Here is a 54853-nt window from a genome sequence, read left to right as displayed (position 1 = left end):
CTCGTTGCGCGCGACGATATCGCGGGCAAGATCAAGGCGCGATACGGCTGCAACGGCTGCGATATAGCGCTCGCGCACCACAAACCCGAGCTCCGCCTGCGAGAGGTTGGCCCTCAGGGTTGCAAGGTCGGCCTGGGCCTCGGCTGCTGCGATCCGCGCACCCCGCTTCCCGCCAAGTTCAAGCTGCTGGCCAACCGACAAGGTGATTTGTGTCGCACGTAAGCCGGAGAAGGCGCCGCTACCGGCAAAATCCTCAGCTTCGAGAGAGACCTGCGGATTGGGCCGCAAGCGCGCCTGACCGATGAGCGCCTGTGCTGCCTCAGTTTCAGCGCGCGGCCCGATAAGGCGCGGATTACTGTCGGCAAACGCGGAGCTATCTGTAACACCGCTGCGGTCGAGCGCTTCGTCGAGCGACACCACCTGTGGCTCCTGCGCAGCGGCAGGCTCCGATAACGTGGCGAAGGCCAACCCTGCAATCAGGGCGCCCCGCCATAATATGACTGACATTTTGGATGACTTCCTCTGCTGACGTTCAAAAACGGCACCGGAAATCATTCCGGCGCGCGTGGAGCGTCAGACTCGAGGAGGGGGGCTCACTATCTCGCGATCAACCGACGGCAAGCGGTCAAAGCGTGCCGACAAATGCACCGCCAAAAGTTCCGGGCTCTCGATACCAACTGCGGCGCCCTCTACGTTGGAACCGTGGTGGCAATGACCGTGAGCGCATACGCCGTGCTGCTCGACAGGAGCATCGGGATCGCCCTGATCAGTCTCGTCGTGTGCTTCCGCCTGAAGCGAGGTGATCGCAATTTCAGACCCGTCCGTAAATCCGGCTTCAGTCCCGCAGGTTGCGGCATCAGCGACCGTTGCCAAGACAAGCATCATCAGCGCCAGAAGTATGGCAAGAGGGCGCAGGGCAACAGGGCGGAGTGCAAGCTTCATGAACGCGATGGCGCCAATAACATTGGCAAATGGGTGGAGCAAGGCCGAAATATCTCGGTAATATATAAGGTTATATTATCACGCCGTAACTGAGCACGATCTGGCATCATCTGCTTCCTTGATCAGGCTGATCAATTTCCAGTTGAAGATCATCCGGCACTGGCATTGGCGCAAAAGCGCTCACATTCGATCGTCCGGTATTGCCGACCGGCAGCCGTCCCGTCACCGCGCCAATTGGTGCCAGAATAATCCGGACTATCTGGCCCATAACTTCGCTCCAATCGCGCCGTCGGATCGCAAATCCCAGCATGGCGCCATGACTGGCGAGATGTGGGCCAAGATAGGGCTGCGAAACGATATGAACCCGCTCCAGATGGTGCCACGCACGATCATCGTCGCCTGCTTTTACCGCTGACCGGTATGCCGCCATTTCGGCCGCGATCACCCGCCGCGCAGTAAAGCTGTTGGCAAGCCCCCGCCAGCGCCGCTGCCGGTGCCAATAGAAGATTTGCGCGAAGGCCCAGATGAACGGGGTCAGGGCTCCGGCCGAAACTTCGACCTCGTCGCTGTAATGCGTCCCGCCGTTTGGTTCCGGCATGACGGTGATCCAATGATCCCACCTGGAAATGAGGGCACTGTGCCCGTTGTCACGCAGTCGTTTTGGCCAGTCGGTGCCGTCAGCATCGTGCGTGGACGTCACAATCCACTGTGTCCCGAACGGAATTATGCCAAAGAGGCGGAGCTTGACCTCGTAGCGCCCGCCCGGTCGAAAGCTTTCGAACGCCGCGTCGTCGATCGGGATGAAGCGCACCAGCGGCCAAGCAATATGCTGCAACAGGCCCGCCTTCTGGACTTCTGCCCAGACAGTTTCCGGCTTGAGCGCAATATGTGTCGATCGGGAAACCTTCATGCCGCAACGCTCCGCAATTCAAGCCGCGCCTGCCGGACAATCTGAATGCCGCCGCTGATCCCAAGCAGCGCCAGGATCGCTGCAACAACAAGGTCGGGCCAGGCCGTCCCGGTGCCGAACACGCCAAGTGCAGCCGCCATCACGGCGATATTGCCGATCGCGTCATTGCGCGAGCAAATCCAGACCGAACGCATGTTCGCGTCTCCGGTGCGGAAGCGATAGAGCATGATGGCGACACCGGTGTTGGCCGCGAGCGCGAGCGCACCGATGATCCCCATCAATTCAGGCTCGGGTGCAGCGCCGCCAAGCGCTGCCAGAACGGCCGTGATCATCACCCAGCCACCCAGACCGATGAGGGTAAGACCCTTGGCCAGCGCGGCCCGCGCCCGCCATGCCAGCGCCATGCCGGCGACCAGCAGGCTGATCGCATAATTGGCGGCATCGCCCAGAAAATCGAGCGCATCAGCCTGCAATGCGCGGCTGTCAGCAGCGGCCCCGGCCGCCATTTCCACCGCGAACATGCCAGAGTTCACAAAAAGCGCGATCCACAATGCCCTGCGCCAGCGCGGGTCATTCAGCGTTGCGGTCGTTCCGCACGCGGCCTTGCAGCAATCATCAGCCATTATCTTACCTTCTCGACAATCTGCGAGTCGGCACTCTATCTACACCCTGTAGCAACTACAGGGTCAACCCCGAAGGAGTGGCAATGAAAATTGGCGAACTGGCAAGCGCCACGGCGACCAAGGTCGAGACGGTGCGCTATTATGAAAAGATCGGGCTGTTGTTGCCGCCTGCGCGGACCAGCGCCAACTATCGTGCTTACGGCCATGATCATCTGGCGCGTCTGTCGTTCATCCGCCGCGCCCGCAATCTCGGTTTCACGCTCGAAGCGGTTCGCGAACTGCTCACGCTGTCGGATGACAAGTCCCAATCCTGCGATGCAATCGACGAAATCGCGCGCGTCCACCTCACCGAAATCGACCGCAAGATCGCCGATCTGAGCGCGTTGCGCGGCGAGCTCGACCGGGTGGTCGGTTCCTGCCGCCACGGGACAGTCGCCGACTGCAAAATCATCGAGACCCTGGCCCCGTGCTCGTTAGCATAAGCGAACCGCGCGCAGCGAAGAGATCACAAAAAAGCGGGCGCCCGGTCAGTGACCAGACGCCCGCCCTTATGTCTTGGCTAGTCCCTTACGGGCAGCAGTCCATTGCAGCCTCGCAGCATGCGAGCACGAGGTCGCAGCAGGACATGGCCAGCGATGCGACCTGATCCGGCGCGGCGGCAAAAGCGGCCGAGCTGGAACCGAGCAGCACTGCTGCCGTGATGATGTACTTCTTCATGATGTTATCTCCGTTGAAATTTAATTGCGTGGATCAGCGGAGCATTCGGGGAGGCGGTGGCTCCGGCCCTCCAATAGGTAGAGGCGGAAACTTTCCAAGAAGCGCAAGAAACGTGAGTGGCGATAAATCACGGGGCTCGAGCGACGAAATGCGCTCTGCCGGAAGCATCTGGCACATGGCCAAGCAATAGCTCTGACACTGCCCGCGCTCATCATCCATGCAATCGCCGCATTCGCCTGCATCTGCGGCCATCTCTGCCATGGGTGCGCAACCGTTCGCTGCATAGGTTGCCTCTACGGGGAGCATTGCGACCAAAAAGGCCGCAAGATATAGAAAGAGGCGCTGTGCCACTGGGTGGACCATACTGCTGTATCCGCCGTGATCAAAGATATAGTTACACAGCTATCCGGTAAGCTCCTCGTCGCTTCGAGCAGTGCAAATTGTCTTCGCAAAACCATCAGCTCCCCGGTGATCCGGGTCAAAGACGAGATTGGCGTCACTGACAATTCTCGCCTCAACCGCCCCTTCATTGACCTCAACACTAAACGAGATGCGGAAGGCAGGAGAGCGGAGGTATGTAAGTCGCCCGTAATCCGATTGGATGAATGGACCGCATTTGCTCACGGCAAATATGGGGTCGCTTCCTGAATGGCAGCAATTTTTCAGAAGCGAGGCAAAGCTGCAAGACCGCTTTCGGGATCGCGCATCCGCCCGGCTCATGGCAGCTCGTGGGTGGATAGCGGAATTTCCGTTTCGACCTTGCCGAGACTTGCGCCGCATTCTAAGCCTGCGGCGACGGGGCGAAGCAACCTCCCGTTCAGGCCGAGAAAAGCCCAAGCGTTGCCTCGTAGCCTTGCCGTTGTTGGCGAGGCCATCCGTGCGAGGTCGTCTTGGCGTCATCGGTTCTCACACCCTCTATTACCTTCACCGACCTGCTGCGGGCGTTTACCCGCATCGGGCTGCTCAGCTTTGGCGGGCCTGCTGGGCAGATCGCGCTGATGCACCGGGAATTGGTGGAAGAGCGCAAATGGGTGGCCGAGGAGGATTTCCTCCACGCGCTCAATTTCTGTCATCTGCTTCCCGGCCCCGAAGCGCAGCAGCTCGCCACATGGATCGGGTGGCGGCTGCATGGCTGGCGCGGCGGGCTGGCGGCGGGATTGCTGTTTGTCATTCCGGGCGCGCTCGTCATTCTCGGGCTGTCGATGCTGTATGCGATTGCGGCCAACCTTGCATGGGTCGAGGCGCTGTTTCTCGGCGTGAAAGCGGCGGTGCTGGCGATTGTGGTGCAGGCCTTGTTGCGGATTGCCGGGCGTGCGCTCGATACGGGATTGAAGCGTGCGCTGGCGGTGGCCGCGTTTGTCGGCCTGTTCCTGTTCGATCTGCCGTTTCCGCTGATCGTGCTCGGCTCCGGGGTGATCGGCATGGCGGTGGCTGCCAAGCGGCCTGACCTGTTAGCGCTCAAGCCCGGCAAGGTTGGCGAAGTCCTGCCTGATCGACCTTGGCGCACCACGATCCTGTCGATTGCCCTGTGGGGCGCGGTGTGGGGTGCGCCGATGCTGCTGATCGCGCTGACGCTGGGGCAGGATCATGTGCTGTGGGACATCGGCGCGTTCTTCTCGCAGCTCGCCATCGTCACCTTTGGCGGGGCTTATGCGGTGCTCGCCTATATGGCGCAGGAAGCGGTGCAGGGGTTCGGGTGGCTGCGTCCCGGTGAGATGGCCGATGGGCTTGGCCTTGCGGAAACGACGCCGGGGCCGCTGATCCTGGTGACGCAATTCGTCGGCTATCTCGCTGCCTTCCGCGCGCCGGAGCCGTTCTCGCCATTCGTCGCCGGATTGCTGGGTGCGGGCCTGACGACATGGGTGACCTTTGCGCCGTGCTTTCTGTGGATCTTCGCGCTTGCGCCTTGGATCGACCGGCTTGGCAATGCCGTGCGCCTCAAGGGTGGGCTCGCGGCGGTCACGGCGGCGGTCGTTGGGGTCATCGCCAACCTTACGGCATGGTTTGCGCTGCATGTGCTGTTTACCGAGGTGGGCCAGCGCCAATTCGGCCCGCTGCGGTTATATTGGCCGGACCCGGCGAGCTTCGAGTGGCGCGCAGGCGTGCTGGCGGCGATTGCCTGCGTGCTAGTGTTCGGGCTCAAATGGTCGGTGCTGCGGGTTCTGGTAGCCGCGGCGCTGGGCGGCATGGTTATGGTCTTGGCAATCTGAGGAGGACGACTTGAGCATCATCACACGCAGGCAAGCCATCGGCACGGCAGCATTATCGGCCACGGGTATCGCGCTGGCAGGAACGGCGAGCGCAGCCTCGGCGCAAGACCCTGCCGCAGCCGCTTCCCGCGCCGCTGCCTTTGCCGGCAAGCACACCCCCAAACCGCTGCGGTTCGACCCGGCCAAGCTCACCGGCCTGTCCGAGCGGCTGATTACATCGCACTGGGAGAACAATTACCAAGGTTCGGTGCGCGGGCTCAACACCATCGAGACCCGCCTTGCCGCCGCGATGGCTGATCCCGATTTCCCACCCGTCGCCTATGCCGGGCTGAAGCGCGAGGAACTGCACCGCACTGGATCGGTGGTGCTGCACGAATATTACTTCGATGCACTTGGTGGCAACGGCAATCCGGGCGGCTCGATTTACGAGGCGCTCGATGACTGGTTCGGGAGCTTTGATGCGTGGCAGTCCGAATTCCGCCGCACCGCCATGTCGCTGGCTGGCGGATCTGGCTGGTGCATCCTCAGCTACAACCGCCACACCCGGTCACTGCACAACTACTGGGCCTTCGATCACATGCATGGTGCAGCCACCGGCGCGCCGCTGATCGCGCTCGATATGTATGAGCACAGCTTTCACATGGATTACGGCGCGGCGGCAGCGAAATATGTCGATGCCTTCATGGCCAACCTCGATTGGGAGGTGGTTGACGCAAGGTATCGGGCGGCGATGGCGTGAAGGGACATTCTGCAAATCGGCTCTTGATCCTTACCTTGTTGGCCTTTGCCGTTGGCGGAGCCTGCCTCGCAGTTCAGGGGCCATTGCCCGGTGACGTCGGGGCTACGCGCACATTGCAATCGCTGTTTGGCAATGCGCCGCGTTGGGCTGGATGGCTGACCGACACGGCCAAGCCACCAATGGTGATTGCAACTATTGGGGTGGGGGCCGGGCTGGCATGGCTTGCTGCTGGCTGGCGCTCAGCGCTTTCGGTGCCGCTTGCCTTCGGCCTCGCCTGGCTGATCGACAAGGGCTTGCGCGCTGTGATCTTTGCGCCGCGGCCTTCGGCGGATCTGGTTGCCGTTGCCAGCGCCAGCAGTTCGAGCGGGCTGCCCTCCACCTTCGGGCTGGTCTATGGCAGCATCTTCGGCGTGGTTGTCTTTGCGGCAGCATCGGGCAGGTCGGCGAGTTGGCTGCGCGCCCTTGCGCTCGCTCTAATCTTCGCCGGAGCGGCAGCCCGGGTGGTGCTCGGCGGGCACTGGTCGAGCCAGATGGTCGCCTCGGTTCTGCTGGGTCTGCTCGCGGCCGCTGCTGCAAGCGAAGTGGCCGATCGGATGCTCATGAAGGAAGGCGCACAATGACAGAAGAACCCCAGCAGCACTGGGATCGGGTCTATTCCAACAAGGCACCCAGCGAGGTCAGCTGGTTCCAGAGCGAACCGCGCCCTTCGCTTGCCGCGCTTGTACGCTTTGATGTGCCCCACACGACACCTTTCGTCGACATCGGAGGGGGCGCCTCCAATCTCGTCGACGCCTTGCTGGCAAACGGGTGGAGCGATGTGTCCGTGGTCGATATTGCCGCCCCGGCACTGGAGGCGGCGCAAGCCCGACTGGGCGAGGCGGCAGCCGGCGTCCACTGGGAGATCGCCGACATAACCCGCTGGAACCCGGCACATCGCTACGGGGTATGGCATGACCGGGCCGTCTTCCATTTCCTAACCGAGCCTGAGCAACGGGACGCCTATCGGCGCGCTTTGCTGGCCGGAACCGCGCCCGATGCACTCGTCATCATTGCCACCTTCGCGCCCGATGGGCCAGAAAAATGCAGCGGCCTGGCAGTGCAGCGCCATGATGCGGCAAGCCTAGCCGCTGCAATCGGAAGCGAGTTCACGGTGCTCGACGACTGGCGTGAGGAACACCTCACCCCGTGGGGCGCTGCGCAGAAGTTCATCTGGTGTGTGTTCCGGCGAGAGGGATAGCCCCTCTCGCAAGGCGCTCTGCCGGGACGCAGACTGCGGTTCCTTCGCTTCGGTTGTCCTGTGCAGCAGGTGCGCGCGCAAGCGACATCGCGGCTCCCACCAGAATCAGCGCCGGACCATCCCCCAGCGCAGTCCGTGCGGCGAGCGGCAGCAGTTCGAGGCAGGTGGTGAAGATCCGTTCCTCCGGCAGGCTGGCGTTTTCGACCATCGCCACCGGCGTATCGCAAGCTAGGCCAGCGCGCTGCAATTCGCGGGCGACCAGCGGGGCTGCCGCTTTGCCCATGTAGATCGCCAGGGTCGCGGCAGGATCGGCGAGCGCGCTCCAATCGAGATCTAGCGGTTCGGTGCCGCGCGCATGGCCGGTTACGAAGGTCAGGCGCCGGGCCAGCCCGCGCAGGGTCAGCGACGTGCCAAGGCTGGCGGCCGCCGCGCTGGCGGCGGTCACACCGGGGCAGATGTGCGTCCGCACGCCTGCGGCCCGGCAGGCGGTGAGCTCTTCTGCTGCCCGCCCGAAGATGGCGGGATCGCCGCCCTTCAACCGCACCACCCGCTCGCCCGCCAGCGCGGCGGCGACCAGCAGCGCGTCGATCGCTTCCTGAGGTTTGGAATGGCGGCCTGACCGCTTGCCCACCGACACCCGGCGCACGCCCGCTGGGATCAGATCGCGCACGCCGGGGCCAACCAGCGCATCGTGGAACACCACGCTGGCCGATGCGATCAGGCGCGCGGCCTTTACCGTCAGCAGATCGGGATCGCCGGGGCCCGCGCCCACCAGCCACACCTCGCCCGGCGCGATCATGCGGCGGTATCCAAGGCGCACGTGCCTGCCTCAGCCTGACGGCGCGGCGCCAAAACCGCTTCGCGCAGCAGGAAAATGCGCCCACTTTCCACCTTTAACGGGATTGTTGGCGTGCACCCCCGGTCATCGCCCAGCGCCTCGCCCGTGCGCAGTGAGATGCGCCAGCTGTGCAGCGGGCAGGTGACGCTGTCGCCATGCACCAGACCTTCGCTCAAGGGCCCGTGCTTGTGCGGGCATTTGTTGACCAGCGCGAAATATTCCCCGCGGGTGGTCAGGAACACCGCGATCTCCTCGCCCCCTGCCACCGGAAGCGTGCGGGCGCTGCCAGCCTTGATCTGGGTGACGGGTCCGATATCGAGCCATTGGCCCACAGTATCGCTGTTCATTGTGCCTTCTCCAGATCAAGCGGGCGGACTTCGGCAAGGTGCTGGTGCAGATCGTGATGCGCGCCCGCTGCGCGGCCTGCCCAGGGGTCGATCTGCCAATATTTCTGCGACAGCCGGAACCGCGCAGCCAGCCTGCTGATGCGGTCAGGATCAGTGAACAGCTGCGCTTTCAGCCATTCCAGGCCCCTGCGTTCGATCCACGGCGCGGTGCGTTCGAGGTAATGCGCATCCTCGCGGTAGAGCTGGATGAAGGCGAGGCAGTGCTCCATCGCCTCGGCTTCGGTCTCGACCTTGCACAAAAGATCGGTGACCCGCACCTTGATCCCGCCATTGCCGCCGACATGGAGTTCATAGCCGCTGTCAACGCAGACGATGCCGAAGTCCTTGATTGTCGCCTCGGCACAGTTGCGCGGGCAGCCGCTGACGGCGATCTTGAACTTGTGCGGCATGTAGCTGCCCCAGGTGGCCTGTTCGATTTTCACGCCCAGCCCGGTCGAATCCTGCGTGCCGAAGCGGCACCATTCGCTGCCCACGCAGGTCTTCACCGTGCGCAGCGCCTTGCCATAGGCGTGGCCCGATACCATCCCTGCGGCGTTCAGATCGGCCCAGACAGCGGGCAGATCCTCTTTCCTGATGCCGAAGATATCGAGCCGCTGCCCGCCGGTGACCTTGACCATCGGGGCGTTGTATTTCTCCACCACGTCGGCAATCGCCCGCAATTCGCGGGGAGAGGTGATGCCGCCCCACATGCGCGGGACGACGGAGTATGTGCCATCCTTCTGGATATTGGCATGGAGCCGTTCGTTGACGAAGCGGCTGGTCTCGTCATCCGCATATTCGCCCGGCCAGGCGCACAGCAGGTAGTAATTGAGCGCCGGGCGGCAGGATGCACAGCCTTCGGGGGTGGACCAGTGCAGCTCCTGCATCACCTGCGGGATCAGCTTCAGATCGCGCTCCAGGATCAAGCGGCGCACGTCATCATGGGTGAAGCTGGTGCAGCCGCACAGCGTCTTTGGCCCCGCCTCGACCTCGGCGCCGAGGGTCAGCGCCAGCAGGCTTTCGACGATATTGGTGCACGAGCCGCAGCTGGCCGAAGCCTTGCAGGTCGATCGGACGGCGGCGACGCTGTGCGCGCCGTCATTGATGGCGCAGATGACGGCGCCCTTGGAGACACCGTTGCAGCCGCACACCTCGGCATCATCGGCGAGCGCCGCGACGGCGGCGTGCGGATCGCCGCCCGCCCCGCCTGCCGCATAGGCCTGCCCGAAGATCAGCGACTGGCGGATGACGGCGATATCCTCGCCCTTGCGCAGCAGATCGAAATACCAGTTGCCGTCTGCCGTATCGCCATAGAGCACCGCACCGATCAGCCGGTTGTCCTTGATGACGAGCCGCTTGTAGATGCCGTGCGCCGCATCGCGCATGACGATATCCTCGCACCCCTCACCGCCCGAAAAATCGCCTGCGGAGAACACATCGATGCCGGACACCTTGAGCTTGGTCGAGGTGACCGAACCCTCGTAGCCAGCGCCTCCATCCCCGCTGCCGGTCAGGTGGTCGGCCAGCGCGCGGCACATCTCCCAGATAGGCGCGACCAGACCATAACACGCCCCGCGATGCTGGACGCATTCGCCCACCGCAAGGATCGCATGGTCGCTGGTGACCATGTTATCATCCACGACAATGCCGCGCTCGCAGGCAAGGCCCGCCGCTTTCGCCAGCGCCACCGAAGGCTTGATCCCGGCCGCCATCACCACCAGGTCAGCGCGGATGCGGGTGCCGTCCTCCAGCACGATGCCTGCCACCCGGCCCGCCGCGCCAAGGATCGCCTTGGTGTTGGCGCTGGTGAGGATGGTGTGCCCGCGCCGTTCGAGTTCCTGCCGCAGCAGCCATCCGGCCGCTTCATCCAGCTGGCGCTCCATCAGGGTGGACATCAGGTGCACCACGGTCACCTGCATTCCGCGCAGGGCAAGACCATGCGCTGCCTCCAGCCCCAAGAGGCCCCCGCCGATGACCACAGCGGCGTTGCTGCCTTCGGTCTCGCCCGCTTCGGCAGCGGCGATCATGCGGTCCACATCATCCAGATCGCGGAAGGTGACGACGCCGGCCAGATCATGCCCCGGCACCGGGATGATGAAGGGATCAGAGCCGGTGGCGATCACCAGCCTGTCATACGGCAGCACCAAGCCCCCACGCGTGACGACAGTGTGCGCCTCGCGGTCGATCCTCTCCGCCGGATCGCCGCTGATAAGCGCGATGGCATTGTCCGCATACCACTGCGGGCCATTGATGATGATGTCGTCAAATGCCTTCTCGCCCGCCAGCACGGGTGACAGCATGATGCGGTTGTAATTGACCCGCGGTTCGGCCCCAATGATGGTGATGTCGAACCGGCCGGGCGCGCGGGCCAGCACCTCTTCAACCGCGCGGCACCCGGCCATGCCATTGCCGATCACCACCAGCTTTTCGCGGCTGCCGGGCGTATCGGGGAAGGGGAAAATCGCGTTCATGCGCTGTAATCCTGTGCCGACAACGCACGCAAAAAAGCCGCCAGGTCATCCGAAGGACCGGCGGCGCCATTGCCACGTTGTGATGGGGAGAGAGTAAGGTCAGGCGCGTTCCCTCGTTGGAACGCTGACGGATTGGAAACTACCTCAGTCGCACCGGCTTGCCAACCTCCTTTTTGCATTGCAGCATGATCACCGCATCAGCGCGATCATCAGCGTCGCCGCCAGCACTGCGCTGACCACCTGCCACAGCACAACCGGATTGCGCATCAGCAGCGGCGCAGGCTGGGGGTGGGTGAGCGCGGTGTTGGGGACGCTGAGATCATGCACAAAGGCGCTGACGTGCTGGTAACGCAGATGCGGTTCGACATGCAGCGCATGGGCAATCGCGGCATCGGCCCAGTCAGGCACGTCATCGCGATATGTCGCGACCGGCACATACCGCAGGCTGCGCTGGCGCGACAGGGTGTCAGCCGCGCCCGCGCGCGGGCCATAAGGCAGGTGCCCGGTCAGCAGGAAATAGGCCATCGCGGCGAGCGAATAGAGATCGCTCTGCTCGCTGGCGGGCAGGCCGCGATACAGTTCGGGTGCGGAAAATTGCACGGTTCCGGCAAAGGCATCCTCGCCCGCCAGCGGCGCGTGTTCTGTCATGCCATCAATCCGGGCCGATCCCAGATCAATGATGATCGCCGTGCCATTGGCATCGATCATCACATTGGCCGGGCGCAGATCGCGGTGGATGATCTGGCGGCGGTGCAGCGCATACAGCCCGCGCGCCACCTGAGTGATGATTGCGCGCACAGCAGCAATATCAGCGCGGGGGTGATCGCGCTGCCATTGTTCGAGCGTGATGCCATCGCAATAGCCGCTGACAGCATACAGGAACCGGCGCGGGCGGGTGCGCGGCGGGACGCTCAGCACGTGCGAGCTGCGCACCCGGCCAAGCGCCCATTCCTCCAGCAGCAGCTCGCTGCGTGCTTGCGGATCGCCCGCCCGCTCGGCCGATAGCCGCTTGATCGCCACTGCAGCGCCGGTGGCGGTATCGCGGGCGAGCCACACATGGCTGCGGCCGCCGATATGCAGCGGACGCAGCAGGGTATAGCCATCACAGTCCTGCCCGGCCTGCCATTCGGGCGGATCGGGCAGTTGGGCCTCGGCCGCGACCAGATCATCTGCCGCGCGCTGGCGAACGCTGTCCACCCGCACCAATTGCACGGTGAGGTTGTCCTCGGCCCCCGCTGCCAGCGCGGCCTCGCACAGCAAGCGGGCGGCGGCGCCGAGATCGGGGTTGGCTTGCACCGCCTGCGCAATCTCGCGGTCTGTCAGGCCGTCGCCAAGCCCGTCAGTCGCCAGCAGCAGGATATCGCCGGGTTGGACCGTGATGCGGCTGTGATCGATCTCGACATGGCGGCCCATGCCCAATGCGCGGGCAAGCAGGTGCACGCCGCCGCCTGCGGGCACACGGTGCGCCTCAGTCAGGCGTTCAAGGCCGCTTGCGTTCACCCGCGCTGCAACACCATCGCCAAGGTGCAGGATATGCGCGGCGGCATCGCGCAGGATCAGCGCGGTGAAGGTCGTGACGAGCCCCTCCGCCTCACGCGCGCGGTCGCTGTCGGCGTAACCGGCGCCCATTCCGCCCAGCATCGCGTTCTGGCCGTGCATCCAGCTGTTGATCGCTGCAATCACCCGCTGGGCGCTGGTCCGGGGCGACCAGGCATCGGGCGTGGCGTAGTAATCGGTGAGGAAGCTGGCCACCGCCGTCTCCGCCGCCTCGCGCCCGCGGCGGCTAGTGCTGATCCCGTCGGCCACCACAAAGGCCATGCCCTTGTGCGCCAGCAGGTCGCCATCGGGCAGAATGCAGCCGTAAAAGTCCTGATTGTCAGGCTTCGCCCCGGCGCAGGAATATTGCCCCACCGTCACGGTCAGCCGGTCGGGCGGCGCATTGCCTTGCGCCGCCCCCACAGGTTCAGCCAGTTCAGGCGGCAATCTTCAGCTCCGCTGCATTGCGCTTGGGCGAAGTGCGGTAGTGGGTCGAATAGAGCATCAGCCCGGTGAACGTCAGCCCACCGACCAGATTGCCAAGCACCACCGGCAATTCATTCCACAACAGGTAATCGGCAATCGTGAACTTGGCGCCCAGCATCAGCCCGGTGGGGAACAGGAACATGTTCACGATCGAATGTTCGAACACCATGTAGAAGAACAGCATGATCGGCATCCACATTGCAATCACCTTGCCGCTGACCGTGCTTGACATGCTCGCGCCGACCACGCCGGTCGATACCATCCAGTTGCACATCACCGCGCGCACAAAGATAGTCAGCCACCCGGCCGCGCCATAGGCGGCATAGCCCAGCGTGCGCTTTTCGCCGGTGATCGCCATCGCTTGGCCGACCGGATCAACCTCGGCGGCAAAGCCGAAAGTCCAGTAGATCGCCATCATCACCGCAGTGGTCAGCGCGCCGGCGAAATTGCCCACGAACACCAGCCCCCAATTGCGCAGCACGCCGCCCCAGGTGCACCCCGGACGCTTGGCCCATACCGCCAGCGGGGCGAGCACGAATACGCCGGTGAGCAGGTCGTAGCCGAGCAGATAGAGCAAGCAGAACCCCACCGGAAACAGCACCGCGCCCGCCAGCGGCTGGCCGGTCTGGACATTGATCGTCACGGCAAATGCTGCCGCCAGTGCCAGGATTGCGCCTGCCATGAAGGCGCGGATCAGCGTGTCCTTGGTCGACATCATGATCTTGGATTCGCCCGCTTCAATCAGCTTGGGCACGAATTCACTTGGGGCAAGATAGGCCATTAAGCGTCTCCTTGGGGTCAGAATGCGATTTCGGTCTGGAGCCAGAACTTGCGGGTGTCGGCGGCAAAGCCATCGGCTCGGTAGCTGGCAAAGCGGGCAAGGAAGGATGCGCGGCCCACGGCAAGGCCGGCGGACAGATCGATCTCGTCGCCGTAATGCCGACTGCCGAAATCGCTGTCGAAGCGGTGGTAAACGGCCAGCAGATCGACCGTGCCGAGGCCCTTCACGGCAAATTTCTTGCCCGCGCGGGCGAAAGTGTCGGTCAAGCCCGCATCGGGCGTGCGCAGGAACAGGTCGGCCCAGCCATTAAAGGCAAATAGCGTGGCCAGCGGGGTCTGGAACGCGCCGCGCCCGCCATCACTGCCGAGCTGTTCGACCCCAGCCCCCAGCGAAAATCCGGCCCAAGTCGCACCCAGCTCGCCTTGCAGGTAATGGGCGGTATAGGCGACCGGGTTGCCACCGGTATCGGACTGGGTGGCCAGCGTCGCCCTGGCGTTCAGGGTCACCGGGCCGACCGGCAGTTTGAACGCAGCTTTGGCGCCGAAGGTGTTGCTTGACGCGTTCAGGCGGGTGTCGAAATCGAGGAGATAGGCAAAGCCGGTGACCTCGCCGCGGGCCAGCTTCACCCCGGCGTTGAGGAACACCAAATCGCCGTCATAGCGGAAATTGGGGCTGTCCGCGCCGAACACGGTCTGCACCGCGCTGGCATAGGTCGCATCGAGCCGGACCGGGCCGATCGCGGTCTGCCCACGCACCGCATCATAGGTCTGCTCATTTTGACGCCACACCACGTTGCCCACGAAGCGCGCATCATCAAGAATGATCCGCTGGCGGCCAAGCGTGACGCTGTTTGCGCCATTACGCCAGGCGATCTGGGCGCGGTTGAGTTGGAGGTTCTCAGGATCGGCCACCACAGAAAAGCGCGTCCGGCCATTGCCCGGAATGGTGTTGTTGAAGCTGTCGGTCAGCTCCGTTGTTGCCTCGCCCTCGATCAGCAGGGAAAATTCACCGCTGGCGATTTCAAACCCTGCATGAAGGCGCGCAGTAAGTGCATTGGCGGGCTCAATCGGCTTGTCCTCGTCAACCGTCTCGCGGCGCACCTTCAGCGCAAGGATCGGATCCAGCGTCACGCCATCGGCAAGCGCAATCGGATCGCCGGGCGCAGCCAGCGCCGGGACGTTGCAGCAAGCGGCTGTCAGGGCAAGCAAGCAGTGTGGGTATGCGCGCATGGATCACCTCTCTGGCTGAAGCCGGTGCATGACCGGCCACGAGAGGCGAGCGCCGTTGCCCGCCGGATGCAGCATCGACCGGGGCCGACGCCAAAAATCAAAAAGCCGCCACGATGCACCTTTGTCAGGTGCGGATCGGGCGGCGTCGTTGCCGTAAATCGTTCAGAAAGGGCTGCCCGCAAGCACATCCGGCACTGGATTGCTCAGCAGCTTCGGGACAAAAGATAAGCCAGCCGGTGCCGCCGCGTAAAGCCTTATTTTGCAGCGCAGCATCATTTCCGGTCAGGGCAAGGCGGCAAGATAGGCCTCGATCTGGTCGGGATCGAAGGTCAGCCCGTCGAAAAAGCGGTTGGCAGACAGCGTCAGCGTGCCTTGCTGCGCGCCGACCTGCGTCAACTGCGTTACGCTGCCTTCAACCTTGGAACTGGCATTGGGCAGATCATCGCCGGTATTGATCAGCGCGGCGCGGTAGACATCGGGCCGGAACACCCGCATCGCCCGCGCGGCGTCGGCCGAATCAAACGCCGTATGCCCCCAGCGCACCATCTGCGAATAGAGCCACGCTGCCTGGCTCATCCACGGAAAATTGGCCGCCTCGCTGTGCTGGAACATCAGATCAGGCAAGTGCACCGGCGCAGCATCATGCGCCAGCACCAGCCGGTCCGATATCGCCCGCAGCACCAGCGCGGGGTCAGCATCAAGATAGGGCGCCGAGGCAAGGATGCGGGCGTTCTCGGCAAAATTGGCCGGGTCGATGAAGTGGCGGCCCGCCCGGCGCATCGCCCGGATCAGCGCGGCAAAGGCTTCGGCCTTGTCGGCCAGCACCGGCTCGCGCACCGCCAGCACCTTTTCCACCCCGCGCCGCCAGATCTGCGCGGTGGCGAGCACGATGGTGCCGACATCGCGTTCGACGCAAACCGAGCTCCACGGTTCGCCCACGCAAGACCCGTCAATCTCCCCGCTCGCCAGTGCATCGGGAACGAATAGTGGGGCGATGGTGACGATCTCGACATCGTGATCAGGCCGGATACCGCAGGCGGAGAGCCAGTAGCGCAGCTTGTAATTGTGGCTGGAGAAGCGGTGCACGACGCCAAACCGCAGCCGCCGCCCCTGCTCCTGCGCAGCCGCTGCTGCTTCGCGCAGCTGCGCGCCAACCGCTGCGGGATCGCCATACTCGCCCGGTGCCGCCACCCGTGCCGCCAGAGGTTTGCTCAAGGTGATCGCATTGCCATTCAGCCCCAGCACAAAAGGCGCGGCGAGCGGCTGCGCTGGCCGGCCCAGCCCCAGCGTGGTCGCAATCGCCAGCGGCGCGATCATGTGCGCGCCATCGGTGTGGCCATAGAGCAGCCGGTCGAGTACGGTCGCCCAGCTCACATCGCGCACAAATGTCAGCGCCACGCCCTCGTCAGCGGCAAAGCCGTGTTCATGCGCCAGAATCGGCAGGCAGGCATCCACCAGCGGCAGGAACCCGATGGTCAGCTTGGCATCGGCCATGGTCAGTCCCCTCCCAGCAGATCATGCGCGGTGACGACCGCTTCGGCGATTTCGGCGATCCGCTTGTTCGAAGACATCGCCTTGCGCCGCAATTCGGCATAGGCTTCCGGCTCGGTGATACTGCGGCTGCGCATCAGGATGCGCTTGGCACGGTCGATATGGTCGCGCTCGGCCAGCTTGCCCTGCGCGTCGGCCAGATCGGATTGCAGCCGGGCAAATGCGTGAAACCGCTTGATGCAAAGATCCAGCAGCGGCTTGATCCGGTGACTGGCGAGGCCATCAACCACATAGGCGGAAACCCCGGCATCGATCGAGGCGGCGATCGAGGCATCGTCGCTTTCATCAACAAACATCGCAATCGGGCGCGACAAGGCGCGGCTGACCGCAAAATACTCCTCCAGCACATCGCGCGACGGGTTGCCGAGGTCGATCAACACCACATCCGGCGCGATCCGTTCAATCGCGGCGAGCAGCCCGTGGCGCTGGGTAAGAGTGAAGATTTCGGCATTTTCAAGCTGGCCCAAGCCTTCTTCGATGATCGAAGCGCGCATGGAGCTTTCATCGACGATGGCGATCTTCATTCGGCCACATTGCACCCCGATTGCGCGAAAACAAGCAGCTTTGCCGATCGTCAGAAGCCGGTTACGCCTGTGGTATCGCGGTCGGCACTTTGCCGGACATGATCGGGGCAAGGCTTTTGCAACCAGGTGAACACAGCAGCGATCGGCATCGCCTCACGCAATGGCAGCCTGAAGATCCCGCTTTCTGGCAGGCGCAGGGCGAACGCATCGCGCGGCGCAACCTCTATATCTCGATCCCCGCCCTGCTGCTCGCCTTTGCGGTGTGGATGGTGTGGTCGGTCGTGGTGGCCAAACTGCCGCAGGTCGGGTTTGCCTATACCACCGATCAGCTGTTCTGGCTGGCGGCCTTGCCCGGCCTTTCGGGGGCGACCTTCCGCATCGTCTATAGCTTCATGGTGCCGATCTTCGGCGGGCGGCTGTGGACCACAATATCCACCGCGTCCCTGCTGATCCCGGCCATCGGCATCGGCTATGCGGTGCGCAGCCCGGATACGCCCTACACCACCTTGGTGGTGGTGGCCCTGCTGTGCGGGCTTGGCGGGGGCAATTTTGCCTCGTCGATGTCGAACATCAGCTTCTTCTTCCCCAAGGCGCAGAAGGGCAATGCGCTGGCGCTGAATGCGGGTCTGGGCAATCTGGGCGTTTCGGTGATGCAGTTTGCGGTGCCGCTGATCATCTCCGCCGGCGTGTTCGGCGCGCTCGGCGGGGCTGCACAGCAGACGGCAGATGGCGGGCAGATGTGGCTGCAGAACGCAGGCTTTGTGTGGGTGCCGTTCATCATCGCCAGCACCCTGCTGGCATGGTTCGGGATGAACGACATTGCCGATGCCAAGGCCAGCTTTGCCGACCAGGCAGTGATCTTCCAGCGCAAGCACAACTGGCTGATGTGCTGGCTTTATACCGGCACCTTCGGCAGCTTCATCGGCTTTTCCGCCGCCCTGCCGCTGCTCGCCAAGCAGCAGTTTCCGCAAGTCGACGTGCTGCAATTCGTGTTCCTCGGCCCGCTGGTGGGCGCGCTGAGCCGGGCGGCGACCGGCTGGGTGTCGGACAAGTGGGGCGGTGCAAGGGTGACTTTCTGGGTGTTCGTGCTGATGATGCTGGGCGTGCTGGGGGTGATGTATTTCCTTGAAGCTGCAAGCTGGTGGGGCTTCATCGCCGCCTTCATCTTCATGTTCTTCATGACGGGGGTAGGCAATGCTTCCACCTTCCAGATGATCCCGGGCATCATGCGGCAGGAAGTTCCGCGCCTGATGCCCGAGCTCGCCCCTGATGCCGCGCTGCGGCAGGCCGAGCGGGAATCGGCGGCGATCGTCGGCTTCACCTCGGCGATTGCGGCCTACGGCGCCTTCTTCATCCCAAAGAGCTTCGGCAGCGCGATTGCCGCAACCGGATCGCCGATGGCGGCCCTGTGGGGCTTCCTGATCTTCTACGCCAGCTGCGCCGCGCTGACGTGGTTCATCTACACCCGCCGCAGCGGCCTGCTCCACGATATCGAGCGCGGAGCGGGCCACGCGAGATGATGGTGATTTAAAGGCGACTGCCCGGCAGGATCGACCGAGTCTTCTGGCCAAAAGGGGGTCGCTTCCTGAATGGCATCAATTTTTCAGAAGCGAGGCAAAGCTGCAAGACCGCTTTCGGGATCGCGCATCCGCCCGGCTCATGGCAGCTCGTGGGTGGATGGCTGAAGGTCTGCTACGCGATCCTCAGTCAGTATACTCTCGCCAAGCTTTCGACCACTGGGCAGCAATTTACGGGACGAGTTCCGCACTGCGCGACGAGTTCCGCGAGGGCGGTCTCTATCCTCATAAGGTCCGCCAGCTTGGCTCTGACATTTCGCAGATGCTGCTCGGCAAGGGTCTGAACCGTCTCGCAAGTGGCTCCGTCTTGTGGAGCCAAGTCTAACAGAGTCCCGATTTCCTCCAATGAGAAACCGAGTTCGCGGCCACGCCGGACGAACCTCAGTCGATCCACATCCGACGGCCCATAATCGCGATAAGATCCCCTGCGCGGCGGCGCAGCGACTAGCCCGATGCGTTCGTAATAGCGGATCGTTTCAATGTTGCAGCCGGTCAGCTCCGACACCACGCCGATCTTCATGGGAATACCTCTTGAGTCTGTAGCCGCTACAGAGTGTAGACGAGGAGCAGAGCGAAGTCATGCAAAGGCACACGTTATGCGTAGCATTCAAAATTGGTTCAGCGGATTAGCAACGGGTGGGGGCGTTCTGGCTTCCTTCGGCGCAGCGACATGCTGCGCTTTGCCTCTGATGCTTGCATCTGCCGGACTAGGCACGGCATGGCTCGGCAGCATCGCACCGATTTTCGCGCCCTACCGAACCCCTTTATTGGTGGTTGCAGCAGTGCTGCTGTTGGCAGGGGCGGCACGCTTAGTCTGGCAATTCCGGCTCGCACGCACTTGTCCGTCGGATACGGCCTGTGGAAGCCCAATCTTCAGAGCGCTGACTGCATTCGGATTGTTGATCGGCACCGCTCTCTTTGCAGGAGCCATGATCTATGTCTGACCCAATCCTGATCTCTCGCCTGAGGTGTCCCGATTGTGGGACTGAAAAGAATGAGGTCATGCCGACTGACGCCTGCTGGTATTTTTATACCTGTTCGGGCTGCGGCACCCGACTAAAACCTCTGGAAGGCGACTGCTGCGTATTTTGTTCCTACGGAACGGTGCCATGCCCTCCAATCCAGCAGGGCATTTGCTGCAACGACTGATAGAAATTGGCAGGAGAAACACCCTGCGGGGCGATGTCCGCTTCGGGGTCGCTTGCAGAGTGGCGGGAATCTTCCAGCAGCCGGGTCAAGCCGCCGTGCCGCTTTCGGGATCGCGCGCAGGCCCGGCTCATGACCGCAAGTGGGTGGAAAACTACCTGATCGCTTTCGGGTGACAGAACGCGATAGCTGCCGTTGATCGAAGCCCGGTTATGCGTCGCCTATCGACCCAGGGTCGGTCGTTCGCTCGCTGAAAAACGAATGACCGCTCCTGCCGAAACCGGTTATCCGCGCGCTGCGAGGCCGTCTGGCGATCACGCTCTGCGATCCGACCGCTTCAGTGATATCCATTTTTTCTGAGGGGCGGGCGCATCGCTTGCGTATAGAACACGTGCAACACGGAGATTGCCTGTGTCCGAACTTAATTCATCCCTGCGACAACTCGCAAGCTTGCCCGTTCCTGCGGGCCTCGAGCTGATTGACGATGCAATTATCGCAGGGTTTGCCGCGCAACGCCGCGAAGCATCGTTTGGCAAGCGCGCGACATTTTTAGCAGGGGCCTTTGCTTTGTTGCTGGGCCTGACCACCGGTGGGCTTGTGACCGGGCCGCCTGCACAGGCGCAGGTGATCGCGCCGTTTGCCTCCGACAATCCTCTCGCACCCTCGAATCTTCTGGATGTTCATCCGTGACGAGACCTGCGTGGTTGGCTTTGCTCATCGTGGTCGCCTTCATTGCCGCGTTTGCGGGAACCTTTTTGGGTCAGAAGTTGCTCAACAATGGCAGGCAAAGCGAGACTGAGCTACATGCATTACTGCACGGCGACCTCGACTTGGACGCAGCGCAAGCGGCGAAGATCGAGGCAATCGAGCAGCGTTTTGCGATACGCCGCAAGGTGCTGGAGCTCGATATGAGGGCGGCCAATGCGCATTTGGCCAAAGCCATGGAGGCCGAGCACGGCTACGGCCCCGAAGTCACAGCAGCCGTTGATCACACGCACCACGTCATGGGCGAGATGCAGAAGGAAACGCTCGAACACCTCTTCGAAATGCGCTCCGTTTTAAGGCCCGATCAGGCCGCGGCATTTGACCGGGCTGTGGCCAAGGCTCTCGCCCCCGATACGAAGTGAGCCTCCCGCTTGCCGAGGGGAGCGATGCCGAGGTGGTGGCACTGGCGCTCATCGGAAGGCAGGATGCCTACCGGGAACTGCTCGCCCGCTACCGCGAGCCGATCTACCGCTTCATCCGTGCTTCGACCGGTGACGCGCAAGAGGCGCTCGATCTTACACAGGACACCTTCATTGCCGCATTTTCGGCACTCGATGGCTACGATCGTTCACGGCCGCTTCTGACTTGGCTCAGGCGGATTGCGCTCAACAAATGCCGCGATTGGGGGCGCAGGCGCCGGCTGCGTACGATGCTGTGGCGCACAGCTCCGATCGATGCGGCCCATGACATGCCCGACGATGCTATCGCGCCAGACGTGCAGACGGCCGACCGCGCCGAGCTCGCGCGGGTCAATGCAGCAATAGTGCGGCTGCCGGCACGTCTGCGCGAAACCTTGATCCTGCGAACCGTCGAGGGCCTTGGTCAGGCCGAGACAGCCGACGTGCTTGGTATCAGCGAAAAAGCGGTCGAAACGAGGCTCTATCGTGCGCGCAGCAAGCTCAGTGAGCTTCTGGCAAACGAGGGTGGACGAAAGAAACTTTGAGGGGTGAGCCGCGTCCATGCGTAATGCTGGGTATGGACCATCTGACACTTTCACGCCGCCACCTGCTTTCAGGGCTGGGGACAGCCTCGGCCTTCGCCGCTATGCCCGCATGGGCGCAAGGGCACTCTGTCCACCGCATGCGCGGCGGCTCGCCGATCCGTGTGGGCTTCGACGAGGTGTCAGGCGCAGTGATCGATCTTACTGTCGGCCACGGCCCTCGGACGGTGCAAGGGCGCAAGGGGCACGGGATCGCAGTCAATGGCTCGGTGCCTGGGCCGCTGATCCGCCTGCGCGAAGGGCAGAATGTCCGCCTCAATGTCACCAACACGCTCGATACCGATACTTCGATCCACTGGCATGGGCTGCTCGTGCCGTTCCAAATGGATGGTGTGCCAGGCATCAGCTTTCCCGGTATCAAGCCGGGTCAGACCTTCCCCTATGAATTCCCTATCCGGCAAGCGGGCACATACTGGTATCACAGCCATTCGGGGCTTCAGGAACAGCAGGGGCATTACGGCCCGCTGATTATCGACCCGGCGGGCGACGAGCCTGCCGCGTATGATCGCGATTACATCCTGCTCTTGAGCGAATTCACCCCCCTCGATCCGCATTTCATCATGGATCGGCTTCGCAAGGGCGAAGGCTATTTCAACTATCAACAGACCAGCTGGGCCGACGATTACCCGCTGACCGCCGCCGACCGCCGGATGTGGGCCGAGATGCGCATGCCTGCGACCGACATCGCCGATGTGACGGGTTCCACCTATACCTACCTCGCCAACGGGCGCGGGCCGAAAGAGGGGCTGGAATACCTGTTCAAGCCCGGTGAGCGGGTGCGGCTTCGGGTTATCAACGGCGCGGCGCAGAGCTTCTTCAATCTGCGCATACCCGGCCTAGCCATGACGGTGATCGCGGCGGACGGCCAAAACGTGAAGCCGGTTGAAGTCGATGAGCTCCAGATCGGCACCGCCGAGATTTACGATGTGATCGTCACCCCGCGCGACGCGGAGGCCTATACCATTATCGCCGAGAGCATGGACCGCTCCGGCATGGCGCTTGCAACGCTGGCGAGCCGTTCCGGCGCGCGCGCGGCCATCCCTCCGCCACGAAAGCCGCCCCTGCTCGACATGGGCGACATGGGAATGAACCATGGCGATGGCGGGCACGGGGATGACGGCGGCAGCGGGCATTCGATGGATGGCATGAAGATGCGTGACACGCTGCTGTTGCCGCCCGACGTGAAGGTGGGGCCAGGGATTGACATGGTCTCGATGGCTCCGGTGGACAAGATGGGCGATCCCGGTCTCGGCCTGCGCGATGTCGAACATCGCGTGCTCAATTACCGCTTGCTGTCAGCGCTGGAGCCCAATGCAGACACGCGCGAGCCTTCGCGTTTGCTGGAGCTGCATCTCACCGGCAATATGGAACGCTACATGTGGTCATTCGACGGGAAGATGTATTCCGCCGTCAGCGACGTCCCGATCCGTTTTGCGTGGAACGAGCGGGTGCGGGTCAAACTCGTCAATAATACCATGATGGCGCACCCGATCCACCTTCACGGGATGTTCTTCGAGCTGGTCAACGGCGAGGATGCCGCCCATCAGCCCCGCAAAAACGTCGTCATTGTCCAGCCTGGAGCGAGCGCACAGTTCGACCTGACCGCCAATGAACCGGGCGACTGGGCATTTCACTGCCACCTGCTCTACCACATGCATGGCGGGATGATGCAGACAGTAACGGTGATGGGTCCGGAGAGCGGGCAATGAAACCCGCCCTCGCGATTGTCCTACTGCTGAGCGCAGCGCCGGCGCTGGCGCAGCATCAGGGTCACGATATGCCCGAGCCGGCCCCGGCAGAGGCCAAGGCTGACCCCCATGCCGGTCACGATATGGGCGATCAACCCGCCCCTGCGACAAACGACCCGCATGCCGGTCATGACATGGACGGACAGGCCGACGCCGATCCTGCCGATCCCCACGCAGGCCATGATATGGGAGCTCCATCGGACGGAAATGCCGAGCCGATGGACGGCATGGATCACAGCACTATGGGCCATGGCGCAGGCATGGCTGTACCGACCGCCTCACCTGGTCCGGACATGGAAACCCCGCCGCCGCCGGAGGCCGGAAGTGGGCCGCCGCGCGCCGCCGATGCAATATGGGGCGCAGAGGCGATGGCTTCCTCGCGCAACGACCTGCGCAGGACGCACGGAAACTTTCCGGTGTTCTGGTTCCAGGGCGACCGACTGGAGACGCAGGTGCGCGGCGGCGAGGACGCCTATTTGTGGGATATCCAGGGTTACTACGGCGGCCCCACCGAGCGCCTCTGGTTCAAGAGCGAGGGCGAAGGCGAATGGGGCTCCTCGCCTGAGGATGCCGAGGTTCAAGCGCTCTTCTCAAAGGCTTTCAAGCCGTTCTGGGATTTCCAGGCAGGCATCCGTCACGACATCGGCGGGCCGGACACCACCCATGCCGTGATCGGCGTGCAGGGCTTGGCACCCTACATGTTCGAGGTCGATGCTGCGCTGTTCCTGTCGCACCGCGGCGATTTAACCGCACGGGTCGAGGCCGAGGTCGATCAGCGCATCACCCAGCGCCTGATCCTTCAGCCGCGGATCGAGGCCAACCTGTCAGCGCAGGACATTCCCCTGCTCGGCATTGGCGCGGGGTTCGACCAGATCGAGGTCGGCGCCCGGCTGCGGTACGAGATCCGGCGCGAGTTCGCGCCCTATATTGGCGTGGAGCAATCATGGCGCACCGGGCGCAGCGCCGACTTCGCCCGCGCTCGCGGCGAAGACCCCTCTGCCACCAGCTTTATCGCCGGCATCCGTTTCTGGTTCTGATCAACACGAAGGATAAACTCACATGAAGATCGCATCACTATTTGCCGCCCTTGCGATTGCGGCATCCCCGCTCGCTTTGCCCGCTACCGCGCTGGCGCATACCAAGGTGGTTGCCTCGACCCCGGCTGAGGGGACGACAGTCGCAAGCGCGCGGACCGTTTCCTTGACGTTCAGCGAAGCCCTGCTGCCGCCCACTGCCGCAGCCAGCATCGTAATGACTGCGATGCCGGGCATGGCAAACCACGGCGAGATGGCGATCCGCAACTTCAAGACCGCATGGTCGAACGACAACAAGACCATGACTCTCAATCTGGCAAAGCCACTGCCCAAGGGGACCTACGAGGTTCGCTGGCAGGCAGCCGGGGCTGACGGTCACCGGATGAAGGGCACCGTCACGTTCATCATCGGCTGAGTCGGTGATAGAGGGTTTCTTCGAAACGGTCTTGCGGGTTGCGCAATATGCTCTGCTGCTGGGCCTGTTCGGGTGGTCGGCTTTCTGGTTGCTTGGCCTGCGAAGCGTCGACGGGCTGAGGGCTGACCGCGCGCCAGGCTTAGCCGTTCTGGCGGCTCTTGTCGCACCGGTGGTATCAGCGGCACTCATGCTAATGTCGATTGCTGCGATGATGGGCGTGCCGGTCTTCGACCTCGACCGGGCAATGGTCGAAGCGATGATCTTCGGCACCGACATTGGATTTGCCTTCATTATCCGCTCTGGGCTGCTCTTTGCAGGGCTGGCCGCTATTCTCGCGCTTCGAAACCGCCGGGCAGCGGTGGTATTTGCGGCGGGCTGCTACGGAAGCGCCCTTGTGACTCTAGGTTGGAGTGGTCATGCCGCTGCAACCGAAGGCGGATTGGGGCTATTCCATCGCCTCAACAACGGCATCCATCTGGTCAGCGCGGGCCTGTGGCTTGGAGCAATCGGTTGGTTCCTTGTTCTGACATTCCGATGCTACAAGGATCCTGACGAGGCAAAGGCGCATGCGGTGCTCAAGGCCATGCACGCCTTTGCACCTATGGGGATCTCACTGGTTGCGCTTGTTGCGGTTACCGGGACAGTCAACTCTCACTTGATCTTCGGTTTACCGAACGTCGCGGCGACCTTTGCAACGCCATACGGCATCCTGCTGGCAATCAAGCTGGCCTTAGTGGCAGCTATGGTAGCCTTTGGCGCGCATCATGCGCGCGTGAGCAGGGGCGCTGCAACAGCTGTGAGGGATGGCAATGTCTATCCCGCTCAAGCCTTGGGTGCGTTGCAGCGCACCCTTATTGCCGAATTCCTGCTCGGGCTCTTGGTCATTGGCTTGGTCGCGGTCTTCGGAACGATGTCGCCGACGATGATGTAAGCGGCCTTCGATCAGGATGGGGAGCGTTCGTCAGGGATCCGACGCTTAGGCAGCGCCGGTCGGATTGAAGGCGGCGATGATGGGACACGGCCCGGCGTCTTCGGCTGCGCAGGCTTCCGCCAGACGGATGAGGGCGCCGCGCATGGTCTGCAAGGCCGCGATCTTTTCATCAAGCGCCGCGATGCGGCTGTTTGCAAGCGCCTGCGCCGAAGAGCGGTCTGCCGTGTCCAGCGCCAGCAAGGTCGCTATCTCATCAAGGGTGAAGCCTGCAGTCTGGGCCGCACGAATTGACCGCAAGCGATCGAGGTCATCGATCCCGTAACGCCGCGGCCCTTGTCCGCGCGGCGGCTCGATAAGGAGCCCGCGCCGCTGGTAATAACGGATTGTCTCAACGTTCACGCCGCCCGCGCGAGCAAATTCGCCGATTTTCATAAAGGCACTTGATCCCGTATCATGGTACGGAGTTTATAGCTGCCGCATTGCAAGCGAATCAAAGGAAATCGCCAATGCCCCAATCTGCCAAAACAGCCGTGCTTCATCGCATGGTCATGCCCGGCCATACCTGCCCATACGGTCTGAAATCGAAGCACCTCCTGACGTCGCGCGGTTACCGGGTAGAGGACCACCACCTGACGACGCGGGAAGCGACCGATGCTTTCAAAGCCGCGAATGCCGTGACGACCACGCCGCAGACCTTCATCGATGGGCAGCGGATCGGCGGCCACGACGACCTCCGCCGTTTCTTCGGCCTCAAGGTCGTCGATCCTAATGCAATCACCTATCGCCCGGTCATGGCGTTGTTCGCTATGACTGCATTGATGGCAATGGCGGTTGGCATTGCCGCCGACGGCAACGCCATCAGTGTCCGCGTGGCCGAATGGTTCATCGCTTTCTCGATGTGTGTCCTCGCGCTGCTCAAGCTGCAGGATGTCGACAAGTTCGCGACAATGTTCCTCAATTATGACCTGCTGGCGCAGCGCTGGGTTCCCTATGCGCGCATCTACCCCTTCGCTGAGGGTCTTGCCGGCGTCCTGATGGTAGCAGGCGTGCTGCACTGGGTCTCGATCCCGGTAGCACTGTTCATCGGCACGATTGGGGCGGTTTCCGTGTTCAAGGCGGTCTACATCGACCGGCGCGAGCTCAAGTGCGCATGCGTCGGGGGATCGAGCAACGTTCCGCTTGGTTTCGTTTCGCTAACCGAAAACCTGATGATGATCGCGATGGCGCTCTGGATGGCAGCGAAGATGGTTATCTGACGACCGCCGAGGAGAACGATTACGTTGAGGACCAAGGCATGACACAGCACACCGCCAACCAGCGGACAATGCACGCTATCGCTGCAGCACTTGCAGAAGAATATCGTATGGGGGAAGAGGCTGCGCGGCAGGGTGATGTCCCGCTGGCATGGCACCATCTTGGGCGTGCGCACATCCTCGCCCAGACGCGCCTTGGCCCGCATTGCGCATCGCACCGGAGGATGCTCGCCTTTGCTGTTCAGCTCCGCGACTGGCCTGAAGCGGCAGGACAGCTCCTGCGGCTCGCGATTGCACCGCTCGGCAATCTGACGGGGCGCCTGCCAACCGGCAACACCGGACGAAGCACGGTGAGCGCCTTTACCGCGATGGATATTCCGTCTGACCTGCGTGCGATAATCGACCGCACGCCCGATTTACTCTTCACGGCGCGACCTTGCGCCACCGTTCCAACGAAAGACTTGATGTGATCCACCGCTTCCACGCTGCGCTGCTGCTTGGCATGGCCTGCGTCCTTGCTGCCTGTGCCTGCCTTAGCGCAGGCGCTTCCCGAAGGGTCGGCACACCTCCGCGAAGTCGCTGAACACGATCACGAGAGAGAGGAAGAACAAGAAGTCGAGATCATCGTTCAGGGCACGCGCCTCGGGAGGCGCTTGCAACATGAGCCGCTGCGGGTCAGGTAATCGCGGGCGAGGAGATCGAGGAAAAGGCGCTGATGCGCCCCGGCAATATCGCAATGCTGGTGAACGAAATCGGAGGGGGCCGTGCAGGTGACATCGCCCGCGCTCGGCGCTGCCAATGTCAGGATACAGGGGCTTGAGGGCCGCTACACCCAGTTGCGCCACTCATAGCCGGAAGTGAGTAGGAACCTGATGCCCTGCTTAGTGAGCATGCCTTTTGGCGTCATCGCTCTCTTGGTTTCCACCTTGGTTGCTCGAACTTTCCGCGGCCATGTCTTTGCAGCAACAACAACCGTTGCCCTTCGCCATCATTTCGCAGCATGCCATCTTCTTTTCGGCTGCAGGGGCAGGCGAGCTTTTTGATGCCGGTGCCGGTGCCGATTGGGTAGCAACGCTCACTGCGATAATGGTAGATAAAATCATTACCTGTCTCCTAGCCCTTTACGGATATCGCACGCGCGAACTTCTTCGGCAACAGGTCGTTTCCTGGTTGGCGTGTTTCAGGAAACGAACCAATAGCCGCCAACTTCAGTGCCTAGCAGGCGCATGTCCCCTTCCGGCAATACCGGTCATTCGGCATGCCGTTTAGCAACGACGGCTTTGTTCCAATTTCAGCTGTTTGAAGCCCCATGAAACATGGCTGCTTCCAGGAAGGCGCACGTCGCCACCGAACGTCCGGAACGGGGTCGCTTGCAGAATGGCAGGAATTTTCCAGAAGCGGGGCCAAGCCGCCATTCGCGCACCGATCTGAGGAGTGGCGGTTGCCGACCATTCCCGTTCATTTACGACCACTACCATGGACGTCCGTTCTTGACAGAAGCTGCTAGTTGGGCGCCCCAAAGCGGCCCGTCAGCCTTGCGCCCTAATTCCGGTCGTTCAGTCTCACCCAGTTCAATGCCAAGACCAGCTGTGAATCATCCTGCCCGACTCTACGGCCAAACGACTAGTTTCGGGCGTTGTCGCAGTCCGTTTACGAGCGGTGAGACACGCAAGCGAGCTTTGTGGTACTTGTCCGGCTGACGTCGACTTGCCCATCTAGAATACTGCGGAAAAGTTGAACCGTCTCGGCTCACGAACTCGATGACCTTACAGGAATCTTTGAATCGGCACAATTTCGACTTGCCTTGGGGGCGCCATAATGAAGAATTGCGTCATGGATGAGGGTGCGCAGCAGGAGCCTGAACAATCGGTCGCCAACCGCGTGCTGTCGAAGTTCATTGTGGCGGTTGGCGAAGACGAGGCTCTGTCGGAGGTGGCCAAGCGCCTGAAACCCGTCTTGCTCGATGGAGATACAGTCAACGAAGCGTCATTGCGTCAGGCCATTTTCGGCGACGATTCATGATTACCGTTGAGCGCATCAAGATTGAAGAGTTCCGGGGCATCCGCGACCTGACCGTTGACCTCGGCAGCGCAAATTTTGCGGTGTGCGGCCCGAATGGAACGGGGAAGAGCGGCATAGTTGACGCGCTCGAATTCGGCCTAACCGGCACGATTTCTCGCTTGGTCGGCAAGGGGCGTGGCGCGCTGTCGGTCAAGGAGCATGGCCCCCATGTTAATTGCCGGAGTCATCCCGAGAAAGCAGTGGTGACGCTGGAGGTGTCGATCCAGAGCCTCGGCAAAAAGGCGACTATCACTCGGAACGTAAAGTCGCCCAAGGCTCCGAAGATTACGCCGGACGACCCCGCCATCCGCGCGGTGTTTGAGCATGTTCAGCGCCACCCGGAATTTTCGCTCTCGCGGCGCGAGATCATCAAGTATGTCCTCGCCGAACCCGGCGTGCGAGCCGAGGAAGTGCAAGCGCTGTTGCAGCTCGACAAGCTCGATATCACTCGCAAACTGTTGCTAAAGATATCCAACGCCGCGACGCGCGACCTGAAAGCTCTGGAAGGCGAGCGCGATCGCGCCGCGACCCACCTGATGAGCGCGCTTGGCATTGCCGAGGTCAAAGCCCCGACTTTGCTTGCCGCGGTGAACGTCAAACGGGCGGCATTGGATCTTCCCGCCCTCACCAAACTCGAAGCGACTACGTCCATTCGTGACGGACTAGAAACGCAGAGTGGTGTATCCGCGCCAAAGGTTCCCAAGGTCCAGGCCAAAACCGACATTGTAAATGGGCTTGCTTCGCTCGAAGCGATCGAAGCGCCGGAAACCCAAGCGGCATGGTCGGGCATGGTCGAGGCGCTCACTGCATTAAAAGAGAACGAGGCCCAACTTGCCGACATGACCCGCGACGGGATGCTCGCCACTGCTCTTGCGCTTTTTGATGAAGAGCATTGCCCCGTTTGCGAAACTGGTTGGGAACCCGCCGAGTTTCGCGCCGTGGTCGAGGCCCAGCGCGAGCAACTGAAATCGGCGGCGGCTGAACGCAAACGAGTCGAGGAATTGATCGAACCAGTCGTGGTCGCTTTGGAAGGCCTGCGACCGATGTTGCGCCAGCTAGCTGTTTATGCCCGCGACCTGCCTACCCCGCTCGCATTTGAGCCGTTCGCGGTGGTCGCAAAAGAAGCTGATCGCCGTGCCGAGGTGCTGCGCAACTTCCTGCCGCTCGACGACGCGATCGCGGCGCTCGACACCGACTGGGAGGACGTCCAACTGGCGCTTGACCATATTGCCACACTCTCCGAGAGCGTAGAGGCGTTGCCCGAGCCGACCGACCGAGACGCGGCACGCGATTTCCTCACCGTGGGGCAGGAACGCCTGGAAGCGTGGCGCCATGCGATGACAAAATATGCGGCGGGGAAGGCCAAAGCAGGCGCAGCCGCCAAAGTGCACGCGCTGTATGGCACAACTACTGACAAGGCGCTTGAGGCAATCTACACGGAGGTGGAGGCGGAGTTCCGCACCTACTACCGCGACATCAACGGTGACGACGAAAGCAAATTCGAGGCGCAACTGACGCCCTCGCTCGGCAAGCTCGGCTTCGAGGTTGATTTCTACGGTAAGGGCTTTTTCCCGCCCGGCGCGTATCACAGCGAAGGCCACCAGGACGGCATGGGCCTGTGCCTCTACCTCGCCTTGATGAAGCACCTACTCGGCGACCAGTTCACTTTCGCCGTGCTGGACGACGTGTTGATGTCCGTCGATGCCGGTCACCGGCGCGAAGTCTGCACCCTACTTAGGACCAAGTTTCCGAAAACCCAATTCGTGCTCACCACCCACGATCCGGTGTGGTTGAACCACATGAAGAGCAGCAAGCTCGTCGCGGGGAAGGGCGCAATTACCTTCCGCAAATGGCATGTCGATCACGGCCCGCAAGAATGGAAGCAGACCGACGTATGGGCTGAGGTCGATCAATTTGTCGCTAACAATGAGATACGAGCCGCCGCCGGTCTGCTACGGCATTACCTCGAATATGCCGCAGCGGAATGGTGCGCGCGCTTGGGCGGGCGTGTCGAGTATCGCAGCGATGGCAAATACGAGCTGGGCGACCTCTTGCCGGCCGCCATCGGCGCGATGAACGAACTCTACAAGAAGGCCAAAGCGACCGCGCAAAGCTGGGGCGACAAAGCCCGAGTGGACGAGATCAACGGCTACCACACGACTTTCACTACTGCCATGACTCAATCGCAAAGCGAGCAATGGGAAATTAACCCAGCCGTCCATTTTAACGAATGGGCCAACTTCCAGCGACAGGATTTTGAGCCGGTGGTCGCTGCATTCAAACAGTTGGAGCGCGAGTTCGAATGTCCTGCTTGCGGCGACCTGATCTACGTCGTGCAGACCGGCAAGACCAAGGAAGCTGCGCGCTGCGGCTGCACCAATGTCCTTTATAACTTGAAGGCGAAGCCTAAGGATGCGGCCTAATCATCATTCTGGAATGCCTGATTGGCTTTCTTGACGATCTCATCCTGTCGCTTGGGACTGTTATAGAGCTTTTCCAGCAGCAGATTTACGATGCCGATTCCAGCAACCATCTCATTCCGATTCATTGCTATCCGCTCATGGGCACCAGCGTTGCCCTTTTCCCTGATCTTGTGGAGCAATGCTAACTGGGTTTCATCAACGTGGCCTTTGGTATGTAAGTCGTCGATCTTCTTCATCAAGTTCCGACCGGAGCACTTAGTGTCGTTGACGATGAATTCTACCACCATCCGCAAAGCAACGGTCGCCAGCTTGAGCTTGCTGCCTGCCAACGCGTACAGCATTTCATCGATTAGCTCATTTAGGTCATGTGGTGTGAAATCGGTGTCGAACGCAAAGTCAGCAGAGGAAGGGGGAGGATACTGAACCTCTGTCCGAGGCAAATAGGTATTCCCCTCTTCATCGTGATCGTATTCCTCGCTGCACCACGATGAAGTCTCGAAGCAAACCTCGTCGCAGGCTCCGCAGCGATACAGCGAGAATTCGGTCCCACCATCAGCACTGTGCCCACGGCCGAAATTTTCCTGCCATCTGCCGACACACTGGGCTTCAAGGGTATGGATAGTCTGGCGCTTGCAGGAATTGCATTGCAGTTTTTTCCGCTCATCCAAATCATCCTTGCGCTTGAAGCTGTCGAACACACAATTCCCCTATGTAATACCTGTGCTGACATATCTGTCGTTAGGTACGGAGCAAGGCTTCGCCATAGCGTCGCACGAAAGTAAATTCGTAGAACAGAAAGAGACAGTCCCTTCAGATCACCTCTGGCCGTGGCATGCTGAGAATTACGATACCATTGGCCTCTACGCCGCGGCAACTGCCCAATACCGCAAAAGCGAGCGGCGCGGATGCGACCTATTCCATCTGTTGATTCGCCACACTCGCTTGTCCCATGCACGGTCCGTTAGCGCGTCTGGCATCGGCGTTCCGCTTGAGTACACCGTTCGGCCGAGGTGAGAGCGCGAAGCAGCGCTGAGATCCAGATTGTGATCGGGAGACCTAATCGGTTCCCTCGACTCATACACCGCAAGAGCGTCAGCGGACCCGCTGGAAGCGCTCCGCCATTCTTCCTCTTCAGCTCAGCTTTTCAGAAGGTTGCCCACGCATTCGCGAGAATAGGTGCAAGTCGACTTGCACTTACATTTCACTTACGGCCATGTTGGCAGAGATTGTGCGGCGCAATATCCTATTGTAAATGCTGGCGCACCCGACAGGATTCGAACCTGTGACCTCTGCCTTCGGAGGGCAGCGCTCTATCCAGCTGAGCTACGGGTGCATGGCACGGGGCCGCGCGCACTTTCGTGTGCGGCGCGGCGCTTAGCAAGAGGCGGGGCGCGATGCCAGACAATTGTGGCCTGCCCGCGTGGCGGGCCGGGTCGCCGGCGGGGGCGGATTTAACCATTCGGAAAGGACGTCTGCCTAGGCTCGCCCCCATGGCCACGCTCCCGCCCGAGCCGATTCTTCCCGACGCTGGTGTGGCGGCCGATTCCGCCGCGCCCGAGGCGTTGGCGGAGGCGCTGGTCGCGCTGCACGGACAGGCTGCGGCATTGGCGATGCTCGCGCGGCTCGCGCCCGAGCCGGTCGAGATCGGCGGCGAGCTCGGCGCGGTGATCGCCCGTGCCCATCCGTGGCAACGCGCGCTGGTCGCCCGCACCGTCACCGATTGCGCGGCGATGCTCGAGACCGGGCTGGCCGCGCTCGGCACGCTCACCCGCCGCGGACAGGATACCGCCGCCCCGGCGCTGGTGCTGTGGCGCGAGTTCCACGCTGCCCGCGAGGCGATGGTGCGGGTGCTCGAGACCCGCGAACCCGCCTGAGGGAACGCCGCGCAGGCTTGACTGCGTTCCACTTTCGTTCCAACGCCGGAGGATGTCCGGTGCCTCGTCCCCTTCCGCCGATTCGCTTGCATCGCCGGCGCTGGCCGCGAGCGACGTGGCGCGCGGGATCGGCCGGCTCTTTGCCCGCAACGATATCTGGTGCCTTTCGGAGGTGCCCCTGAAAAACGGCCGCCGCGCCGATCTGATGGGGATCGACTCCAAGGGCCTCATCGTGATTGTCGAGATCAAGGTCGCCCGCGCGGACCTGCTGGGCGACGCCAAATGGCCGGACTATCTCGATTTCTGCGACCGCTTCTACTGGGGGCTGCCCCCCGCGCTTGACCGTGCGCCGCTCGAAAGCGAGGCCTACCGGCCGGAGACCTGCGGGGTGATCGTGGCGGACGGGTATGACGCGGAGATCCTGCGGCCCGCCGCCTTCGCCCCGCTGGCGGCGGCCCGGCGCAAGACGCTGGTCGAGCAGCTCGCGCGGACCGCGATGCGGCGGCACATGGCGCTGATCGACCCGCTGGCGACCGCATTGGACGCGGCCCACTGAGATAGGCCTGTCGCGCCTCGCGGAATTGCGGCATAGCTGGCAGCGCGATGCTCCCCGCCGATACCCCCGTTCCGATTGCACTGCTGGTCGTCAGCCTTGCCGTCACCGCGATCGTCGCGCTGCGCTATCTGCTGACCAGCGGGCTGTTCGCCTTTGCCACCGCGAAGATGCGCCCAGGGCTCTATGCCGGCAAGGGCGCGCAGATCGCGCGCGAGGTGCGCTGGTCGCTGCTCTCCGCGGCGATCTACGGTGCGCCCGCCGGGATCGTGCTGTGGGGCTGGCGGCATCACGGCTGGACGATGCTGACCGCCGACTGGGGCGCGCTGCCGCTGTGGTGGCATCCGCTCAGCGTGCTTATCTACCTCTTCGTGCAGGACACCTGTTTCTACTGGAGCCACCGCTGGATGCATCGGCCGAAATGGTTCCGGATCGCCCACGCTGTCCACCACGACAGCCGCCCGCCGACGGCCTGGACGGCGATGAGCTTCCACCCCATAGAGGCGCTGACCGGCGCGGTCGTGATCCCGGTGCTGGTGTTCCTCGTGCCGATCCACGTCGCCATGCTGGGCCTCGTACTGACCATCGCGACGGTGATGGGCGTGACGAACCACATGGGCTGGGAGATGTTCCCGCGCTGGCTCGTTCACTCGCCGTTGGGCAATTGGCTGATAACCGCCAGCCATCACGAACGCCATCACGAGGAATACAGATGCAACTTCGGGCTCTATTTCCGGGTCTGGGACCGGCTTTGCGGCACCGACCGGGGGCTGTCGAAGCGGATCGTCGCCGAGGCGGGGCACGGCCCGCAGGTGCCGGCGTGAGGCGCGCCGCGCTGTTCGTGGTGGCCGCGACGGCGACGACGGCGGCGGCCGTGCCGGCGCAGGCGGGCGAGGTCGTGATCACGGTCACCGACCTGAGGTCGAGCAACGGCGTGGTGCGCGCCTGCATGACCACGCGCGAGGACATCTTCCCGCGCTGCATCAAGGACGCAGGCGCGCACCGCACCGTGGTGCCGGCCGCCGGCAAGGTCGAGATCCGCTTCACCGGCGTGAAGCCGGGCAGCTACGCGATCGCGCTACTCCATGACGAGAACGACAACGGCAAGGCCGACCGCGCGATGGGGATGATGCCCAAGGAGGGCTACGGCTTCTCGCGCGATGCGCCGGTGAAGATGGCCCCGCCCAAGTTCAAGGACGCGGTGTTCGTCCAGGGCGAAGGCACCAGCCGCGTCACGATCAGGATGAGGTATTTCCTGTAAGCCACCTCCGGTGGCCGGCATCGCGCCCCCGGCGCGATCGCAAGCAAAGACTCCCCTTCCGTTTAACGTGATGTTTACCACGCCGCGCCAGAACGGGCCGACACAGGTTCACCAAGGGGCGTATGACAGCCATGGACACTCTGCGCGGCGCCTTCGGTTCCGACTCGGCATCGGATCGGAGCTGGGACGCAATCGAGGAGGAGGAGAGCGCCGAACCGGCGCCCCGCCAGCTGCCGCCCGAGGCGATCGGCCAGGACGAGCGCCGCATGCAGGTGCGCGCCTATAACCACTGGGCGAGCCTGCTCGGCGAGCGGATGTTCCCTAGCATCGAGGACCTCGACCCCGCCAGTCTCCCCGATTTCGGCCCCCATTCGGTGCTGCTCGATTTCTCCTACGGGATCGAGAATCCCGGGGTGCGATACATCGGCGAAAAGCTGGCGGCCGAGTGCGGCACGCAGGGGGTCATCACCCGCCTTTCGGACGTGCCGCCGCGCTCGCTGCTCAGCCGCATCACCGACCACTACATGCAGATCCTCGCCAACCAGGCGCCGATCGGTTTCGAGGCGGAATTCGTCAATCACGCCGGAATCGCGATCCTCTATCGCGGCATCCTGCTGCCCTATTCGAGCGACGACGAGACGATCGACTTCATCTACGGGGTGATCAACTGGAAGGAGATGGCCGACCAGCTGACCGCCGACGAGCTGCTTCTCGAGATCGACCAGGCACTCGAACTCGGTACCGATCTCGAGCTCGAGGAAGACCCGGCCCCGCGCCCGGCGGAACCTGTCACCGACTGGGCGGATTCGCCTGCGCGCGAGCACGAGGACGAGGCCGCAGCGCCCGCGCACGCCTACAATGATTTCGCCGCCGACTTCGCCGACCTGGGGGGCCTTTCCGCTTACGGCGGGGCCGAGGACGCATATGATGACGACGCGCTCCCCGATTTCAGCCAGTACAGCCTCGACGACGACGACGAGGAATACGACGAGGACGAGGGCGAGGGCGAAAGCGCCGGCTACAACTTCGCCAGCCTCGCCGACTATATCGAGGCCCCCGCCAAGAAGGCGATCGACCTGACCGGCATCGAGCCCATGCCCTACCTCGAGGACGGGGACGAGGACGCCGCGCCCGAATATGGCTTCGTGCCCGAACCGGTTGCCGAACCCCTTTCCGCTCCGGTCGCGGCGCGGGTGCCGGTCTTCGCCGCCGCGGACGATTTCGACGACGAAAACGACGACGAACCCGCCTTTGCCGACGATCTGCCCGAGGATGCCGGTCTCTACGATTGCCTCGCCGCCGCGCGCGAGCTTGCCCGCGCCGCTGACAGCACCGAGGATCGCAGCCGCAGCGCGCTCTATGCCGCGGTGAGCCGCGCCTACGACTTCTCGCTCGCCGCCGCTGCCGCGCCCGAGGACTATGCCGAACTGATCGCCGAAAGCGGTCTGACCGTGCAGGACCGCGCGCCGATGACCCCGGTGGTCAAGCTCGTGTTCGGGCACGATTACGACAAGACCCGCCTCACCGAATATGCCGCCGTGCTGACCCACGCGCATCGCCTCAAGCTCGCCCGCGGGGCCCTTGCGGGCTTCCTCGCCGAGACCGAGGGTGGGGTGAAGGCGGTGGTCAAGGCAGAACGCCGCCTGCGCCGCGAGGAACAGGGCAAGCCGGTCGAGGAGCCCGGTGCCGTGCGCGAGGCGCTGGCCGCCCAGCTGCGCGCGCTCGAGGCGATCACGCTCGAGCATCTCGACGGCGCGGGCCCCGAGTTCGCACTGGTGCTGATCCGCCGCGACGAGATCGGCTGCGCGGAAATCCTCGCCGAACTGCCGGAAGACATTGCCCAGATCGAACGCGCCGCCCGCAAGCTCGCCGGTTGAGGCCGCCGCCGCTCTCACCCTCTCCGCCCGGACATCAACACCCGAGGCACGCTTGATGCCCGGGCGGGGACCCGCCTCTTGTGTGACAGGGGCCGCGCCTTCAGTTTGCGTTCAGGCGCAACTCCGGTAGTGTCGCCGCCGATGCGCGGTCGCCCCAATCCTCTGGCCTTCTGCCTTGCGCTGCTGGCAAGCCTCGTCTTTGCGGCCCACCCGGCGGCGGCGCAATCGATCCTGCGCGATGCTGAGACCGAGCAGCTCCTGCTCGACATGGCCGCCCCGCTGATCGAGGCGAGCGAACTCGAGCCCGGCAATGTCGAGCTGGTGCTGATCAACGACGGCTCGATCAACGCCTTCGTCGCCGGCGGGCAGGCGATCTATGTCCACACCGGGCTGATCGGCGCGGCCGAGAGCGCCAACGAGGTCCAGGGCGTGCTCGCCCACGAACTCGGCCACATCACCGCGGGCCACGTGGTGCGCTTCAACGAACGCACCAAGGCGGCGAACGGAATCTCGATCCTCTCGCTGCTGCTCGGCGTCGGTGCGGCGCTGGCCGGGGCGGGCGATGCAGCGATGGGGATCATCGCCGCCGGGCAGCAGGCCGCGATGGGCAGCTTCCTCAGCTTCAACCGCGACCAGGAAGCCGCCACCGATCTTGCCGGTGTACGCTACCTCTCGGGCGCGGGGATCAGCGGCAAGGGCATGATCAAGTTCTTCGAGCGGCTGCGCGGCAACGAGATTCGGGCCGGCTACAGCCAGACCGACGAGGCCGGCTATGCCCGCACCCACCCTCTGACTGGCGACCGCATCCAGACCCTGCGCGGGCTGCTGGAGGAGGACCGGGCATGGAATGCCGAGCCCGATCCCGAACTGCAGGAACGCTTCGTGCGCGCCAAGGCCAAGCTGTTCGGCTATCTTTCCGAGCCGCGCCGCACGCTCAACGCCTATCCGGTGCGCGATACCAGCGTTCCGGCGCGCTATGCCCGCGCCTATGCCTACCACAAGGAGGCGCGCGTCGATCTCGCGCTGGCAGAGGCCGATGCGCTGCTGGCGCAGGAGCCGGACAACCCGTGGTTCCTCGAGCTGAAGGGGCAGGTGCTGCTCGAATCCGGGCGGCCGAAGGATGCGCTGGCGCCGCTGCGCCGCTCGACCGAGCTGACCCGCGCCCATCCGCTGATCGCCGGCATGCTCGGCCATGCGCTGATCGCCACCGAGAATCCCGCCAACTTCGCCGAGGCCGAACAGGTGCTGCGCGCCTCGGTCCAGCGCGATCGCTACAATCCCTTCGCGTGGTACCAGCTGGGTGTGGTCTACGAGGCCCGCGGGGATATCCCGCGCGCGCGGCTCGCCAGCGCCGAGGTGCAGGTGATGAACCGGCAATATCCGCAGGCGCTTGCCAACGCCCAGGCTGCGGAGGCCTACCTGCCCTACGGCTCGGCCGACTGGATCCGCGCGCAGGATGTCGCGCTCGAGGCGCGCGCCGAACTGGAACGCGTGAAGAACCGCCGCTAAGGCTGGGTGTCATCCGCCTCACGCTCACGGAACCGCCATGTCCGCCGACCCTGCTCCCTCGTCCCTGCGCAACACCCTGCTGACCGCGCTGATGGCGCTGGTGTTCGGCTTTCTCGGCGCGGCGGCGTGGTCCTATTCGGGGCTTGCCGACAACCGCACCCGCGCCTTCCTGCTCGGCAATCCCGACCTGCTGCCGCAGATGGCGCAGGCCTACGAGGAGCAGGAAGCCGCCAAGCGCCTCGCGCAGATGGGGGGTGCGGTGTTCGAGCCCTTCCCGGGCGTGGTGCTCGGGAACCCCGACGGCAAGACAGTGCTGGTCGAGTTCACCGACTACAATTGCCCCTATTGCGAGGCGAGCCTCAAGGACGTGAACCGGCTGATCGCCGAGGACCCCGATCTGAAGGTCGTGATCCGCGAATGGCCGATCTTCGAAGGCTCCGATGTCGCCTCGCGCATGGCCCTCGCGGCCGGGCTTCAGGGCAAGTACCGCGCCTTCCACGATGCCATGTTCGCCACTGGCGATGTCGAGGCGGCGGCGCGGACCGCCGGGCTCGACATGGCGCGCGCGCAGCGGGACGCCGCCTCCGAGGCGGTCTCGACCGAGATCGCGCGCAATCTCGATCACGCCCGCGCGCTGGGCTTCACCGGCACGCCGGCATGGATCGCGGGCAAGACGCCTTTCGGCGGGGCGGTCGGCTACGAGAGGCTGAAGGCCGCGCTCGCCAAGGCGGGCGAGGTGGGCTGAGGCAGCCGCGATGCGCGCACTTGCGCTTGCCGGACTGCTGGCGGCGGGGCTGTGCTGCGGGCCGCTCGCCGCACAGGCCGCCACTCCGCCGCGCGTTGACTACGCCGCCGAGCGCGCCGCCATCGCTCGCTATCAGGACGCCGACCAGCGGCTCCAGGACGTGGGTTGGCAGCTTGCGCGCGGCAATGCGCCGTTCTGCCCCAAGGTCGTGCCCTCGATCGGGCTGCAGTTGCAGGACATGGCGAGCTACGGCGCGCCCGCTATCGCCCGCACGTCGCTGGGCCTCGCGGGCGACTTCGCCGTCCAGACCGCCGCGCGCGGATCGCCTGCCGCGCTTTCGGGGGCCTTCGCCCGCAACCGCGAGGTGGTGCGGCTCGAACGCTTCGATCCCAACGCATGGCCGGCGGGCGGCGCGATGGACTGGCAGCGGCTCGCCCGCGCACACGACCACGTCGAGGCTATGCTGACCGAACACGGCGGCATCGCGGTCGGCTTTGCCGACGGCGGCGAGGCGCGGGTGGCTCCGGCCGAGGTCTGCGCTACCCGCTTCGAACTAATGGGTGATGGCGGCAAGGCGGTCGCCGACGGCAAGCGGGTCGTGATCGGCATCAGTTTTCCCGCCTTTGCCTATGCCGAGGAGCCGGTCTTCGCCGCTCTCGTCGCGCACGAGCTGGCGCACAATGTCCTCGGTCACGACGCCTGGCTCGACCGCAACGGGCGCAGGGCGAAGCTGGTGCGCCGGATCGAGCGCGAGGCCGACCGGCTGATCCCGTGGCTGCTCGCCAATGCCGGATACGATCCCGAGGCGGGCGTGACCTTCATGACGCGCTGGGGATCGGCCCACGATTCGGGTCTCCGGATGCGCTACGGGCATGACGGCTGGGACGAGCGGGCCGAGTCGATCGCTGCCGAGGTGGTGCTGGTGAAGGCGCTGATGGCGCGCGAGGGCCGGGCCGACTGGCGCGCGCATTTCCGCCGCGAGATAGATGCACCATTCTGACGCCGCCTCCACGGCGTTGTTCTCGGGGAGCGCTTGTGCCCTAGGGGCCGGCTTGCGCCGAGACGTTGTGCTGTCACGCCGGTGCGACCGAATAGATGTGCCGTTTGCGACGAAATGAGTTAGACCGGCATCACTATGGCAGTGCTCCAGATCCAGGCGGCGCCGTTCTTCGCGAGCAAGAACCGGGCGTTCTGGAACCTCCAGCTGGCGGGCTGGGGCGCGGCGTTCCTGCTGCGCGCGGTCTCGGCGCTGGCCAACAAGCAGGAACTTGCGGTTCTTGCGCTGATCCTTGTCACCACCATCACCGGCTTTTCGATCAGCCTGATCCTTTCGGTGATCTATCGCCAGCTGATCCGTCAGCAGCCGCTGGTGACGTGGGGGGTGACCGCGCTGGTGCTGCTTGTCGCGGTGTTGCTCCACGCCTCGATCGATGCCTGGGTGCAGGGGGTCTATACCGGCGGCGGCCGCGACAGCTTCGTCCAGCGCCTGATCGGCCTGCTCTACCTGCCAATGACCCTGCTCGGCGGGTGGAGCGCGCTCTATTACGCGATCAACTTCTTCCTGACGGTCGAGCAGCAGGCCGACCGGCTGGAGCGACTCGAGGCGCAGGCCACTGCCGCGCAGCTCGCGATGCTGCGCTACCAGCTCAATCCTCATTTCCTGTTCAACACCCTGAATTCGATCAGCACGCTGGTGCTGCTGAAGCAGACCGAGCCCGCCAACGCGATGCTCACCAGGCTGTCGGGCTTCCTCAGGCACACCCTCATCGCCGAGCCCGGCAGCCAGGTCACGCTGGCGCAGGAGATCGAGACGCTGCAGCTCTACCTCGACATCGAGCGGATGCGCTTCGAGGAGCGGCTGCGCACCCATTTCGAGATCGAGGATGCCGCGCTCCAGGCGCAGCTTCCGGCGATGCTGCTGCAACCGCTGGTCGAGAACGCGATCAAGTATGCCGTCAGCCCGCAGGAGGAAGGCGCGCAGATCGCGCTCACCGCGCGGGTGATCGGCGAGCGGCTGCGCCTGACAGTCGAGGACACCGGGCCGGGCGCCGACGACAGCCCGCGTGCCGTGACGGGTGATCCGATGCCGGGTCGCCCGGTCTCCACCGGCGTCGGCCTCGCCAACATCCGCAACCGCCTGGCGCAGGCCTATGGCGACCAACATCTTTTCGAGACGAGATCCGAAGCTGGGGGCGGCTTCACCGTGCTGATCGAGATTCCCTTCACGCCGGCCGCCAAAGCCGGGGAAGCGACAGCACCCGCCGTGGCAGTCGGGACTGCCCCAAGCGGCGGGGGCGACAACATCATCCCCCTCAACCCCCCCATCAGAACTATCGGAACAACCGCATGACCATCAGAACCATCCTTGTCGACGACGAGAAGCTCGCTATCCAGGGCCTGCAGCTGCGACTCCAGGCCTTCGAGGACGTCGAGATCATCGACACCTGCGCCAATGGCCGCGAGGCGATCCGCAAGATCAAGACCGAGAAGCCCGATCTCGTCTTCCTCGACATCCAGATGCCCGGCTTCGACGGCTTCTCGGTCGTCAAGGGCGTGATGGAGATCGAACCGCCGCTGTTCGTCTTCGTCACCGCCTACGAGGAACACGCGATTCGCGCCTTCGAGGCCAATGCCGTCAACTACCTGATGAAGCCGGTCGACGAACAGAAGCTCGCCGACACCATCGAACGCGTGCGCCAGCGCCTTGCCGAGAAGAAATCGGCCGAGGATGCGGGCCAGCTGCTCGACGTGCTCTCCGAGATCGCGCCCGAGCGCGCCGCCGACTTCGCCGAGACCACCGCGACCACGACGGAGAGCGCGGACCGGTTCGAGAAGCTCATCAACGTCAAGGACCGTGGCCAGATCTTCCGCGTCGAAGTCGACACGATCGAGCACATCGAGGCCGCGGGCGACTACATGATCATCTCCACCGGCGACAATTCGCTGGTGCTGCGCGAGACGATGAAGGACCTGGAACGCCGCCTCGATCCGAGGAAGTTCCAGCGCGTCCACCGCTCGACCATCGTCAACCTCGATCTGGTGCGACAGGTGAAGCCCCACACCAACGGTGAGTGCTTCCTGGTGCTGGACAGCGGCGCTGAGGTGAAGGTGTCGCGCTCCTATCGCGACGTGGTGGCGCGCTTCGTCCACTGATCCGCGCGAGGCACGGCCTATTCCGTGGCCTCGGCCGTCAGGCGCTCGCGGGTCTCCTCGTCGCGCTGGCGGATCATGGCGGGGATGCGGAACAGGTCGGTGATCGCCCAGACCGCGGTGATCGGAAGGCCGATGATCGTGATGCCGATGGCGAGCATCACGGTCGCGGTCTTCCGTTCGCCGAGATAGAAGCGGTGCGCACCCAGCACCCCGAGAAAGACGCAGAGAAGGTAGACCGCCAACTTGCTCGGCCTTTGCGCGACGACCTGGAAATCGATCCGCATCTTCTCCTGAAGGCTGAGCGGTATTCTCCGGCACTCGTCGTCCTGCGAGTCCATTCCTGCGACCTCCCCACCCGCGTTTGCCATTCCTGTTTCCGGATGGCTTGGTAGAAGGCTATGCCATATCTTGCCCGCAGGCAACTAAATTTCAGGTAACGGTTTGAACTTATGATCAATTTTGTCCTTCCTGGTTTCGATCTCGCCGCCTTCGTCCGCGCTACGCTGGCCGAAGACCTCGGCGAGGGCCTGCCCGGCGGGGGGCGGGACGTCACTTCGGACAGCGTCATTCCAGCCGAAGCGCGCTTCTCCGGGGTCATGGACAGCCGCGATGCGATCACCGTCGCGGGTCTGCCGCTGGCCGAGGCTTTCTTCCGCCATCTCGATTCCGACTGCACCATCGCAACCCTCGTGCACGATGGCGACAAGGTCCCCGCGGGCACCGACCTGATGCGGATCGAGGGCCGGGCGCGCGCGCTGCTGACGGCGGAGCGCAGCGCCCTCAACATCGTCCAGCACCTCTCCGGCATCGCCACGCTGACCCAAGCCTATGTCACCGCCATGCGCGGCCCCGGGGGCAATCCGGCCTGCACGCTGCTCGATACCCGCAAGACCATCCCCGGCCTCCGGCACCTCGAGAAATACGCCACCCGGCAGGGCGGGGCGCAGAACCACCGCATGGGGCTGTGGGATGCGGCGATGATCAAGGACAATCACGTTGCGGTCGCGGGCTCTGTCGGAGAGGCGGTGCGGCGCGCGCGCGAGGCAGGCGTCGAGAGGATCATCTGCGAGGTCGACAGCCTCGACCAGATCGAGCCCGCGCTGGCGGCGGGGGCGCATCACCTGCTGCTCGACAACATGGACCCGGCCACCCTCGCGCAGGCCGTCGAACTGGTCGCGGGCCGCGTGCCGACCGAGGCGAGCGGGGGCGTCAACCTCGACACCATCGCCGCGAAGGCCGCGAGCGGGGTGGACTACATCTCGGTCGGGCGCCTCACCCAGAGCGCACCCGCCGCCGACATCGGGCTGGATTTCAAGCCGCTGTGAAGCTTGTGCGGGGGCCCAGACCGCTGGCGATCCGCGTCTTCGCCGCCGCCTTCCTCGCTGCGGCGCTGCTGCGGCTGGTGCGCGGACTGGACGACCTGGCGCGCGCCCAGAGCGCCTATGCCGCCCACCTGCCGTGGTTTGCATGGGACCGCGACTGGACCATCGTCGCGCTATCGGCGGAATTCACGATCGCGCTGATCCCGCTCGTCTGGATCTATCTCTTTGCGGCGCCCTTCGCGCGCTGGCTGGTGCTGGGCTTCGGCGCGCTGCGACTGGCGATGCTCGATCCGGCGGCGCTGACCGGCGCGCTGCTCGTCGCGGTCGCGATGGCGAGCCTGCTCACCGCGCAGGCCGGACGCTGGTTCGCGCGTGTGCCGGAGCCCGATGAAGACGGCCCTGCCATTTTCGAATAGACTCGCGTTCACCGCATGTTAGCTTGCCCCGCGATGTTGCTGAAAAGGGGATGTTCATGCGACCGGCTTCCATCACCAAGTTCGACCAGCTCTACCTCGGCGCGATCGCGCTGGGAATCGTCAACTCCGTGCTGAACTACGACAACACCATGGCGCAGCTCGAGGCCGATCCGGCGGTGGCCGCCGCGGGCATGGCAGGTCCCGGTTTCATGGTCGGCGCCACCGCCCTCGGCTTCGCCATCTCGCTGCTGCTGTGGTACTTCATCTCGCGCCGGGCCTCGAACGTCGCCAAGTGGATCCTGCTGGTGCTGACCGTGATCGGCACGGTGGCCATGCCGCTGGGGCTGATGGCCGTGCCGCTGGTCCAGGCGATCATCGCGGTGGTGATCACGGTGATGCAGATCGCCGCCGTCTGGTTCCTGTTCCGGCCCGATGCCAAGGCATGGTTCGAGCACGGGCCCGGGGGCATGGATCCGGCCGCCTTCGAATAGGCGCGCCGCGGCGTGAGGGCGGGGCTTGCGGGACTGGCGGCGCTGGCCGCGCTACTGCCCGCCCCCGCATTCGCGCAGGCCTATCAGTGCCGCGCGCCGCAGGTGGCGAGCGTCCCGCGCACCGCCCCCGACGGCCCGCGCCGCGTACTGCCGGTGACGGGCTACACCCTTGCGCTGAGCTGGTCGCCCGAGTTCTGCAAGCCGCGCACCGGTGATCGCGGCCACGCCTTCCAGTGCGCGGGCAAGCCGGGTCGCTTCGGCCTCGTCGTCCACGGTCTGTGGCCAGAGGGCGCCAAGGGCTGGCCGCAGTGGTGCGAGGCCCGCGCAGGCCTCACCCCTGCCGATATCCGGGGGGCGATGTGCCTGATGCCCTCCGAGCGCCTCGTCGCGCGCCAATGGGCCAAGCACGGGGCGTGCATGGTGAAGCGCCCCGCGAACTACCTCAAGGTGATCCGTATCCTCCATTCGGGCCTGCGCCTGCCGGATTACGACCGCATCAGCCGCGAGGAGGGGCTGACGGCGGGCCGCATCCGCGCCGCCTTCGCCGACGCCAATCCGGAATGGCCCGAGGCCGCCATCGCAGTGATGCTCTCCCCGCGCGGCTGGCTTGAGGAGATTCGCCTGTGCTATTCGAAAACCTTCCACCCGGCCCGCTGCCCGGCCACGCGGCGGGGTGCGAAGGACAGCACTCCCGCGCAGATCTGGCGCGGGCTGTGAAGGCGGGCGCACCACGGGAGCCGCATGCGTAAAACTGCGACAGTGTCCTGGCATGCGACCGGGCTCATGGCCGTTTCGCCGGCGGGGGCTGGCACACGCCGCAAGGCCCGCGCGTTCAGCGTCGCTTCCTGAAAAATGCCCTGAGCAGTTCCGCCGCTTCCTCCTCGCCGATCCCGGTGTAGACCTCGGGGCGGTGGAGGCACTGGGGGTGGTCGAACACCCGCGCGCCCTGTTCGACCGCGCCGCCCTTGGGGTCGCTCGCGGCGTAATAGAGCCGCGCGATCCGGGCATGGGCGATGGCACCTGCACACATCGCGCAAGGCTCCAGCGTGACCCACAGTTCGCAGCCCGTCAGGCGCTCATCGCCGAGCACTTCGGCGGCGCGGCGGATCGCGAGGATCTCGGCATGGGCGGTGGGATCGTGGGAGCCGCGCGGCGCATTGTGCGCCTCGGCGATCACTTCGCCGTCCTTCACCACCACCGCGCCGATCGGCACCTCGCCCGCCGCGGCGGCGGCGCGCGCGGCGGCGAGGGCGCGGGGCATGAAGCTGCGGAACGCCCGCCCGCTCATGCCCCGCACCCGTGGCCGGCAGGATTACTCCTCGTTGCCGGTTGCCGGCGTGCCTTCGGCATCGGGCATGGTGATATCGACATCCGGAACCTCGACCGTCGTTTCCTTGGTGCCGACATCGACGTCGGCGGTCTCGACGTCGTATTCCGGCATCTGGCCACCCGTCACCTCGACATCGGGCAGTTCGCCTTCCTGCGTCTGGTCGACATCGCACGCGGCAAGGCCGATTGCCAAGGGGGCGATGAGGCTGGTGATGATGATGCGCTTCATGATTGTGGTTCTCCTTGAGGCCTGACAATGCGGGCATCGCCCCAGCCAGGTCGGCCGCGAATGCAGAAGACGGTGCGATTGCAGGCCATCACATGGGTTAGGCTTGGCACCCCGGCGGCTGCCCGGCTGGCCGGGGAAGCGCATCCTGCTTGACGATTCGGGTCTGCCCCGTTATGCGCGCCGCTTTCCCGGCTAGAACCGACTTTTACGAGAAGAGACACACCATGTCGCGCATCTGCGAACTGACCGGCAAGGGCCGCCAGGTCGGCCACAACGTGAGCCACGCCAACAACAAGACCAAGCGCGTCTTCCTGCCCAACCTGCAGAACGTGACGCTGATGAGCGAAAAGCTCGAGCGCAGCTTCAAGTTCCGCGTCTCGACCCACGGCCTGCGCTCGGTCGAGCACAATGGCGGGCTCGACAACTGGCTGCTGAAGACCAGCGACGAGAAGCTCTCGGCCAATGCGCTGAAGGTCAAGCGCGAGCTCATCAAGGCTCAGGCTGCGGCCTGATCTCCGCCGGTCCCGCGGGACCCGAGGCGAAACGAGGAAGCGTCCGGATCTCCGGGCGCTTTTTCGTTATGGGATGGCCGTGCTGTCCCAGTCGAAGCGCGCCAGCAGCGTGCGCTGGAAGATCGAGAAGTTGTCGTCCGAGATCAGCCAGATGCTTCCGCGCGAGGGGTCGGCGGCCAAGGGAACATAGGCGATCCCCTCGAAATTGTCGGCCAGAATTCCGTCGTGCATGTGCGCGATGACGCGCGCCTCCCACGCGCCGCCGGCGCGGATTGTGCGCGGATCGGCGATCGCGATCGCGGTGTTGAACGTCGCCGGGATGCTGAAATTGACCAGTCTGAGGAGGATCAGCACCCGCCCGTCGGGTAGCTGGGTGGCATCGACCGGATCGAAATAGGGCGAGCCGCGAAACCGGAAGGCCAGCGGCGGCGCTCCGCCTTCGGCCGGATCGCCGGGATACAGCAGCGCCTCGTGCAATCTGCGGTCGCCGCGGATATTGCCCTCGGCAATCATCAGGAAGCGCCCGTCGGCGAGCCGCTCCATCGTCTCGGGCCCGCTGTTGGGGCTCCATTCCGCGATGTCCCGCGGGGCGTGGATGCTGCGCCGGCCCTGCGGGGGCAAGCGCATGACGAGGTTGTCATACTCGAACGCCGCCCACAGCGTGCCTGTCGCCGGGTCGCGCGCGAGCGCCTCAAGATCGACGAATTCCTTTCGCCCCCGGGTGCTGACCCCGACGAAGCGGAAACTGCCCGGGACGGGGCGGGGCGCCTCGCCCGCCAGATCGATATCGAGCAGGAAGCCGCGGTCGCTCCCCGCGATCATCGCGGGACCCTCGCCCGCCACGAGCGCGGAAAAGCCGCCGAAAAAGCCGTGCTCGGATGTCAGCTCCCACAGGCCGTCAGGCGGGCCGAGCGCGCCTGTCACCAGCCCCTGCACCTCCCGCGGCGTGACGGTGATCTGCGCCGGATCGGAGCGCATCTGGCCCGGGGCGCGCAGGAAGGTGCCCGGTGCGAGCGCCAGCGCCACCACGGCAAGCAGGAACAGGCGCAGCGCCCGCACGTGCCCGGTGCGCCGCGCGCGGGGGGCCTCGGGGCTCATCGATGCGCTGGGATCAGGCGAGGCCGAGCAGGCGGCGCGTGGCGATCTCGGGCGAGGCGTAGGCCTCCTGCCGCTCGGCGCTCCAGTAGCGCAGTTCGGGCAGCGGGATCGCCTCGCCCGTCACCGCGCAGAGCACGTGGCTCCCCGGGCGCAGCACCCGGAAGCTGGAGGGGCCGTAGTAGAGCTTGGCGACCTTGTCGGAGGGAGTCATCAGCATGGGCCCCCTGATAGCACCGAGCGGCTAACCGAACAAATCATCTTGGGCGGGCGGGGCTGCGGATTTCGCGGGCTTGCGGGGCGGAGGCGCGGGCGGGGGCGGGGCTGCGCCCTCCGGCACGGCGGCGAGCGTCCCGTCGCGCCATTGCAGGAGGAGGCGCGTCTCGCCTGCGGCTTCGGCGCGGGCGGTGAGCGCCCGGCCCCCGGCATCGCGGATGATCGCATAGCCGCGCTCCAGCGGCTTTTCGGGATGGAGCTGGCTCATTACCCGGGTGAGCGCCGCGAGGCGATGCGCGCCCTCGCGCAGCGGCCGCTCGACCAGCGCCGGGGCAAGCCGTGCGCCCGCAAGCCGCCGCTGCGCCTCGGCGGCGCTGCGCGAGAGCAGGCTCGGGGAGAGGCGCGCGGCGACCCCGGCGAGGCGCTCGCGCCCCTTCGCCGAACGGTCGCCGAGCGCACGGCGCAGGCGTTCCGACAACTCGTCGAGCCGCTGGGCCTGAGGTGCGAGCAGGTTCTCGGGCCGGGGCAGCAGCCGCACGCGCGCGGCGAGCCTCTCGCGGCCCAGCTCGACCGGGCGATAGACGGCGCGGCGCTGGCGCTGGGCAAGGTCGGCGAGGGTGAAAGCGAGGTCGGCGCGCACCGGCACGGCCATCTCGGCAGCGGCGGTCGGCGTCGGCGCGCGGCGGTCGGCGGCGAAATCGGCGAGCGTGGTGTCGGTCTCGTGCCCCACGGCGCTGATGACGGGGATGGTGCATTCGGCGATGGCGCGCACCACCGCTTCCTCGTTGAAGCTCCACAGGTCCTCGATCGACCCACCCCCGCGCGCGACGATCACCACGTCGGGTCGCGGAACCGGGCCGCCGGGCTGGAGTGCGGAGAACCCGCGCACCGCCGCCGCCACCTGCTCGGCGGCGCCCTGCCCCTGCACCAGGACCGGCCACACGAGGACGTGGCTGGGAAAGCGGTCGGCGAGGCGGTGGAGGATGTCGCGGATCACCGCGCCCGTCGGCGAGGTGACGACGCCGATCACGCGCGGCAGGAAGGGCAGTGCCCGCTTACGCTCCGCCGCGAACAGGCCTTCGGCCGCGAGCCGCGCGCGGGTCTTCTCGAGCAGCGCCAGCAGCGCGCCCTCTCCCGCCAGTTCGAGGCTGTCGATCACGATCTGGTATTTCGAGCGCCCGGGATAGGTGGTGAGCTTGCCGGTGGCGATCACCTCGAGCCCGTCCTCCGCGCGGAAATTGAGGCGGGCGGCGTTGCCCTTCCACATCACCCCGTCAATCACCGCGCCTTCATCCTTCAGGGCGCAGTAGAAGTGCCCCGAGGCGGCGCGCTTCACCCCCGACAGCTCGCCGCGCAGGCGCACGAAGCCGAAGCGATCCTCGACCGTGCGCTTGAGCAGCGCGGATATCTCGCTGATCGTGAGCGGCTGGGCGTTGTCCCCCTGCCGCTCGCGGGCTACGAGCCCCGCATCGTCATCACTGTTCGGCGGAGGCGCCATGAATATCCTGCTGCTTGGTTCGGGAGGCCGCGAACATGCGCTGGCATGGAAGCTGGCGCAATCCCCGAGCCTGACAAAGCTCTATGCCGCCCCCGGAAATCCAGGCATCGCCGGGGAGGCCGAGGTGGTGGCGCTGGAGCTGACGGATCATGCCGCCGTGATCGCCTTCTGCGCCGACAAGGCCATCGGTCTTGTCGTGATCGGCCCCGAGGCGCCGCTGGTCGACGGGCTGTCGGATTCGCTGCGCGCCGCAAGCGTGCCGGTGTTCGGCCCCTCCAAGGCTGCCGCGCAGCTCGAGGGCTCCAAGGGCTTCACCAAGGACCTGTGCGCCCGTGCGGGCATTCCCACGGCGGGTTACGTGCGCACGTCCTCGCTGGAAGAGGCCCGCGCCGCCCTCTCCCGCTTCGCCGCGCCCTATGTGCTCAAGGCCGATGGCCTCGCGGCGGGCAAGGGCGTCGTGATCGCCGGAACGCTCGCCGAGGCCGAGGCCGCGCTTGCCGACATGTTCGGCGGGGCCTTCGGCGCGGCGGGTGCGGAAGTGGTGATCGAGGAGTTCATGGAAGGCGAGGAGGCGAGCTTCTTCGCCCTTACCGACGGCACCGCGATCGTCCCCTTCGGCTCGGCGCAGGATCACAAGCGCGTCGGCGACGGCGACACCGGACCCAACACCGGCGGTATGGGCGCCTATTCCCCCGCCCCGGTGCTCACCCCCGAATTGCAGGCCCGCGTCATGGCCGAGATCATCGAACCTACGGTGCGGACGATGCGCGCGGACGGGGTGCCCTATCAGGGCGTGCTCTATGCCGGCCTGATGCTGACGCCCGAGGGGCCGAAGCTGATCGAATACAACGCCCGCTTCGGCGATCCCGAATGCCAGGTGCTGATGATGCGGCTTGAGAGCGATCTCGCCGCGATCATGCTCGCCTGTGCGCAAGGCAGCCTCGAAGGGACCCGTGTCGCCTTCCGCGACGAGACTGCGCTGACCGTGGTCATGGCGGCGAAGGGCTATCCCGGCACGCCCGAGAAGGGCGGCGCGATCGACCTTTGCTCCGCCGAGGCCGAGGGAGCCAAGGTCTTCCATGCCGGCACCGCGCTGAAGGAGGGCGCGCTGGTGGCGAACGGCGGGCGGGTGCTCAACGTGACGGCGACCGGCGCGAGCGTCACCGAGGCGCAGGCCAGGGCCTATGCCGCCGTCGATGCGATCACCTTCCCCACCGGCTTCTGCCGCCGCGACATCGGCCAGAAGGAAGTTGCCCGCGAGGCGGCCCGCAAGGCCTAGCTGGCCTCGCGTTCCTCGATGGGGTCGCGGGGCGCGCGGTCCGCGTAGTCGAATACCGCAGGCTTGCGCCGCAGCGGGGAGACGCGCACGCCTTCGGCCTCGAGCAGCGCCTGCTGGGCCTCGGTGCCGCCGGGGTATTTGGGGTTGAGGAAGCCGCCCTTCTTCAGCACCCGCCACCACGGGGTCAGCTCCTCCTCGGGCAGGAAGGCGCGCTGTTCCTCGGCGGCGCGGGCGGCCATGTTGAGGAAGATCGCGGTCGAGACCGGGCAGGCGACCGCCACCTTGTGCCGCCGCGCGAGGGCGGCGCGCAGGTCGTCGAGCGTCACGATCTCCCCCGCCGCGAGGGTGCGGACCAGCGCGTTCACCTCGACCGGGCTGGAGACCACCATCGCCCCGCCATCTGCCTCGCGGTAGCCGGGGGCACCGGGCGGGATCATGTGGACGATATGCGGCTCGCGCCCGCTGTTGAGGTGATCGAGGGCGGTCTTGCGCTTTGCCATGGGGCACTGCTTCTCCTGATTCGCCCGCGGTTTATCGTGTGCGGGGGCATGGGAGAATAAGAGCGGTTTGTTCCCGCTTTACCCCGCCGCCGCGTCGGCCAGCGCCTGCGCCGTGCGGTAATCGGGCTTGCCGTTGTTGAGCCTGAGCGACCGGTCGGTGAGGATGTAGAGCCGCGGGATCTTGTAGCCCGCCAGCCCCGCGCGGGCATGGGCGTCGAGCGCCGTCTCGTCGATTACGCCCTCGGGCTGCACCACGGCGACGACCTTGCGCCCGAAGCGCGGGTCGGGAAGGCTCACCACCCGCACGTCCTTCACTGCCGGGTGATCGAGCAGCACCGCCTCGACCTCCTCGGGAAAGACCTTCTCGCCGCCGGTGTTGATGCACATGTTGTCGCGGCCGATGAATTCGAGGCTGCCGTCCGCCGCCCAGCGCGCGCGGTCGCCGGTCATCAGCCAGCGCTGGCCGCCGATCACGGGGAAGGTCTGCGCGTTCTTCGCGTCCTCGCCGAGGTAGCCCAGCGGCAGCGGCCCGGTGCGCGCGACGATGCCGATGCCGTCGGTGCCGGGGTGGATCTCGTTCAGATGCTCGTCGAACAGCTTCGTGTCGCGCCCCGGGAGGGGCTGGAACTTGCCCCCGCCGGTGGAGCCAGCCGCGGTGGTGATGACGATCCCCGTGCCCGAGCTTTCCGAGGAGCCGAGCGCATCGACGATCATCAGCGCCGGGTGATGCGCGATCAGCCGCTGCTTGAGCGCGGGCGAGAACACCGCGCCCGAGGAGGTGATGCTCCGCAGCGAAGCCAGCGCCTCGGCCCCGTCGCCCCGCGCGTCCAGCCGGTCGGCGAGGGGAAGCGCGAAGGCGTCACCGACGATGAAGATGCCGCGCGCGCCGAGCCGCTTCACCTCGTCCAGCGCAAGGTCGGCGTCGAACTTCGGGGCGGGCAGAAGCGCGAGCGTGCCGCCCTTCAGCAGGTGGATCAGCGCGGTGAACTGCCCCGCTCCGTGCATCAGCGGGGAGAGCAGCAGCAGCGGCGAGGTGCTCGCCGGATGCTCCGGCCCGATCCGCTCCGCCTCGGCGACCTGCTCCGCAAGGCTCCCGGCGACCAGCGGCGGGCTGCCGGGCGGGCGCTGCCACACCCCGATGTTGAATGCGCCCCAGGCCTGATCCATCGGCCACATCACCGCCTTGGGCATGCCCGTGGTGCCGCCGGTGGCGGTGAGGAACAGCGCCTCCGGGTCATCATGCGGCGCAAAGCCGTCGGGCAGGAGCGTCGCGCACAGCGCGGCCCAGTCGCCGCTCCCGACGTCCACCGTCAGGGTGCCGTCGGGCATGGCCTCGCGTCCGAGGTCGGCGAAATCGCTCTCGGCGAACAGCGCCTTCAGGCCGAAGCGGGTGAAGATGTCGGCCAGTTCCCGCGCCTTGTAGTGGTAGTTGACGTTGACCGGCACCACCCCCGCCTTGGCGCAGCCGAACCAAGCGAGCAGGTATTCGGGCGTGTTGCGCAGCATCTGTCCGGCGATGTCGCCCGGCTTCAACCCGCGGGCGACCAGCCCCGCCGCGATCCGGTCGGTCAGCGCGTCGAGCTCGCCCCAGGTCACCACCCGTTCGCCGTGGACCAGCGCGGGCCGCTCCGCCGGTATCGCCGCCGCCAGCGCCTTCAGCACAACCCCGAAATTCGCACCTGCAAACTTCATATGCCGCCTTTCTCCTCGTCATTTTCGCTAGCCCCTGCCACGCCGCGCTTCCCCTAGGTAAATGATGAGGACTTTGCCGGATCTTGCGCTAGACTGGACCGGCGGGAGAAAAATGGAGAGGAGCGAGGCTGACAATGGCCCATAATGTTGTCGAGCTGCGGACACCGCAAGGCCGCGAATCCCTTGAGCAATTGCTCGAATCCGTCACCATCACCTGCCCCGAGGACATCCACGATGCCGCCGTCGCCCTGGCGCGAATCGCGCAGGAGCGGGGGATGCAGATCGCGGTATGCGATGACATCTCCTCCAAGGAGCCGATGGTCGATGCCGAGGGCACGATCCTCAATGCCGACATCTTCCGCTGGCTCGACGACGGCGCCCGCTGGTGGGAGGATCACCGGCTGGCGCTACACTCGCCGCTGCCGCGCGCCTGCCGCTACGAAAGCGAGCCCTTCTGGGTGAACCGCCACGGTTTCAACACCCGCTGGCGCAACCATTACCTCGCCGAGATTGACCTCAACGATTTCGAGCGTCGCGCGCTGTGCAAGGCGGCGATCGTGATCCCCGTCCACCTGCCCTTCGGCCAGATCAGCGCCTCGAGCTTCATCAGCTGCGACCGCGAAAAGGAGGACCTCACCGCCGAATTCGCCGAATATGGCGCGCTCTTCGCGATGGTGACGCGGTGCTTCGTCGCAGGCTACGTCCAGGCCCATCGCACCAAGCGGCGGATCCCTTCGGACTGCGTGCTTTCGAAGCGCGAGGTCGAGTGCCTGCGCTGGGCGGCGATCGGCAAGACCGACAAGGAGATCAGCATGATCCTCAACCGGTCGCATGCCACGATCCGCTACCACATCCACCGCGCCGGCGAGAAGCTGGACAGCGTCAACCGCGCGCAGACGATCTTCAAGGCCGGGCAGCTGGGCTATCTGGGGGCGTCCGATTAGCGCAGCCGCCTCCGCGGCTGCGTCCTCGGTGAGTCTTTGTTGCCCTACCGCTTCGCTACTTGAGGGCACGCTTCCTTCGCTTCGCTACGGGGCACCTGCGGCTCGCGCGCGTGCGCCCGCGGCGCTGCGGGCCGATATTGTGCTATCGTGTCTCGTCATTGCGAGCGCAGCGGCTTCGCCGCTCGCAATGGCGAGAGAAGCTAACTCAGCTTCCGCAGCGGCTCCGAGCCGTCCCAGCCGATCCCTGCCGCCTTGATCATCCCGAACAGGTCCGGGCCGTCCTTGGCCTGCTGCAATATCTCCACCAGCGTCCCCGGCCCCGTGCCGGGATCGACATAGATCACCCGGCTCGTCCCGAAGGTCCCCTCGATCACCACTTCCGCGCCGGCCTCCTCGCACACCCGGCGGGCCTCGGCGATGTCGTCGACCAGGATGCACACGTGGTGCAGCCCGTTGCCGGTGGAGCCATATTCACCGCGATAGATCGAGGGGTGGTCGTCACGCGGGCGGATCAGTTCGATCTGGATATCGCCCCAATAGGCCAGCGCGAGGTCGAACACGGCCTCGGTCGGCTGGCCCCGATACTTCATGCCTTCGAGGTGGATGCCCTCGATCACGAAGAACGGCCCGACCCCCATCGTTTCCGTCCAGTGCCTCACCGCCGCGTCGAAATCCTGCGGCACGAAAGCGAGCTGCATCACCTCGCCCAGCGACGCGATTTTCCCCGCAACAGCCATGTTCCTCTCCAATCCGATAGGGTGACCCCTTGTCCAAGCTGTGTGATATTCCCCGCACGTGACACTGCACAAAGTGCGAGGGACAAGG

At 64.8% G+C, this 54853-nt stretch carries 61 protein-coding genes and 1 tRNA gene (1 of these 62 only partly in view); 36 read left to right on the top strand and 26 right to left on the bottom strand.

Annotation, left to right across the window (positions count from 1 at the left end):
- From ACMX37_RS15810 to ACMX37_RS15795, 4 genes are all read right to left on the bottom strand, one after another.
- Positions 1–417 carry the start of a TolC family protein gene (locus ACMX37_RS15810; RefSeq protein WP_483146837.1) on the bottom strand. 747 nt of this gene lie to the left of the window's left edge, so only the first 417 of its 1164 coding nucleotides appear in the window; the start codon lies at positions 415–417; the stop codon falls past the left edge of the window.
- A 156-nt stretch (positions 418–573) separates the two neighbouring features.
- The gene (locus ACMX37_RS15805) at positions 574–942 is read right to left on the bottom strand and encodes a hypothetical protein (RefSeq protein ID WP_156437800.1); all 369 of its coding nucleotides are present in this window, start codon (positions 940–942) and stop codon (positions 574–576) included.
- A 106-nt stretch (positions 943–1048) separates the two neighbouring features.
- On the bottom strand, positions 1049–1852 hold the full coding sequence (locus tag ACMX37_RS15800; protein WP_231726152.1) for a DUF3703 domain-containing protein: 804 nt from the start codon (positions 1850–1852) through the stop codon (positions 1049–1051).
- Positions 1849–2475: a cation efflux transmembrane domain-containing protein gene (locus ACMX37_RS15795; RefSeq protein WP_483146836.1), complete on the bottom strand. Its 627-nt coding sequence runs from the start codon at positions 2473–2475 to the stop codon at positions 1849–1851. The genes ACMX37_RS15800 and ACMX37_RS15795 overlap by 4 nt, the downstream gene beginning before the upstream one ends.
- Positions 2476–2558: 83 nt before the next feature.
- Here ACMX37_RS15795 and ACMX37_RS15790 point away from each other — a divergent pair, with 83 nt between their 5' ends.
- Entirely contained in the window at positions 2559–2957 is a 399-nt protein-coding gene (locus ACMX37_RS15790; RefSeq protein WP_120222559.1) for a MerR family transcriptional regulator, read from the top strand.
- 85 nt (positions 2958–3042) lie between these two features.
- Here ACMX37_RS15790 and ACMX37_RS15785 read toward each other — a convergent pair whose 3' ends face one another.
- Positions 3043–3192, bottom strand: coding sequence for a hypothetical protein (locus tag ACMX37_RS15785; protein ID WP_155644913.1), 150 nt, complete (start codon positions 3190–3192; stop codon positions 3043–3045).
- An 890-nt stretch (positions 3193–4082) separates the two neighbouring features.
- Here ACMX37_RS15785 and chrA point away from each other — a divergent pair.
- The 4 genes from chrA (at position 4083) to ACMX37_RS15765 (ending at position 7378) form a co-directional block, all read left to right on the top strand.
- Positions 4083–5402, top strand: coding sequence for a chromate efflux transporter (gene chrA / locus ACMX37_RS15780; protein ID WP_483146835.1), 1320 nt, complete (start codon positions 4083–4085; stop codon positions 5400–5402).
- A 10-nt stretch (positions 5403–5412) separates the two neighbouring features.
- Positions 5413–6141, top strand: a complete 729-nt coding sequence (locus ACMX37_RS15775) for a superoxide dismutase (protein ID WP_483146834.1) — start codon at positions 5413–5415, stop codon at positions 6139–6141.
- 83 nt (positions 6142–6224) lie between these two features.
- Positions 6225–6761 carry a phosphatase PAP2 family protein gene (locus tag ACMX37_RS15770; RefSeq protein WP_483146833.1) on the top strand — a complete coding sequence of 179 codons (537 nt, stop codon included), beginning with the start codon at positions 6225–6227 and terminating at the stop codon, positions 6759–6761.
- The gene (locus ACMX37_RS15765) at positions 6758–7378 is read left to right on the top strand and encodes a methyltransferase domain-containing protein (protein ID WP_483146832.1); all 621 of its coding nucleotides are present in this window, start codon (positions 6758–6760) and stop codon (positions 7376–7378) included. Before ACMX37_RS15770 ends, ACMX37_RS15765 begins: the two co-directional genes overlap by 4 nt.
- On the opposite strand, the gene cobA is transcribed toward ACMX37_RS15765, so the two are convergent.
- From cobA to ACMX37_RS15725, 8 genes are all read right to left on the bottom strand, one after another.
- Positions 7347–8177, bottom strand: a complete 831-nt coding sequence (gene cobA / locus ACMX37_RS15760) for a uroporphyrinogen-III C-methyltransferase (RefSeq protein WP_483146831.1) — start codon at positions 8175–8177, stop codon at positions 7347–7349. The two genes, ACMX37_RS15765 and cobA, sit on opposite strands and share 32 nt — an antisense overlap.
- On the bottom strand, positions 8174–8563 hold the full coding sequence (gene nirD, locus ACMX37_RS15755) for a nitrite reductase small subunit NirD (RefSeq protein ID WP_073976339.1): 390 nt from the start codon (positions 8561–8563) through the stop codon (positions 8174–8176). Before nirD ends, cobA begins: the two co-directional genes overlap by 4 nt.
- Positions 8560–11073 carry a nitrite reductase large subunit NirB gene (gene nirB / locus ACMX37_RS15750; protein ID WP_483146830.1) on the bottom strand — a complete coding sequence of 838 codons (2514 nt, stop codon included), beginning with the start codon at positions 11071–11073 and terminating at the stop codon, positions 8560–8562. The genes nirD and nirB overlap by 4 nt, the downstream gene beginning before the upstream one ends.
- A 189-nt stretch (positions 11074–11262) precedes the next feature.
- Complete coding sequence (locus tag ACMX37_RS15745; protein WP_483146829.1) at positions 11263–13056, bottom strand: bifunctional protein-serine/threonine kinase/phosphatase; 1794 nt, start codon at positions 13054–13056, stop codon at positions 11263–11265.
- Positions 13046–13876, bottom strand: coding sequence for a formate/nitrite transporter family protein (locus tag ACMX37_RS15740; protein ID WP_073976567.1), 831 nt, complete (start codon positions 13874–13876; stop codon positions 13046–13048). Before ACMX37_RS15740 ends, ACMX37_RS15745 begins: the two co-directional genes overlap by 11 nt.
- Before the next feature lie 17 nt (positions 13877–13893).
- Positions 13894–15105 carry an alginate export family protein gene (locus ACMX37_RS15735; RefSeq protein WP_483146828.1) on the bottom strand — a complete coding sequence of 404 codons (1212 nt, stop codon included), beginning with the start codon at positions 15103–15105 and terminating at the stop codon, positions 13894–13896.
- Positions 15106–15387: 282 nt separating this feature from the next.
- Positions 15388–16599, bottom strand: a complete 1212-nt coding sequence (locus ACMX37_RS15730; RefSeq protein WP_483146827.1) for an ABC transporter substrate-binding protein — start codon at positions 16597–16599, stop codon at positions 15388–15390.
- A gap of 2 nt (positions 16600–16601) precedes the next feature.
- Positions 16602–17180, bottom strand: coding sequence for an ANTAR domain-containing response regulator (locus ACMX37_RS15725; protein ID WP_073976833.1), 579 nt, complete (start codon positions 17178–17180; stop codon positions 16602–16604).
- Between the two features lie 116 nt (positions 17181–17296).
- On the opposite strand from ACMX37_RS15725, the gene ACMX37_RS15720 reads away from it, so the two are divergent.
- Positions 17297–18700: a NarK family nitrate/nitrite MFS transporter gene (locus ACMX37_RS15720; RefSeq protein ID WP_483146826.1), complete on the top strand. Its 1404-nt coding sequence runs from the start codon at positions 17297–17299 to the stop codon at positions 18698–18700.
- A gap of 187 nt (positions 18701–18887) precedes the next feature.
- On the opposite strand, the gene ACMX37_RS15715 is transcribed toward ACMX37_RS15720, so the two are convergent.
- Complete coding sequence (locus ACMX37_RS15715) at positions 18888–19277, bottom strand: MerR family transcriptional regulator (RefSeq protein WP_483146825.1); 390 nt, start codon at positions 19275–19277, stop codon at positions 18888–18890.
- On the opposite strand from ACMX37_RS15715, the gene ACMX37_RS15710 reads away from it, so the two are divergent.
- The 9 genes from ACMX37_RS15710 to ACMX37_RS15670 all read left to right on the top strand — a co-directional run bounded on the left by ACMX37_RS15710 (position 19237) and on the right by ACMX37_RS15670 (position 25796).
- The gene (locus ACMX37_RS15710; RefSeq protein ID WP_483146824.1) at positions 19237–19701 is read left to right on the top strand and encodes a mercuric transporter MerT family protein; all 465 of its coding nucleotides are present in this window, start codon (positions 19237–19239) and stop codon (positions 19699–19701) included. The genes ACMX37_RS15715 and ACMX37_RS15710 overlap by 41 nt on opposite strands.
- A complete protein-coding gene (locus ACMX37_RS15705) occupies positions 19694–19906 on the top strand; it encodes a GDCCVxC domain-containing (seleno)protein (protein ID WP_081096498.1) in 213 nt (70 codons plus the stop codon). The genes ACMX37_RS15710 and ACMX37_RS15705 overlap by 8 nt, the downstream gene beginning before the upstream one ends.
- Before the next feature lie 408 nt (positions 19907–20314).
- A complete protein-coding gene (locus ACMX37_RS15700) occupies positions 20315–20593 on the top strand; it encodes a hypothetical protein (protein ID WP_483146823.1) in 279 nt (92 codons plus the stop codon).
- 14 nt (positions 20594–20607) lie between these two features.
- The gene (locus tag ACMX37_RS15695; RefSeq protein ID WP_483146822.1) at positions 20608–21030 is read left to right on the top strand and encodes a periplasmic heavy metal sensor; all 423 of its coding nucleotides are present in this window, start codon (positions 20608–20610) and stop codon (positions 21028–21030) included.
- Positions 21027–21611, top strand: a complete 585-nt coding sequence (locus ACMX37_RS15690; protein ID WP_068351492.1) for an RNA polymerase sigma factor — start codon at positions 21027–21029, stop codon at positions 21609–21611. Before ACMX37_RS15695 ends, ACMX37_RS15690 begins: the two co-directional genes overlap by 4 nt.
- Positions 21612–21634: 23 nt before the next feature.
- Complete coding sequence (locus tag ACMX37_RS15685; protein ID WP_483146821.1) at positions 21635–23377, top strand: copper resistance system multicopper oxidase; 1743 nt, start codon at positions 21635–21637, stop codon at positions 23375–23377.
- A complete protein-coding gene (locus tag ACMX37_RS15680) occupies positions 23374–24453 on the top strand; it encodes a copper resistance protein B (RefSeq protein WP_483146820.1) in 1080 nt (359 codons plus the stop codon). The genes ACMX37_RS15685 and ACMX37_RS15680 overlap by 4 nt, the downstream gene beginning before the upstream one ends.
- A gap of 22 nt (positions 24454–24475) precedes the next feature.
- Positions 24476–24865, top strand: coding sequence for a copper homeostasis periplasmic binding protein CopC (gene copC / locus ACMX37_RS15675; RefSeq protein ID WP_068351500.1), 390 nt, complete (start codon positions 24476–24478; stop codon positions 24863–24865).
- Positions 24866–24869: 4 nt separating this feature from the next.
- The gene (locus ACMX37_RS15670; RefSeq protein ID WP_483146819.1) at positions 24870–25796 is read left to right on the top strand and encodes a CopD family protein; all 927 of its coding nucleotides are present in this window, start codon (positions 24870–24872) and stop codon (positions 25794–25796) included.
- 45 nt (positions 25797–25841) lie between these two features.
- On the opposite strand, the gene ACMX37_RS15665 is transcribed toward ACMX37_RS15670, so the two are convergent.
- Entirely contained in the window at positions 25842–26228 is a 387-nt protein-coding gene (locus ACMX37_RS15665; RefSeq protein ID WP_483146818.1) for a MerR family transcriptional regulator, read from the bottom strand.
- A 74-nt stretch (positions 26229–26302) separates the two neighbouring features.
- Between ACMX37_RS15665 and ACMX37_RS15660 the strand changes: the two genes are divergently transcribed.
- From ACMX37_RS15660 to ACMX37_RS15645, 4 genes are all read left to right on the top strand, one after another.
- The gene (locus ACMX37_RS15660) at positions 26303–27052 is read left to right on the top strand and encodes a MauE/DoxX family redox-associated membrane protein (RefSeq protein ID WP_483146817.1); all 750 of its coding nucleotides are present in this window, start codon (positions 26303–26305) and stop codon (positions 27050–27052) included.
- A gap of 38 nt (positions 27053–27090) precedes the next feature.
- Positions 27091–27519, top strand: coding sequence for a DUF3703 domain-containing protein (locus ACMX37_RS15655; RefSeq protein ID WP_483146816.1), 429 nt, complete (start codon positions 27091–27093; stop codon positions 27517–27519).
- A gap of 1363 nt (positions 27520–28882) precedes the next feature.
- Positions 28883–29071: a hypothetical protein gene (locus ACMX37_RS15650; protein WP_483146815.1), complete on the top strand. Its 189-nt coding sequence runs from the start codon at positions 28883–28885 to the stop codon at positions 29069–29071.
- On the top strand, positions 29068–31533 hold the full coding sequence (locus ACMX37_RS15645; protein ID WP_483146814.1) for an AAA family ATPase: 2466 nt from the start codon (positions 29068–29070) through the stop codon (positions 31531–31533). Before ACMX37_RS15650 ends, ACMX37_RS15645 begins: the two co-directional genes overlap by 4 nt.
- Here ACMX37_RS15645 and ACMX37_RS15640 read toward each other — a convergent pair.
- Both ACMX37_RS15640 and ACMX37_RS15635 read right to left on the bottom strand, forming a co-directional pair.
- Positions 31530–32231 carry a DUF4145 domain-containing protein gene (locus tag ACMX37_RS15640; protein ID WP_483146813.1) on the bottom strand — a complete coding sequence of 234 codons (702 nt, stop codon included), beginning with the start codon at positions 32229–32231 and terminating at the stop codon, positions 31530–31532. The genes ACMX37_RS15645 and ACMX37_RS15640 overlap by 4 nt on opposite strands.
- A gap of 558 nt (positions 32232–32789) precedes the next feature.
- Positions 32790–32866 (bottom strand) — tRNA-Arg (locus tag ACMX37_RS15635).
- A gap of 157 nt (positions 32867–33023) precedes the next feature.
- Between ACMX37_RS15635 and ACMX37_RS15630 the strand changes: the two genes are divergently transcribed.
- From ACMX37_RS15630 to ACMX37_RS15585, 10 genes are all read left to right on the top strand, one after another.
- Positions 33024–33407: a hypothetical protein gene (locus tag ACMX37_RS15630; RefSeq protein WP_483146812.1), complete on the top strand. Its 384-nt coding sequence runs from the start codon at positions 33024–33026 to the stop codon at positions 33405–33407.
- Between the two features lie 52 nt (positions 33408–33459).
- Positions 33460–33963 carry an MmcB family DNA repair protein gene (locus ACMX37_RS15625; RefSeq protein ID WP_483146811.1) on the top strand — a complete coding sequence of 168 codons (504 nt, stop codon included), beginning with the start codon at positions 33460–33462 and terminating at the stop codon, positions 33961–33963.
- 47 nt (positions 33964–34010) lie between these two features.
- Positions 34011–34784 carry a sterol desaturase family protein gene (locus ACMX37_RS15620; protein WP_483146810.1) on the top strand — a complete coding sequence of 258 codons (774 nt, stop codon included), beginning with the start codon at positions 34011–34013 and terminating at the stop codon, positions 34782–34784.
- Complete coding sequence (locus tag ACMX37_RS15615) at positions 34781–35221, top strand: DUF2141 domain-containing protein (protein WP_483146809.1); 441 nt, start codon at positions 34781–34783, stop codon at positions 35219–35221. Before ACMX37_RS15620 ends, ACMX37_RS15615 begins: the two co-directional genes overlap by 4 nt.
- A 131-nt stretch (positions 35222–35352) precedes the next feature.
- Positions 35353–37098, top strand: coding sequence for a PAS domain-containing protein (locus tag ACMX37_RS15610; RefSeq protein WP_483146808.1), 1746 nt, complete (start codon positions 35353–35355; stop codon positions 37096–37098).
- A gap of 141 nt (positions 37099–37239) precedes the next feature.
- Positions 37240–38607: a M48 family metalloprotease gene (locus tag ACMX37_RS15605; protein WP_483146807.1), complete on the top strand. Its 1368-nt coding sequence runs from the start codon at positions 37240–37242 to the stop codon at positions 38605–38607.
- A 37-nt stretch (positions 38608–38644) separates the two neighbouring features.
- Positions 38645–39352, top strand: a complete 708-nt coding sequence (locus ACMX37_RS15600) for a DsbA family protein (RefSeq protein WP_483146806.1) — start codon at positions 38645–38647, stop codon at positions 39350–39352.
- A gap of 10 nt (positions 39353–39362) precedes the next feature.
- Positions 39363–40352: a M48 family metalloprotease gene (locus tag ACMX37_RS15595; protein ID WP_483146805.1), complete on the top strand. Its 990-nt coding sequence runs from the start codon at positions 39363–39365 to the stop codon at positions 40350–40352.
- 135 nt (positions 40353–40487) lie between these two features.
- The gene (locus ACMX37_RS15590; protein WP_483146804.1) at positions 40488–41702 is read left to right on the top strand and encodes a sensor histidine kinase; all 1215 of its coding nucleotides are present in this window, start codon (positions 40488–40490) and stop codon (positions 41700–41702) included.
- Entirely contained in the window at positions 41699–42505 is an 807-nt protein-coding gene (locus tag ACMX37_RS15585) for a LytR/AlgR family response regulator transcription factor (RefSeq protein ID WP_483146803.1), read from the top strand. The genes ACMX37_RS15590 and ACMX37_RS15585 overlap by 4 nt, the downstream gene beginning before the upstream one ends.
- A 17-nt stretch (positions 42506–42522) precedes the next feature.
- On the opposite strand, the gene ACMX37_RS15580 is transcribed toward ACMX37_RS15585, so the two are convergent.
- Complete coding sequence (locus tag ACMX37_RS15580; RefSeq protein WP_483146802.1) at positions 42523–42843, bottom strand: TM2 domain-containing protein; 321 nt, start codon at positions 42841–42843, stop codon at positions 42523–42525.
- Positions 42844–42954: 111 nt separating this feature from the next.
- On the opposite strand from ACMX37_RS15580, the gene nadC reads away from it, so the two are divergent.
- The 4 genes from nadC to ACMX37_RS15560 are packed head-to-tail and all read left to right on the top strand — an operon-like array spanning position 42955 to position 45451.
- Positions 42955–43830 (top strand): carboxylating nicotinate-nucleotide diphosphorylase, encoded by an 876-nt coding sequence (nadC, locus tag ACMX37_RS15575; protein ID WP_483146801.1) that lies wholly within the window; start codon positions 42955–42957, stop codon positions 43828–43830.
- A gap of 5 nt (positions 43831–43835) precedes the next feature.
- Entirely contained in the window at positions 43836–44243 is a 408-nt protein-coding gene (locus ACMX37_RS15570) for a hypothetical protein (protein ID WP_483146800.1), read from the top strand.
- A 56-nt stretch (positions 44244–44299) separates the two neighbouring features.
- The gene (locus tag ACMX37_RS15565; RefSeq protein WP_483146799.1) at positions 44300–44734 is read left to right on the top strand and encodes a hypothetical protein; all 435 of its coding nucleotides are present in this window, start codon (positions 44300–44302) and stop codon (positions 44732–44734) included.
- A gap of 12 nt (positions 44735–44746) precedes the next feature.
- Positions 44747–45451: a T2 family ribonuclease gene (locus ACMX37_RS15560; RefSeq protein WP_483146798.1), complete on the top strand. Its 705-nt coding sequence runs from the start codon at positions 44747–44749 to the stop codon at positions 45449–45451.
- Between the two features lie 115 nt (positions 45452–45566).
- Here ACMX37_RS15560 and tadA read toward each other — a convergent pair whose 3' ends face one another.
- Together tadA and ACMX37_RS15550 are read right to left on the bottom strand one after the other, a co-directional pair.
- Positions 45567–46022 (bottom strand): tRNA adenosine(34) deaminase TadA, encoded by a 456-nt coding sequence (gene tadA, locus ACMX37_RS15555; RefSeq protein ID WP_483146797.1) that lies wholly within the window; start codon positions 46020–46022, stop codon positions 45567–45569.
- Between the two features lie 24 nt (positions 46023–46046).
- On the bottom strand, positions 46047–46292 hold the full coding sequence (locus ACMX37_RS15550) for a hypothetical protein (RefSeq protein ID WP_483146796.1): 246 nt from the start codon (positions 46290–46292) through the stop codon (positions 46047–46049).
- Positions 46293–46516: 224 nt separating this feature from the next.
- Here ACMX37_RS15550 and rpmB point away from each other — a divergent pair, with 224 nt between their 5' ends.
- Positions 46517–46804, top strand: a complete 288-nt coding sequence (gene rpmB / locus ACMX37_RS15545) for a 50S ribosomal protein L28 (RefSeq protein ID WP_088913003.1) — start codon at positions 46517–46519, stop codon at positions 46802–46804.
- A 66-nt stretch (positions 46805–46870) separates the two neighbouring features.
- Here rpmB and ACMX37_RS15540 read toward each other — a convergent pair whose 3' ends face one another.
- The 3 genes from ACMX37_RS15540 to xseA are packed head-to-tail and all read right to left on the bottom strand — an operon-like array spanning position 46871 to position 49613.
- A complete protein-coding gene (locus ACMX37_RS15540) occupies positions 46871–47902 on the bottom strand; it encodes an esterase-like activity of phytase family protein (RefSeq protein ID WP_483146795.1) in 1032 nt (343 codons plus the stop codon).
- 13 nt (positions 47903–47915) lie between these two features.
- The gene (locus tag ACMX37_RS15535) at positions 47916–48119 is read right to left on the bottom strand and encodes a DUF2093 domain-containing protein (protein WP_088913005.1); all 204 of its coding nucleotides are present in this window, start codon (positions 48117–48119) and stop codon (positions 47916–47918) included.
- 24 nt (positions 48120–48143) lie between these two features.
- Positions 48144–49613 (bottom strand): exodeoxyribonuclease VII large subunit, encoded by a 1470-nt coding sequence (gene xseA, locus ACMX37_RS15530; protein ID WP_483146794.1) that lies wholly within the window; start codon positions 49611–49613, stop codon positions 48144–48146.
- On the opposite strand from xseA, the gene purD reads away from it, so the two are divergent.
- Positions 49612–50892, top strand: a complete 1281-nt coding sequence (gene purD / locus ACMX37_RS15525; RefSeq protein WP_483146793.1) for a phosphoribosylamine--glycine ligase — start codon at positions 49612–49614, stop codon at positions 50890–50892. The two genes, xseA and purD, sit on opposite strands and share 2 nt — an antisense overlap.
- On the opposite strand, the gene ACMX37_RS15520 is transcribed toward purD, so the two are convergent.
- Entirely contained in the window at positions 50889–51392 is a 504-nt protein-coding gene (locus ACMX37_RS15520) for an MGMT family protein (protein WP_483146792.1), read from the bottom strand. The two genes, purD and ACMX37_RS15520, sit on opposite strands and share 4 nt — an antisense overlap.
- 78 nt (positions 51393–51470) lie before the next feature.
- Positions 51471–53084: an AMP-binding protein gene (locus tag ACMX37_RS15515; RefSeq protein ID WP_483146791.1), complete on the bottom strand. Its 1614-nt coding sequence runs from the start codon at positions 53082–53084 to the stop codon at positions 51471–51473.
- Positions 53085–53218: 134 nt separating this feature from the next.
- Between ACMX37_RS15515 and ACMX37_RS15510 the strand changes: the two genes are divergently transcribed.
- Complete coding sequence (locus tag ACMX37_RS15510; RefSeq protein WP_483146790.1) at positions 53219–54028, top strand: helix-turn-helix transcriptional regulator; 810 nt, start codon at positions 53219–53221, stop codon at positions 54026–54028.
- A 200-nt stretch (positions 54029–54228) separates the two neighbouring features.
- Here the strand turns inward: ACMX37_RS15510 and ACMX37_RS15505 are convergent, their stop codons facing one another.
- Complete coding sequence (locus ACMX37_RS15505) at positions 54229–54765, bottom strand: VOC family protein (RefSeq protein ID WP_483146789.1); 537 nt, start codon at positions 54763–54765, stop codon at positions 54229–54231.
- Positions 54766–54853: the final 88 nt, after the last annotated feature.

The sequence above is a fragment of the Porphyrobacter sp. THAI-01a genome, from assembly GCF_056868655.1.
The sequence above is the reverse complement of the archived record's forward strand: the minus strand, read 5'-3'. Positions and strand labels throughout refer to the sequence as shown.

What these genes read in the sequence shown, in the direction of transcription:
- ACMX37_RS15710 (WP_483146824.1), top strand. Translation starts at nt 19,237, where the DNA reads ATGTTGCAGCCGGTCAGCTCCGACACCACGCCGATCTTCATGGGAATA.
- copC (WP_068351500.1), top strand. Translation starts at nt 24,476, where the DNA reads ATGAAGATCGCATCACTATTTGCCGCCCTTGCGATTGCGGCATCCCCG.
- ACMX37_RS15790 (WP_120222559.1), top strand. Translation starts at nt 2,559, where the DNA reads ATGAAAATTGGCGAACTGGCAAGCGCCACGGCGACCAAGGTCGAGACG.
- ACMX37_RS15550 (WP_483146796.1), bottom strand. Translation starts at nt 46,292, where the DNA reads ATGAAGCGCATCATCATCACCAGCCTCATCGCCCCCTTGGCAATCGGC.
- ACMX37_RS15715 (WP_483146825.1), bottom strand. Translation starts at nt 19,277, where the DNA reads ATGAAGATCGGCGTGGTGTCGGAGCTGACCGGCTGCAACATTGAAACG.
- ACMX37_RS15655 (WP_483146816.1), top strand. Translation starts at nt 27,091, where the DNA reads ATGACACAGCACACCGCCAACCAGCGGACAATGCACGCTATCGCTGCA.
- ACMX37_RS15725 (WP_073976833.1), bottom strand. Translation starts at nt 17,180, where the DNA reads ATGAAGATCGCCATCGTCGATGAAAGCTCCATGCGCGCTTCGATCATC.
- ACMX37_RS15580 (WP_483146802.1), bottom strand. Translation starts at nt 42,843, where the DNA reads ATGGACTCGCAGGACGACGAGTGCCGGAGAATACCGCTCAGCCTTCAG.
- ACMX37_RS15735 (WP_483146828.1), bottom strand. Translation starts at nt 15,105, where the DNA reads ATGCGCGCATACCCACACTGCTTGCTTGCCCTGACAGCCGCTTGCTGC.
- nadC (WP_483146801.1), top strand. Translation starts at nt 42,955, where the DNA reads ATGATCAATTTTGTCCTTCCTGGTTTCGATCTCGCCGCCTTCGTCCGC.
- rpmB (WP_088913003.1), top strand. Translation starts at nt 46,517, where the DNA reads ATGTCGCGCATCTGCGAACTGACCGGCAAGGGCCGCCAGGTCGGCCAC.
- ACMX37_RS15535 (WP_088913005.1), bottom strand. Translation starts at nt 48,119, where the DNA reads ATGCTGATGACTCCCTCCGACAAGGTCGCCAAGCTCTACTACGGCCCC.
- purD (WP_483146793.1), top strand. Translation starts at nt 49,612, where the DNA reads ATGAATATCCTGCTGCTTGGTTCGGGAGGCCGCGAACATGCGCTGGCA.
- ACMX37_RS15540 (WP_483146795.1), bottom strand. Translation starts at nt 47,902, where the DNA reads ATGAGCCCCGAGGCCCCCCGCGCGCGGCGCACCGGGCACGTGCGGGCG.
- ACMX37_RS15510 (WP_483146790.1), top strand. Translation starts at nt 53,219, where the DNA reads ATGGCCCATAATGTTGTCGAGCTGCGGACACCGCAAGGCCGCGAATCC.
- ACMX37_RS15515 (WP_483146791.1), bottom strand. Translation starts at nt 53,084, where the DNA reads ATGAAGTTTGCAGGTGCGAATTTCGGGGTTGTGCTGAAGGCGCTGGCG.
- nirD (WP_073976339.1), bottom strand. Translation starts at nt 8,563, where the DNA reads ATGAACAGCGATACTGTGGGCCAATGGCTCGATATCGGACCCGTCACC.
- ACMX37_RS15680 (WP_483146820.1), top strand. Translation starts at nt 23,374, where the DNA reads ATGAAACCCGCCCTCGCGATTGTCCTACTGCTGAGCGCAGCGCCGGCG.
- ACMX37_RS15705 (WP_081096498.1), top strand. Translation starts at nt 19,694, where the DNA reads ATGTCTGACCCAATCCTGATCTCTCGCCTGAGGTGTCCCGATTGTGGG.
- xseA (WP_483146794.1), bottom strand. Translation starts at nt 49,613, where the DNA reads ATGGCGCCTCCGCCGAACAGTGATGACGATGCGGGGCTCGTAGCCCGC.
- ACMX37_RS15595 (WP_483146805.1), top strand. Translation starts at nt 39,363, where the DNA reads ATGCGCGCACTTGCGCTTGCCGGACTGCTGGCGGCGGGGCTGTGCTGC.
- ACMX37_RS15520 (WP_483146792.1), bottom strand. Translation starts at nt 51,392, where the DNA reads ATGGCAAAGCGCAAGACCGCCCTCGATCACCTCAACAGCGGGCGCGAG.
- ACMX37_RS15765 (WP_483146832.1), top strand. Translation starts at nt 6,758, where the DNA reads ATGACAGAAGAACCCCAGCAGCACTGGGATCGGGTCTATTCCAACAAG.
- tadA (WP_483146797.1), bottom strand. Translation starts at nt 46,022, where the DNA reads ATGAGCGGGCGGGCGTTCCGCAGCTTCATGCCCCGCGCCCTCGCCGCC.
- ACMX37_RS15590 (WP_483146804.1), top strand. Translation starts at nt 40,488, where the DNA reads ATGGCAGTGCTCCAGATCCAGGCGGCGCCGTTCTTCGCGAGCAAGAAC.
- cobA (WP_483146831.1), bottom strand. Translation starts at nt 8,177, where the DNA reads ATGATCGCGCCGGGCGAGGTGTGGCTGGTGGGCGCGGGCCCCGGCGAT.
- ACMX37_RS15630 (WP_483146812.1), top strand. Translation starts at nt 33,024, where the DNA reads ATGGCCACGCTCCCGCCCGAGCCGATTCTTCCCGACGCTGGTGTGGCG.
- ACMX37_RS15805 (WP_156437800.1), bottom strand. Translation starts at nt 942, where the DNA reads ATGAAGCTTGCACTCCGCCCTGTTGCCCTGCGCCCTCTTGCCATACTT.
- ACMX37_RS15645 (WP_483146814.1), top strand. Translation starts at nt 29,068, where the DNA reads ATGATTACCGTTGAGCGCATCAAGATTGAAGAGTTCCGGGGCATCCGC.
- ACMX37_RS15665 (WP_483146818.1), bottom strand. Translation starts at nt 26,228, where the DNA reads ATGAAAATCGGCGAATTTGCTCGCGCGGGCGGCGTGAACGTTGAGACA.
- ACMX37_RS15505 (WP_483146789.1), bottom strand. Translation starts at nt 54,765, where the DNA reads ATGGCTGTTGCGGGGAAAATCGCGTCGCTGGGCGAGGTGATGCAGCTC.
- ACMX37_RS15685 (WP_483146821.1), top strand. Translation starts at nt 21,635, where the DNA reads ATGCTGGGTATGGACCATCTGACACTTTCACGCCGCCACCTGCTTTCA.
- ACMX37_RS15800 (WP_231726152.1), bottom strand. Translation starts at nt 1,852, where the DNA reads ATGAAGGTTTCCCGATCGACACATATTGCGCTCAAGCCGGAAACTGTC.
- ACMX37_RS15625 (WP_483146811.1), top strand. Translation starts at nt 33,460, where the DNA reads ATGTCCGGTGCCTCGTCCCCTTCCGCCGATTCGCTTGCATCGCCGGCG.
- ACMX37_RS15565 (WP_483146799.1), top strand. Translation starts at nt 44,300, where the DNA reads ATGCGACCGGCTTCCATCACCAAGTTCGACCAGCTCTACCTCGGCGCG.
- ACMX37_RS15585 (WP_483146803.1), top strand. Translation starts at nt 41,699, where the DNA reads ATGACCATCAGAACCATCCTTGTCGACGACGAGAAGCTCGCTATCCAG.
- ACMX37_RS15740 (WP_073976567.1), bottom strand. Translation starts at nt 13,876, where the DNA reads ATGGCCTATCTTGCCCCAAGTGAATTCGTGCCCAAGCTGATTGAAGCG.
- ACMX37_RS15785 (WP_155644913.1), bottom strand. Translation starts at nt 3,192, where the DNA reads ATGAAGAAGTACATCATCACGGCAGCAGTGCTGCTCGGTTCCAGCTCG.
- ACMX37_RS15610 (WP_483146808.1), top strand. Translation starts at nt 35,353, where the DNA reads ATGGACACTCTGCGCGGCGCCTTCGGTTCCGACTCGGCATCGGATCGG.
- ACMX37_RS15600 (WP_483146806.1), top strand. Translation starts at nt 38,645, where the DNA reads ATGTCCGCCGACCCTGCTCCCTCGTCCCTGCGCAACACCCTGCTGACC.
- ACMX37_RS15650 (WP_483146815.1), top strand. Translation starts at nt 28,883, where the DNA reads ATGGATGAGGGTGCGCAGCAGGAGCCTGAACAATCGGTCGCCAACCGC.
- ACMX37_RS15660 (WP_483146817.1), top strand. Translation starts at nt 26,303, where the DNA reads ATGCCCCAATCTGCCAAAACAGCCGTGCTTCATCGCATGGTCATGCCC.
- ACMX37_RS15620 (WP_483146810.1), top strand. Translation starts at nt 34,011, where the DNA reads ATGCTCCCCGCCGATACCCCCGTTCCGATTGCACTGCTGGTCGTCAGC.
- nirB (WP_483146830.1), bottom strand. Translation starts at nt 11,073, where the DNA reads ATGAACGCGATTTTCCCCTTCCCCGATACGCCCGGCAGCCGCGAAAAG.
- ACMX37_RS15795 (WP_483146836.1), bottom strand. Translation starts at nt 2,475, where the DNA reads ATGGCTGATGATTGCTGCAAGGCCGCGTGCGGAACGACCGCAACGCTG.
- ACMX37_RS15730 (WP_483146827.1), bottom strand. Translation starts at nt 16,599, where the DNA reads ATGGCCGATGCCAAGCTGACCATCGGGTTCCTGCCGCTGGTGGATGCC.
- ACMX37_RS15605 (WP_483146807.1), top strand. Translation starts at nt 37,240, where the DNA reads ATGCGCGGTCGCCCCAATCCTCTGGCCTTCTGCCTTGCGCTGCTGGCA.